At 46.8% G+C, this 51,999-nt stretch carries 45 protein-coding genes (1 of these 45 cut by a window edge); 21 read left to right on the forward strand and 24 right to left on the reverse strand.

All coding sequences use genetic code 11. The features are described 5' to 3' along the window. Positions 1 to 278 carry the 3' portion of a DUF805 domain-containing protein gene (locus NLX74_RS21650; protein WP_061830735.1) on the forward strand. 67 nt of this gene lie to the left of the window's left edge, so 278 of the gene's 345 nt are visible here — the last part of the coding sequence; the start codon falls outside the window, past its left edge; its stop codon occupies positions 276 to 278. Positions 279 to 589: 311 nt separating this feature from the next. Beyond that, positions 590 to 988 (forward strand): hypothetical protein, encoded by a 399-nt coding sequence (locus tag NLX74_RS21655; RefSeq protein WP_254330072.1) that lies wholly within the window; start codon positions 590 to 592, stop codon positions 986 to 988. 82 nt (positions 989 to 1,070) lie between these two features. Here the strand turns inward: NLX74_RS21655 and pyk are convergent, their stop codons facing one another. Further along, positions 1,071 to 2,486: a pyruvate kinase gene (gene pyk, locus NLX74_RS21660; RefSeq protein WP_023986598.1), complete on the reverse strand. Its 1,416-nt coding sequence runs from the start codon at positions 2,484 to 2,486 to the stop codon at positions 1,071 to 1,073. A gap of 179 nt (positions 2,487 to 2,665) precedes the next feature. Here pyk and NLX74_RS21665 point away from each other — a divergent pair, with 179 nt between their 5' ends. Then, positions 2,666 to 3,454: a helix-turn-helix transcriptional regulator gene (locus tag NLX74_RS21665; protein ID WP_254330074.1), complete on the forward strand. Its 789-nt coding sequence runs from the start codon at positions 2,666 to 2,668 to the stop codon at positions 3,452 to 3,454. Between the two features lie 169 nt (positions 3,455 to 3,623). Here NLX74_RS21665 and NLX74_RS21670 read toward each other — a convergent pair whose 3' ends face one another. The 5 genes from NLX74_RS21670 to NLX74_RS21690 form a co-directional block, all read right to left on the reverse strand. Then, positions 3,624 to 5,042: a sucrose-specific PTS transporter subunit IIBC gene (locus tag NLX74_RS21670; RefSeq protein WP_254330076.1), complete on the reverse strand. Its 1,419-nt coding sequence runs from the start codon at positions 5,040 to 5,042 to the stop codon at positions 3,624 to 3,626. Positions 5,043 to 5,109: 67 nt separating this feature from the next. Continuing rightward, positions 5,110 to 6,585 (reverse strand): glycoside hydrolase family 32 protein, encoded by a 1,476-nt coding sequence (locus NLX74_RS21675; RefSeq protein WP_254330077.1) that lies wholly within the window; start codon positions 6,583 to 6,585, stop codon positions 5,110 to 5,112. A gap of 180 nt (positions 6,586 to 6,765) precedes the next feature. Continuing rightward, positions 6,766 to 7,788 (reverse strand): LacI family DNA-binding transcriptional regulator, encoded by a 1,023-nt coding sequence (locus NLX74_RS21680; RefSeq protein WP_254330079.1) that lies wholly within the window; start codon positions 7,786 to 7,788, stop codon positions 6,766 to 6,768. Between the two features lie 172 nt (positions 7,789 to 7,960). Continuing rightward, positions 7,961 to 8,803 carry an aldo/keto reductase gene (locus tag NLX74_RS21685; protein WP_254330081.1) on the reverse strand — a complete coding sequence of 281 codons (843 nt, stop codon included), beginning with the start codon at positions 8,801 to 8,803 and terminating at the stop codon, positions 7,961 to 7,963. A 31-nt stretch (positions 8,804 to 8,834) separates the two neighbouring features. Further along, the gene (locus tag NLX74_RS21690; RefSeq protein WP_254330087.1) at positions 8,835 to 10,031 is read right to left on the reverse strand and encodes an MFS transporter; all 1,197 of its coding nucleotides are present in this window, start codon (positions 10,029 to 10,031) and stop codon (positions 8,835 to 8,837) included. A gap of 188 nt (positions 10,032 to 10,219) precedes the next feature. Between NLX74_RS21690 and NLX74_RS21695 the strand changes: the two genes are divergently transcribed. After that, positions 10,220 to 10,585, forward strand: a complete 366-nt coding sequence (locus NLX74_RS21695; protein ID WP_254330089.1) for a winged helix-turn-helix transcriptional regulator — start codon at positions 10,220 to 10,222, stop codon at positions 10,583 to 10,585. Positions 10,586 to 10,663: 78 nt separating this feature from the next. On the opposite strand, the gene adhP is transcribed toward NLX74_RS21695, so the two are convergent. Continuing rightward, a complete protein-coding gene (gene adhP, locus NLX74_RS21700; protein WP_061830749.1) occupies positions 10,664 to 11,680 on the reverse strand; it encodes an alcohol dehydrogenase AdhP in 1,017 nt (338 codons plus the stop codon). A gap of 225 nt (positions 11,681 to 11,905) precedes the next feature. Between adhP and NLX74_RS21705 the strand changes: the two genes are divergently transcribed. Further along, entirely contained in the window at positions 11,906 to 12,745 is an 840-nt protein-coding gene (locus NLX74_RS21705; protein ID WP_254330090.1) for a carbonic anhydrase, read from the forward strand. Between the two features lie 111 nt (positions 12,746 to 12,856). Here the strand turns inward: NLX74_RS21705 and NLX74_RS21710 are convergent, their stop codons facing one another. Beyond that, positions 12,857 to 14,143, reverse strand: coding sequence for a Gfo/Idh/MocA family protein (locus NLX74_RS21710; RefSeq protein WP_254330092.1), 1,287 nt, complete (start codon positions 14,141 to 14,143; stop codon positions 12,857 to 12,859). Between the two features lie 138 nt (positions 14,144 to 14,281). Between NLX74_RS21710 and NLX74_RS21715 the strand changes: the two genes are divergently transcribed. Next, positions 14,282 to 15,118, forward strand: a complete 837-nt coding sequence (locus tag NLX74_RS21715; RefSeq protein WP_254330100.1) for a helix-turn-helix transcriptional regulator — start codon at positions 14,282 to 14,284, stop codon at positions 15,116 to 15,118. Positions 15,119 to 15,128: 10 nt separating this feature from the next. Here the strand turns inward: NLX74_RS21715 and NLX74_RS21720 are convergent, their stop codons facing one another. The 4 genes from NLX74_RS21720 to NLX74_RS21735 form a co-directional block, all read right to left on the reverse strand. Beyond that, entirely contained in the window at positions 15,129 to 15,959 is an 831-nt protein-coding gene (locus NLX74_RS21720) for a carbohydrate ABC transporter permease (protein WP_254330106.1), read from the reverse strand. Further along, positions 15,949 to 16,821, reverse strand: a complete 873-nt coding sequence (locus NLX74_RS21725; RefSeq protein WP_061830759.1) for a carbohydrate ABC transporter permease — start codon at positions 16,819 to 16,821, stop codon at positions 15,949 to 15,951. The genes NLX74_RS21720 and NLX74_RS21725 overlap by 11 nt, the downstream gene beginning before the upstream one ends. A 38-nt stretch (positions 16,822 to 16,859) precedes the next feature. Continuing rightward, positions 16,860 to 18,158 (reverse strand): ABC transporter substrate-binding protein, encoded by a 1,299-nt coding sequence (locus NLX74_RS21730; protein ID WP_061830761.1) that lies wholly within the window; start codon positions 18,156 to 18,158, stop codon positions 16,860 to 16,862. Positions 18,159 to 18,407: 249 nt separating this feature from the next. Beyond that, positions 18,408 to 18,965 carry a GNAT family N-acetyltransferase gene (locus NLX74_RS21735; RefSeq protein WP_250267213.1) on the reverse strand — a complete coding sequence of 186 codons (558 nt, stop codon included), beginning with the start codon at positions 18,963 to 18,965 and terminating at the stop codon, positions 18,408 to 18,410. A gap of 165 nt (positions 18,966 to 19,130) precedes the next feature. Here NLX74_RS21735 and NLX74_RS21740 point away from each other — a divergent pair, with 165 nt between their 5' ends. Further along, positions 19,131 to 20,006: a hypothetical protein gene (locus NLX74_RS21740; RefSeq protein ID WP_254330108.1), complete on the forward strand. Its 876-nt coding sequence runs from the start codon at positions 19,131 to 19,133 to the stop codon at positions 20,004 to 20,006. Beyond that, positions 19,999 to 20,613 (forward strand): hypothetical protein, encoded by a 615-nt coding sequence (locus NLX74_RS21745; RefSeq protein WP_254330109.1) that lies wholly within the window; start codon positions 19,999 to 20,001, stop codon positions 20,611 to 20,613. Before NLX74_RS21740 ends, NLX74_RS21745 begins: the two co-directional genes overlap by 8 nt. Positions 20,614 to 20,683: 70 nt before the next feature. On the opposite strand, the gene NLX74_RS21750 is transcribed toward NLX74_RS21745, so the two are convergent. The 9 genes from NLX74_RS21750 to NLX74_RS21795 all read right to left on the reverse strand — a co-directional run bounded on the left by NLX74_RS21750 (position 20,684) and on the right by NLX74_RS21795 (position 30,421). Next, positions 20,684 to 21,139, reverse strand: a complete 456-nt coding sequence (locus tag NLX74_RS21750; RefSeq protein WP_254330111.1) for a hypothetical protein — start codon at positions 21,137 to 21,139, stop codon at positions 20,684 to 20,686. A gap of 49 nt (positions 21,140 to 21,188) precedes the next feature. Next, complete coding sequence (locus NLX74_RS21755) at positions 21,189 to 22,151, reverse strand: ABC transporter ATP-binding protein (protein WP_442952045.1); 963 nt, start codon at positions 22,149 to 22,151, stop codon at positions 21,189 to 21,191. Next, positions 22,144 to 23,181 (reverse strand): ABC transporter ATP-binding protein, encoded by a 1,038-nt coding sequence (locus tag NLX74_RS21760; protein ID WP_254330115.1) that lies wholly within the window; start codon positions 23,179 to 23,181, stop codon positions 22,144 to 22,146. Before NLX74_RS21760 ends, NLX74_RS21755 begins: the two co-directional genes overlap by 8 nt. A gap of 75 nt (positions 23,182 to 23,256) precedes the next feature. Beyond that, positions 23,257 to 24,102, reverse strand: coding sequence for an ABC transporter permease (locus NLX74_RS21765; RefSeq protein WP_250267208.1), 846 nt, complete (start codon positions 24,100 to 24,102; stop codon positions 23,257 to 23,259). 4 nt (positions 24,103 to 24,106) lie between these two features. Continuing rightward, the gene (locus NLX74_RS21770) at positions 24,107 to 25,057 is read right to left on the reverse strand and encodes an ABC transporter permease (RefSeq protein ID WP_023986565.1); all 951 of its coding nucleotides are present in this window, start codon (positions 25,055 to 25,057) and stop codon (positions 24,107 to 24,109) included. 72 nt (positions 25,058 to 25,129) lie between these two features. Beyond that, positions 25,130 to 26,749 (reverse strand): ABC transporter substrate-binding protein, encoded by a 1,620-nt coding sequence (locus NLX74_RS21775; protein WP_250259869.1) that lies wholly within the window; start codon positions 26,747 to 26,749, stop codon positions 25,130 to 25,132. A 156-nt stretch (positions 26,750 to 26,905) separates the two neighbouring features. After that, a complete protein-coding gene (locus NLX74_RS21780; protein ID WP_061831915.1) occupies positions 26,906 to 27,268 on the reverse strand; it encodes a DUF1304 domain-containing protein in 363 nt (120 codons plus the stop codon). 130 nt (positions 27,269 to 27,398) lie between these two features. After that, positions 27,399 to 28,910: a methyl-accepting chemotaxis protein gene (locus NLX74_RS25725; protein ID WP_302058684.1), complete on the reverse strand. Its 1,512-nt coding sequence runs from the start codon at positions 28,908 to 28,910 to the stop codon at positions 27,399 to 27,401. Between the two features lie 257 nt (positions 28,911 to 29,167). Beyond that, entirely contained in the window at positions 29,168 to 30,421 is a 1,254-nt protein-coding gene (locus NLX74_RS21795) for a cation:dicarboxylate symporter family transporter (RefSeq protein ID WP_254330116.1), read from the reverse strand. Positions 30,422 to 30,632: 211 nt separating this feature from the next. On the opposite strand from NLX74_RS21795, the gene NLX74_RS21800 reads away from it, so the two are divergent. Then, on the forward strand, positions 30,633 to 31,937 hold the full coding sequence (locus NLX74_RS21800; protein WP_254330118.1) for a sensor histidine kinase: 1,305 nt from the start codon (positions 30,633 to 30,635) through the stop codon (positions 31,935 to 31,937). Positions 31,938 to 31,942: 5 nt separating this feature from the next. After that, positions 31,943 to 32,872: a response regulator gene (locus NLX74_RS21805; protein WP_061831911.1), complete on the forward strand. Its 930-nt coding sequence runs from the start codon at positions 31,943 to 31,945 to the stop codon at positions 32,870 to 32,872. A 79-nt stretch (positions 32,873 to 32,951) separates the two neighbouring features. Here the strand turns inward: NLX74_RS21805 and NLX74_RS21810 are convergent, their stop codons facing one another. Further along, complete coding sequence (locus tag NLX74_RS21810) at positions 32,952 to 33,455, reverse strand: MarR family transcriptional regulator (protein WP_254330120.1); 504 nt, start codon at positions 33,453 to 33,455, stop codon at positions 32,952 to 32,954. Positions 33,456 to 33,774: 319 nt separating this feature from the next. On the opposite strand from NLX74_RS21810, the gene NLX74_RS21815 reads away from it, so the two are divergent. Beyond that, a complete protein-coding gene (locus NLX74_RS21815; protein WP_254330122.1) occupies positions 33,775 to 34,272 on the forward strand; it encodes a DinB family protein in 498 nt (165 codons plus the stop codon). Positions 34,273 to 34,475: 203 nt separating this feature from the next. Then, positions 34,476 to 35,675, forward strand: coding sequence for an MFS transporter (locus NLX74_RS21820; RefSeq protein ID WP_254330127.1), 1,200 nt, complete (start codon positions 34,476 to 34,478; stop codon positions 35,673 to 35,675). Between the two features lie 21 nt (positions 35,676 to 35,696). On the opposite strand, the gene NLX74_RS21825 is transcribed toward NLX74_RS21820, so the two are convergent. Together NLX74_RS21825 and NLX74_RS21830 are read right to left on the reverse strand one after the other, a co-directional pair. Then, the gene (locus NLX74_RS21825; protein WP_254330129.1) at positions 35,697 to 36,518 is read right to left on the reverse strand and encodes an endonuclease/exonuclease/phosphatase family protein; all 822 of its coding nucleotides are present in this window, start codon (positions 36,516 to 36,518) and stop codon (positions 35,697 to 35,699) included. Between the two features lie 5 nt (positions 36,519 to 36,523). Beyond that, a complete protein-coding gene (locus tag NLX74_RS21830; RefSeq protein ID WP_250259879.1) occupies positions 36,524 to 38,188 on the reverse strand; it encodes a PTS transporter subunit IIBC in 1,665 nt (554 codons plus the stop codon). 242 nt (positions 38,189 to 38,430) lie between these two features. On the opposite strand from NLX74_RS21830, the gene NLX74_RS21835 reads away from it, so the two are divergent. The 9 genes from NLX74_RS21835 (at position 38,431) to NLX74_RS21875 (ending at position 51,872) form a co-directional block, all read left to right on the forward strand. Continuing rightward, positions 38,431 to 39,438: a LacI family DNA-binding transcriptional regulator gene (locus NLX74_RS21835; protein ID WP_254330130.1), complete on the forward strand. Its 1,008-nt coding sequence runs from the start codon at positions 38,431 to 38,433 to the stop codon at positions 39,436 to 39,438. Between the two features lie 154 nt (positions 39,439 to 39,592). Continuing rightward, positions 39,593 to 41,875 carry a glycoside hydrolase family 65 protein gene (locus NLX74_RS21840; protein ID WP_254330132.1) on the forward strand — a complete coding sequence of 761 codons (2,283 nt, stop codon included), beginning with the start codon at positions 39,593 to 39,595 and terminating at the stop codon, positions 41,873 to 41,875. 25 nt (positions 41,876 to 41,900) lie between these two features. Further along, complete coding sequence (pgmB, locus tag NLX74_RS21845) at positions 41,901 to 42,566, forward strand: beta-phosphoglucomutase (protein ID WP_025722091.1); 666 nt, start codon at positions 41,901 to 41,903, stop codon at positions 42,564 to 42,566. A gap of 249 nt (positions 42,567 to 42,815) precedes the next feature. Then, positions 42,816 to 44,294, forward strand: coding sequence for a spore germination protein (locus tag NLX74_RS21850; protein ID WP_254330134.1), 1,479 nt, complete (start codon positions 42,816 to 42,818; stop codon positions 44,292 to 44,294). A gap of 4 nt (positions 44,295 to 44,298) precedes the next feature. Further along, positions 44,299 to 45,453: a Ger(x)C family spore germination protein gene (locus NLX74_RS21855; protein WP_254330140.1), complete on the forward strand. Its 1,155-nt coding sequence runs from the start codon at positions 44,299 to 44,301 to the stop codon at positions 45,451 to 45,453. Then, positions 45,453 to 46,571 carry a GerAB/ArcD/ProY family transporter gene (locus tag NLX74_RS21860; protein ID WP_254330141.1) on the forward strand — a complete coding sequence of 373 codons (1,119 nt, stop codon included), beginning with the start codon at positions 45,453 to 45,455 and terminating at the stop codon, positions 46,569 to 46,571. The genes NLX74_RS21855 and NLX74_RS21860 overlap by 1 nt, the downstream gene beginning before the upstream one ends. Before the next feature lie 196 nt (positions 46,572 to 46,767). Beyond that, positions 46,768 to 48,423 carry an SWIM zinc finger family protein gene (locus NLX74_RS21865; protein WP_254330143.1) on the forward strand — a complete coding sequence of 552 codons (1,656 nt, stop codon included), beginning with the start codon at positions 46,768 to 46,770 and terminating at the stop codon, positions 48,421 to 48,423. After that, on the forward strand, positions 48,420 to 51,380 hold the full coding sequence (locus NLX74_RS21870) for a DEAD/DEAH box helicase (protein WP_254330145.1): 2,961 nt from the start codon (positions 48,420 to 48,422) through the stop codon (positions 51,378 to 51,380). The genes NLX74_RS21865 and NLX74_RS21870 overlap by 4 nt, the downstream gene beginning before the upstream one ends. Positions 51,381 to 51,527: 147 nt before the next feature. Beyond that, positions 51,528 to 51,872 (forward strand): hypothetical protein, encoded by a 345-nt coding sequence (locus NLX74_RS21875; RefSeq protein WP_069290836.1) that lies wholly within the window; start codon positions 51,528 to 51,530, stop codon positions 51,870 to 51,872. Positions 51,873 to 51,999 lie beyond the last annotated feature (127 nt).

The following is a 51,999-nucleotide window of genomic DNA, read 5'->3' on the forward strand; positions in this document are numbered from 1 at the left end:
ATTGGATGTTTGTACTATTTAGTGCAATCGCTAGCTTTGTAGTCAGCCTGATCGATAGCCTTGTAGGCTTATCACCAATATTGACTTTGATTTATTCTCTTGCTGTCCTGTTGCCATCCTTGGCCGTTATGGCCCGTAGACTGCATGACACAGGTAGAAGCGGATGGTGGATTCTAATCAGTCTGATTCCTCTCGTAGGGTCAATTATTTTGATTGTATTCTTCTGCCAAGACAGTCAGCCTAGCGACAATAAGTATGGAAAAAACCCTAAATTGTAATGGTTTTGTCTAAAACCTCTTTCACTTTTGTGAAGGAGGTTTTTTTCATATCCAGCAGAATCCAAAGAGTACATCACATCCATTATTCGCATCCGTGAATTTTTTTGGTTTTACCTGTTTATATCCTCCTCTTTTAGTTTATTTTAAACGAGTATTAAGCTGGCGCTAAGATTGGGTGTGTATGATGTATATTAGAATCTGGTAATTACATAAGCCGGATCGGCTAAAGGCATAAACATTACTCCCGTTGGATATCCATATAAGGCTCCACCTTGTCAGAAATTGAATGAACACAAAGGAGATTTACACTCATGAATCGAAAACGAATTATGGTCATCTGTACACTGTTGCTGGCGTTATCTATTGGGCAGTCTTCTACTTGGGGAAGTCGGGCTAATGCTGCTACACTGGCTCCAGAGAGAGCCCCTCAGGTACAGGATAATGAAGCTTCCAAGGATGATGAACTTTTGAAAACACTGGGCGCATCCTCGGATGAGCAATTGTATGATGCGTTATATAACGGTCAAACCTTGGCAGATATTGCACAATCCAATAAACAGGACGCACAGGCTGTTGTTGATTTACAGGTAGCTCAGTTAACGGAGCAGTTGGATCAACGACTGGCCAATAAGAGCATTACACCTGAGCAATACCAAGCCCATAAGGCAGAATTGACACAGGTCGTTGCTAAAAGTGTGTTCGGGCTGTAAGTTAGTGATATGACAGAATGTGAAAAAGGCGCTGAACCCATGGGGGCCAGCGCCTTTTGGCTTGTCTATATTTTGTTGTAAATTACACTTGATATACTCGGATCAAGTTAGTGGTGCCCGCCTCAGCGACAGGAACACCTGCTGACAGGACTACAGTATCGCCTTTATGGATATATCCTGCATTCAGCGCGTTACGGATGGAGGATTCGAACATTTCATCCGTTGTTGCTACTTTATCCCCCTTGATCGGGAATACGCCGGATAACAGGCAGATTTTAGCGAATACCGTATTATTCGGAGTAACCGCAATAATAGGTGCCTTCGGACGATATTTGGATACCATACGTGCCGTGAATCCGCTGGCAGTCGATGTAATAATTGCTTTCGCATCCAGCTCCAGAGACGAACTCACCGCACCCTGACTAATCACTTCGGTGATGTTGGTGCTTTGACGTGCTCTGCGCTTATCAAACTGCTCCTGATAATCGAATTGCGATTCTGCTCTGGCAGCTACAGCGGCCATGGTCCGTACAGACTCGACAGGGTATTTACCCGCAGCTGATTCGCCCGACAGCATAACAACATCGGCTCCTTGCATAACGGCATTAAACACGTCACTAACCTCGGCTCTCGTCGGACGCGGGTTCACCTGCATGGATTCCAGCATGTGGGTAGCTACGATAACGGGTTTGCCGACCAGATTACACTTGTCGATCATTTCTTTTTGCATCACAGGCACATCTTGAATCGGCACTTCGACACCCAGATCGCCACGGGCTACCATAATGCCATCGGAAGCTTCGATAATATCATCCAGGTTTTCCATGCCTTCAGCATTTTCAATTTTGGAATAGATTTGTACATGCTCAGCATGATGTCCCTTCAAAATCTCACGGATTTCACGGATATCGTCGCCTTTACGCACAAAAGAAGCCGCAATAAGCTCAACACGCTGCTCCACCCCAAATTGGATGTGCCTCACATCTCGCTCCGTCACGCCTGGAAGGGTCGTATGAATCCCTGGCAGGTTTACACCTTTTCTCGGTTTCAAAATACCGCCGCTTACAATATTACAAATCATTTCCGTACCTTCGATGGAGGTTACAGTCAGATCAACCAAACCGTCGTCAATGAGAATGCGGTCGCCTGGTTTGATGTCCTTCGGCATATCCGGGTAATTCACTGAAATACGATGCTCGTCCCCTAGAATCTCTTCTGTGGTCAGAATGAGCTGGCTTCCTGGTTTTAGCAGACAAGATGCCTCTCTCAGCTTGCCAATCCGTATTTCCGGTCCTTTAATATCCATCATGACAGGTATAAAGGTATTCATTTCCTTCGCAGCCTGACGCACATTTTCGATACGTTTAACGTGATCTTCTAGCTCCCCGTGAGCCATATTCAAGCGGGCTACAGTCATACCAGCTTGGATCATTTCTTTTAGCAAATGAATGGAGTCACAGGCAGGTCCCATAGTACAAATAATTTTCGTTTTAAGCATAGTAATGTCATCCTCCTGAATGTCTTTACTGTATGGTTTTCTATTCCACTTTGCTTCTCTATCTACATTAAACTTATATAGCTCTATTCTACCTGTACCCGTGCACCAAGACTATGAACTATAGTATGATGAATGTACTACAGTATAATGAATGTTGAAGACATCGGGGAGTGAGTTTCATGATTACATTGGTGGATATACGGCAGGATAACGGTGTGGACTGGTATGAAAAGGCTGGTGCAAATAGCGACAACGATGACTTACTGTTCATTTTGGTCACCTTTGGCAAATGTGTATATTGGGTGAACGATTGCAAATTCATTCTCGGTAAGGGTGAAACACTGCTTTTACCCGGTCATCTGGATTACTATGGCAAGAGCATTCCTACGCTTTTTCATACCAAGTATGTGATACATTGCCGCAAAACATGTACGAACAGCACACTTCCCATACTGAATACTGACAAGCCGTTGTTGATCAAACCTGGATGCTACGATATGCTGCATGAACGAATTAAATCGATGTACTATCAATGGACTGAACACCCAAGCTACTACACCCTGATGGCTGACTGTCTGCTGATCGAGGCAATGATATATATGAATCAGGAATGGGACAAAGGCGCCATTTCTTGCGATCGAGAGCGACATGTGGAACATATGAAACAGTATATCCAGAACCACTACCGGGAAAAGGTAACCAAGGAGGAGCTTGGTGACGCCATCCGTAAAACCCCCAATTATGCCGCGACGCTGCTGCGTGAGGTAACACGCCAAACGATCAGCGAGCATGTACATACGCAACGTATTAAAACCGCCATCTACATGCTGACCGAGTCCCGGCTAACGATTCGTGAAATTTCGGAGTATGTGGGATATAGTGATGTTTCCTATTTTCATCGAATCTTCAAACGGTTGACAGGCTGCTCGCCGTCCGAATTTCTGGATGAACGTTCCTCAATCGTTTAGTTTGATGATCTGGGGTGGAATTTTATAGTTAATAAAAATGGTCGTTCTACCTGGAACCCTGCTCTAGCAGTCCTTTTTGATTAGGGACCAAGAGCGTTCCATATAGAACGACCATCATATTTATAATTACGCGTATAAATCTGCGTGTATTCGCATTACTTGGGTGGTGTTAATTGGAGGAACCCGCTGTTTTGACCTCTTTCAACATTTTATCGTTATAGCCAAACATCCAGGTCAGGACAAAGGCTACAACCATAGCAGTCAAGTTCGCCAAAATGTAAAGCGGAAGCTGATGATTCATGTAGAGCAACGTGCCTGGAATGACCGTAACTGCCATGCCTGTAGCCGCCAAATGGAAGACAGAAGCGATAAAACCGCCAACCGCCCCACCGATAAGGCCCATAACAAATGGCTTCATGTATCTCAGGTTGACCCCGAAAATAGCCGGCTCCGTAATCCCCAGAAAAGCAGACAATGAGGAAGGAAGCGCTAACGCTTTCAGCTTGCTATTCTTCGTTTTCAGTCCAACCGCCAGACAGGCAGCACCTTGAGCAGCCATAGCGCAGGTAATGATGGCGTTAAAGGCATTTACGCCATTCTTTTCAAGCAGTTGAATCTCCAAGAAATTAAATATATGATGCACACCTGTAACGACGATAATCTGATGCAAGAAACCGATGACAATCCCTGCAATACCGAAAGGCAAATCCAGCACAAACGTTGTTCCGTGCAGCACCCATTCTTCGAGTGAATGGAAAATCGGACCGATGGCAAACAATCCCAAAGTGATCATGATCAACAGTGTTAAAAACGGTGTGAGAATCAGATCTAGCGCTTCAGGCACCCGTTTGCGCAGCACCCGCTCCAGCTTGGCTCCGATCAAGCCCACGAAGAAAGCTGGCAATACCGAGCCTTGATAGCCCACTACAGGAATGAACCCGAACATCGTCAACGGATGGGCTGAGCCGTCCGCAACACTATAAGCGTTGGGCAAGGCCGGGTTTACCAGCATCAGACCGAGAACGATACCCAGCACTGGACTACCGCCGAATACTCTAAAGGCTGACCATGCGACTAACGCGGGCAGAAAAGCAAAGGCTGTATCCGTTAATACTTGTGTGTATAATAGAAAATTGGGTGAAATGTCCTGTGGCGTCATGCCGAGTAGAGCGAGAATTTGCGGCTGAGTGAGCAAGCCACGTAGCCCCATGAACAGCCCCGTAGCAACCAGCACAGGAATAATGGGTACAAACACATCGCCAAAGGTACGAATGGAGCGTTGGAAGACGTTGCCTTCCTTTTTCGCCTGACTCTTCACCTCTTCTTTAGATGAACCGGTCACGCCAAGCTTTTCGACCTCTTCAAAAATTCGATTTACCGTACCTGTACCAAAAATAATCTGATATTGTCCGGAATTGAAGAAAGCACCCTTGACCTTGTCGATCTCCTCAACTTTTTTCTGATCAATCTTCTCCTTGTCATGCACCATAATCCGCAAGCGCGTCGCACAATGAGCAAAAGATGCAATATTTTCTTGCCCACCGATTGCCTGGATCACTTCTTTAGCTATTTCTCTGTTTTCCGCCATGATGTTCATCCCCTCGTTCATTCCGTTATATTTGATGATTAACGAACCACTTGATGTTTTAGCCTACTCATGTAAAATCCCATTTTACCGCCTGGAAGAGAGCCTCTCCCTTGTCGGCAAAAAAGCGTATTTCGTCACTCTCTGGATGCGGAAAAATACGACTGGTGAACACCTCTTCCCCATCGTTGACGAAAATCTCAACTGAAGACGCATCTACAAACAAATGTAGTTTGATATGATCTTTATCCCATGGACACTGCCGTACCTCACCATACGAAGTGGCTACAGGCTCACCCGATTGCGAACGGTCCAATACAAGTTTGCGACTGACGGCATTATATTTAATCACCGTCTTCTCAGTCTCACTCGCACGGAATTCAATACCAAACACCTTAGCGCTCAAAAGATCTACCTCACAGATCAGCTCATAGGCCGTACCTGTAAATCCTTCATAGGTTTTGCTCTCTGAAAATAACGTGTCAGCTACCCGATCCTCACGATTTCTACGCAGCGTAGTCAGCTCAGGGATCGGCCGCTGCAAGAGTTTGCCCTCATGAAGCGTAAGCTCCCTTGGTAATGTCAGACAATGAGCCCATCCGTTCGGATCTGTGGGATATTCGATATCCGGCAGGCCCATCCATGCCACCATAATACGCCGCCCCTGTGGGTCAATCATCGTCTGTGGCGCATAGAAGTCAAAGCCTCTATCGAGCTCGTGGAATGCACCGTGCTCCAGCGTTCTTGTTCCGGTATCCAGCGGCTTGCCGATTACGTAGCCCGATTGATAAATATTGCGATTTTCATCCCCAGAAGGCTCCAAGCCCTGAGGAGAAAAGATCAAGACTCCCGCTTCGTTCAGTTCAAAATAATCTGGACATTCCCACATGTAGCCAAACGACTCCAGGCCTGTACACAATTCTCCCTCAAACTCCCACGTACGAAGGTCGGTTGATCGGTAGAGGACGGCGCAGCCTGTTAAATTCGTCCTTTGGGCACCAATTACACAGTAAAAGCTATCGCCGTCTTTCCATAGCTTGGGATCACGAAAATGGTCTGTATACCCTTCTGGCACATTGGAAATAACGGGGTGCTCCCATTTAGTAATGTGACCGTTCTCGTCCATAACAGCCATACATTGATAAGGATGTCTGATCCAGTCTTCATCTCGTGCATTTCCCGTATACAGCATATATAATTTGCCCTCATGCTCCAGTGCGCTGCCCGAGTAAGCCCCATGTGAATCAAAATAATCCCCAGGTGCGATGCCAATGCCCGCACTATTCCATGTGACCAAATCATTGGATTTCAAGTGATACCAATATTTCATCCCGTGATCCGTTCCGAGCGGAAACCACTGATAGAATAAGTGGTATTCACCTTGGTAATATGAAAAGCCATTGGGGTCATTGAGCAAACCTGTCGGTGGCTGGATATGAAACGCCTGCCGCCAGTGACATTGCTCCACTTTCTCCTTCAAGCTGGCTATTTCACCGGGTTCTGCCTGCTCGATCATTCGATACTTTTGTTCTCTTGTCATTTTCATAGGTGTACCTCATTTTTATTAAAACTTTCGCTTCAGGAACCGGTTCCAACTCAATGAAAAAAAATCTATCGGAACCGGTTCCCATACGATTAAAAAAATGCTCATCCATGGATTTGCAACCGATTCCATTTGTGCCCGAATGCTATGGAACCGGTTTCGTAGAAATTATAATCCACTTGTTCAGCGTTTGTCAACGCTTTCTCTTTCGATAAGAGAATAATTCATGACCGTCACTTTTTCTACCGATTTATGTTCTACCAGCCGCATAATATTTTGCGCTGCTACACGTCCAGCCTCCATATACGGATATTGAACGGTTGTCAGGGCAGGGTGAATGACCTCCGTAATATCGTATCCCCCAAAGCCAGTTACCGACAAATCCGACGGGATGACAATCCCTCTGGAATAAGCCGCATTGATTACGCCCAGCGCGATATTATCCGTAGCACACACCATTAACGTTGGCTTGAAATGGTCCAAAATGGCGGAGGCAGCAATCCGTGCATCGGACATTTTAAATCCGGTCTCATAGTATCTGATATCATACCCTGCTGCTCGCATCGCATCGTCCGTATGAGACTCCGCAGGCAATGCATCGCGAACAGCCTGCCTAAAGCCCTCCTTGCGCTGCACACCGACGGCAACATCCTTTTCAGTAACACCAACGTAGGCAATTTCGCGATGTCCCTGTGACAAAACGTACGTGCCGATATCATATCCTGCACGATAGTCATCATGGATCAGGCTATGAAGCTGCTCGTGCTGCTGGCCCACCAGCAACACCGGAATACCAATGTCACGAATCGCGGTCAGATGGTCGTCTGTAATTTGAGCAGCCAGCAAAATGATACCCGAAATCTTTTGTCTTCCCAGCTCATAAATGGCTTCGATTTCACGCTGTACATCCTGGCTCGTATTAGAGATCAGCATCTGATAATGCTGAGAACGCAGTTCCTCATCAATCCCCATCAGCGTATGAGATGTCGCAAAAGAATCTAGACGCGGCACAACGGTGCCGATGATGTTGGTCCGCTTCGCCTTAAGACTCTGGGCAAAGGCATTGGGCACATAGCCCGTGGCTTTAACCACTTTTTCAATTTTTCGTTTCGTATCCACGCTGACAGACCCGCCGTTCAAAAAACGGGATACCGTGCTCTTGGATACGCCAGCCATTTGGGCTATATCTGCAATCGTCTTATTCATGAAGTCCCCCGGTGATTTTTCGTATTCACAAGCTTCCAAAACGTCTCTTTTCATATAACCCTATAATACCATATGGCGGGATTGGATTGCTGTAGCCCCAGACCCATCATGCACAAACAAAACGCCGTCCCTTCAGTGAAGAAGGAAACGGCGTCTCATGATGAACGTAATTTTAAAAATCAAAGTTATCCGGATCTGGACCTACCCGAAGATCGGCATTTAACGCCTGGATTCGATCCATATCCTCGCGCGTCAGTTCGAAGTCAAAAATGTCGGCATTTTCCACGATCCGATGCGCCTTGGTAGACTTGGGAATAGTGACAACTCCCTGCTGCACATCCCAGCGCAAAATCACTTGCGCCACCGATTTGCCGTACTTGGTCGCTATGTCTTGCAGTACCGGATGATCGAGCAATTGGCCTTGCATTAACGGAGACCAAGCTTCCATTTGAATGTCGTTCTTTTGACAGAATTGTAACAGCTCGGCTTGCGTTAATTGTGGATGGAATTCCACCTGATTGATCATGGGCTTAATTTCCGCATCCTTCATGAGATCTTCCAAATGATGAACCTGGAAGTTACTGACTCCAATTGCCTTAATCCGTCCTTCTTTATACAAGGATTCCAACGCTCTCCAAGCTTCTTTATACTTTCCTTGAACTGGCCAATGAATCAGATATAGATCCAGATATTCCAGACCCAGCTTGTCCAGACTGGCTTCATAAGCGGCTCGTGTCTCTTCATAGCCTAAATCTGCATTCCACACTTTGGACGTGACGAACAGATCTTCTCTGGACAGATTATTTTCCTGAAGGGCTTCCTGAATAGCCTGCCCTACACTGCTTTCATTCGCATAGATTGCAGCTGTATCTATGCTGCGGTAGCCATGCTTTACAGCAGCCTTTATAGCATCGACCAACTCCGAACCTTCTTCCACTTTAAATACCCCGATCCCAAACCAAGGCATGCGAACTCCGTTGTTTAACAATGTTGTGCTTTGTAAGTTTTGTGTCATTTTGAATCTTCCTCTCTATTTTTTAAAAGCTTTAACCTGTAATGGGGGTTGTATCCCTTTTTTCGAGCATACGACTCCAGCCTGTGAGCAAAACCGCAACGAAAACCATAATGCTCCCGATCCAGGCCGTATGAATGAGACCGAGTGAATCCGTTACAATCCCGCCTACATAAGCTCCGATTGCTATCCCTGCGTTGAAAGCTGCAATATTAACAGCAGAGGCAACATCGACAGCTTTGGGTGCAAACCGTTCGGCTAACATGACGACATATACCTGTAGCCCGGGCACGTTCATAAACGCAAGCAATCCCATAAATAAGATCGTAATCAGTCCTGCCGTTTTAAAAGGTGCCGTGAACAACAGGAGAAACAGGATCACTGCTTGAATCAGAAACATGTAAAACAAAGCTGAAAGCGGCTTGCGGTTTGCTGCTTTTCCGCCAATAACATTCCCGATGGCAATCGCAATTCCATACAGCAAAAGTATAAACGTTACCGTACTTTGCTGAAATCCGGTTATGCCGTGAAGTAATGGAGATAAATAAGTAAATACCACAAATGTGCCTCCATACCCCAAAGCTGTAATGATAAATGCGAGTAGCAAGCGACCATTGGTGACCAGTTTGACCTGCTCGCGGAAAGGAGTCTTGTTCCCTTTGCGCAGCGTAGATGGCAGCAGAATCAGATTGGCGATGAGTGCCACTACACCGACGACCACAATCGCCATAAATGCTGCCCGCCAACCCCATTGCTGCCCCATGTAGGTACCCAAAGGTACGCCTGTAACCGTGGCTACGGTCAACCCGGAGAACATAATGGAAATCGCACTCGCTCGCCGATCATCCGGCACAAGATCGGCCGCGATGGTGGAACCGATGGACATGAACACCCCATGAGCGAACGCCGAGATCACACGTGCAATCAGTAGCAAGGCAATTCCGCTAGAGACCGCAGCGAGGCTGTTGCCTGCAATAAATATAATCATGATCCACAGCAGCAACGTTTTACGGGGAACACTTGATGTTAATGAGGTCAAGACAGGTGCCCCGATGGTGACCCCTAATGCATACAGCGTTACAGTTAGTGCAGACATCGTTACAGATATGTGCAAGTCTTCAGCAATCAGGGGAAGCAGTCCCACGCTGATGAACTCAGTTGTCCCAATCGCAAAGGCGCTTACGGCTAGAGCCAGTAATGGCCAGATACTTCGTTTTGATTCTGGCGACATGTTTTTCACTCCTATCTATAGAAATCTTCGACCAGCAGATGTTATTATGAGTTATTCAAGCAAATATGAACAGTACGTACTTTTTAGTGATATAGGTACTAAAAAGTACCCTAAATAAAGTTCTTTTTAATTAAAACAGGCTGTTAAGGTATGTATAACAGAAGCGATACACATGGGGGGGATCGGCATTGGTGAAGAAAAAATACAATATCTCTGTTGAGGCGACGTTAGAGGTGATCGGGGGGAAATGGAAATGCGTCATTCTGTGTCATTTGACACATGGAAAGATGCGGACAAGCGAATTAAAACGGATGATGCCTTCCATAACCCAAAAAATGCTGACTCAGCAGCTTCGTGAATTAGAGGAAGACGGCATTGTCAATCGGATTAGCTATAATCAGGTTCCACCCAAGGTGGAGTACGAGCTTAGTGAATATGGATGTAGTCTGAAAGGCATTTTAGATTCTCTTTGTGCTTGGGGAGAAAGACATATTATTAAAGAATACGGGGATAAATCTGCGGTTTTGGAAGATAACATTCTGAATAAGTTGTAAAGCCAAAAAGAGCGCCTACAATACATCAGCAGGCGCTTTCTCTCTCCGAATTCCAAGGGTTACGAATTGGACATCATTTTAATTTGTGAAATCAATGACCATGCGTCCTTGGATTTTGCCCTGCTCCATCTCCTCGAAGATCTCATTAATGTCTTCGAGCGGACGTTTTTGTACAAGAGGGACAACTTTACCTTCTGCAGCGAACTGGAACGCTTCTTTAAGGTCTTCACGTGTGCCGACCAAGGATCCAATAACTTGAATGCCGTCCAGAACCAGACGTGGAATGTCCAGATCCATCTTATCGGTTGGGAGACCTACAGCTACGACACGCGCGCCGGCCTTCACAACGTCGATGGCCTGGTTGAAAGGTGTTTTGGCAACAGCAGTAACCACGGTTGCATCCAGACCAGCACCGTTTGTTAACTCCTTAGCTCGAGCGACCGGATCTTCTTTCATGCTGTTAACGATATAGTCAGCACCAATTTGTTTGGCCAGTTCTAGTTTTTCATCACTGATGTCAAAGGCTACAACTTTAGCATTGAATACATTTTTGGCGTATTGCACAGCTAGGTTACCCAAGCCACCAATGCCGAAGATACCGATCCATTGTCCTGGTTTGACTTCACTTACTTTAACTGCTTTATATGTGGTAACCCCTGCGCAAGTTACACTACTTGCAGCGGCAGGATCAAGACTATCTGGTACTTTGACCGCGTAGTCAGCTGTGACAATACATTGCTCTGCCATTGCACCGTCTACCGTATATCCGGCATTTTTAACTTCACGACACAGCGTCTCCCGCCCGGTTAGGCAATATTCGCAGTGACCGCAGCTTTGGAACATCCAGGCAATACTTACGCGATCACCAATCTTAAGACTGGTTACTCCTTCACCTAATTCAATAACTTTCCCAATACCTTCATGCCCCAGAACTCTGCCTGTGACATCACCGAAATCCGCATTTTTCACATGTAAATCTGTGTGGCAAACTCCGCAATACTCGACTTGGACTAACGCTTCCCCATGCTTCAGGGAGCGTAAAGGTTTCTCTTCTACACTGACTTTCTTGTCTTTTGTAACAATTGCTGCTTTCATGTAGATCTCTCCTTTAAATAGATATGGAATTATTTTGTAATGCACACTCCATTATTATAGTAACTTTTGCCCGAAAAGGACAAACATAAATCTAACTTACTAACTTAAAACTATTTAATCGAAAAATGCTTCTTTCTAAGTCCTTGGACCCTTGTAGGAACTTTGTACAATAATTTACAATGTAAAAAGTTTCACATACTCTATTTGGAAGAAGGATAAAGAAACATGAAAAAAAACTGGAAAGGTTGCCTGTTCAGCATATTTGCCATTATCTTGGTTGTGTCGGTAACAGGATGCAATTCACAGCCCGCCATTTCTAGTACCACCAGCACTTCATCCTCATCAGCTACCAACGCTCATGCAGTCGTTCAGAAAGGCCCACACTGGTCCTATGAAGGAGATCAGGGACCGGAGCATTGGGGAGAGCTGGAAAAAGATTTTGTTGCTTGTGGTAACGGCCACGAACAATCTCCTGTCAATATAGAGCATACCCATTTGGAAGCATCGCAAACGCAGCAACCGCTGCAAGTTCATTACACTAATACGAAAGCATCCATTTTGAATAATGGGCACACTGTGCAAATCAATGTTGCTGATGCCAGCAATAGCATCATGCTGGACGGTACTAAATTCACTTTAAAGCAGTTTCATTTTCATCACCCGAGCGAACACCAAATAGATGGTAAAAATGCTGAAATGGAGCTTCATTTTGTCCATCAAAGCGACAACGGAAGTACAGCTGTCTTAGGAGTCCTTATCCAAAGTGGCAAAGAAAACAAGGCTTTCAACCGCATTTGGTCCAAACTACCGAAGGATAATTCCCAAGAAGCGGCGGCTCTAGATGAAGAAATAGATCTCGCTGCGTTGCTGCCAAAAGACCTGCACTCCGTTCGCTACAATGGATCGCTGACTACCCCGCCATGCACAGAACATGTAAATTGGACAGTGCTGGAGCAGCCTATTGAAATGTCCGCAGACCAAATCAACCAGTTTGCTGCCATTTTTCCCGATAACCATCGTCCTGTACAACAACTGGGAACCCGGGAACTGACTGCCGATAAATAATAAAATAAAGTGCCGTAAGATGTAAGGTGCATTCTATATATAAATACACCCCAAAAGCCCCCTCTATTCATCTAGTTAGAGGGGGCTTTTCGGTATTAAATTTACTGCTCATTACAAGCGCACCAGTTCCTCCACCTTCACCGGTTGACCTGTACGCATAGAACGGTTGGCGGCAATGCCTGTTAAAATGGACCATGCACCGTCCATATGTGAGGCCGCACGATGGAACCGATCCTCTGCCGGCTTATCGAAAATATCACGCAGCATAACTGGATCTCCTCCGCCATGACCACCCTGGCCTTCCTCCACTTCGACCTCATAAGGTGCTGCAAAGTGGGGATAGATGGTGATGGTCTTCTCTTTTAGCGCACCCTCATCTGCCTTGCTGCCACCGGAATTAACATAGGATTGCTCGGATACCCGAACCTCCATCCGTCCCTTCGTGCCGTTAAATACGATGATAAAGCCCTCCCAAGGCATGTAAGCATTCAGCGAATAGTTCATTACCGTCTTGTTCTGATACTTCACCATGACACTCAGCGTATCTTCAATGCTGATATTGTCGCCAAATACGCTTTGATCCCGCACATAACCATCCTCATGCTCAGCATCCAGATACATGCTTTTTAGATGCTCGTTACGGTCCAGGTGTAGCGCAAAGGGGTCATTTTCCGCTGCCTTGCTGCCGTAAGCCCGTTGATAAAACTCCGTCACGCCACGCTGCTCCGCATTTTCTCGTCCGTAAAATTTCAGATCCCCCATCGCATACACCGTCTCCGGTTTCGAGCCAAGCCAGAAGTTCATCAGATCAAAATGATGCGTCGATTTATGCACCAGCAGACCGCCGCTATTGCGCTTGTCCCGGTGCCACCGACGGAAATAATCCGCGCCATGCTGTGTATTCAGCAGCCATTCGAAATTGACTGACAGCACCTCTCCGAGCGTTCCGTCCATGATCAGCTCACGGATTTTCGTATTATGCGGCGCATAGCGGTAGTTAAAGGTGACGCGTAGCTTCCGTCCCGTGCGGTCTATGGCATCCAAAATGTCTTGGCATTTATCTTCATCCACCGTCATCGGCTTCTCAGAAATGACATCACAGCCCAGCTCCATCGCCCGGATAATATACCGATGATGTACCCGGTCAATGGTCGTGACAATGACGATATCCGGCTGCGTCTCCGCGATCATTCGATCAAACTCGTGAGCTTTATAGGTCGGAATCGGCTCATGCTCGTATTTCTCCTGCAGCAGCCGATTGGCATAATCCATTCTCGTCTGATTGACGTCACAGAACGCGATCAGCTCCGAGGTATCTTTGAAAACGGTAACAACTTCACCGTAAAAAAATTCGGCTCTTCCTCCGGTACCCACAAGTGCATATTTGATTTTAGCCAATTGGTTCACACCCTTTACATGAATTGCTTTTATTTTATAGTATAAGAAAGAGCAAAATCTTCGCTTTTATTATGATTTTTCCCGTAAAATATACATATATTATCCTTATGTATTCTTTCACTAAAGGAGACTATCGATATGATCGCTACACCCCGTTTTGCCATCGAGCAAACGTTGCGGAAGGTGCCATTCAGCATGTCCGCCGACCATGTCCACCAAGCGCACGAAATCTATTATTTGCTGGCAGGAGAGCGCTACTACTACATTAATCAACGGGTATACGCCCTCCAGAAGGGCGATCTGATTTGGATCAGCAAACATGATTTTCACCGTACGAGTAACAAGGGTAGCGGTAGCCATGAACGGATTTTGATTAACTTTGATGAAGAATTTGCAGCCTCTTCAATGACCGTCTCTCCCTCCAGCGATCAGAACCAGCTTCTTCTGCCAGAGAAAAGCTTTCTGCTTCGCCCCTCCGCGGAAGAACAATGCGAGCTGGAACACCTATTCCGGCAAATGCTAGATGAATACCACCAAGAACATGCCTACCGCCAGCTATATCTCCAGAGCTTGCTACTCCAGCTCCTTATCCGTATCCGGCGCATACAATCGGCCACTGCCGATACCATTGCACCGGAACGTAGCGAAAAGCAGCAGCGCGTGTACTCGGTCATCGCATACCTGCATGCTCATTATGACGAGAGCCTGTCGCTAGATCAGCTGGCTGAGCATTTTTATATTAGCAGCACGTATTTATGCCGTATTTTCAAGCAGACAACAGGTTTTACCTTAGTAGAATATCTTCAGGATGTGCGGGTCCAGCAGGCTCGGGCGTATTTAAGAGAAACAAGCTGGAAAGTGACTTCCATTGCTGAAAAAACGGGTTTTGACAGCATCGCTCACTTTGGTCGTGTATTCAAGCACCTTACCGGGCACACCCCACTACAGTACCGAAAAAAATACAAAAAGGAGTAGAGAGATGCCCCTACCCCTTAATTCCCGTCAAGGTGATGCCTTCAATAATTTGCTTTTGGGCAATGATGTAGACGATTAGCACCGGGACGACAGAAATGGTGGTACCCGCCATCATCAGTGACCAATCGGCGGTATATAACCCTTTGAAATTGTTAAGTAAAAGCGGAACCGTGAATTTCTCCGGTGTATTGAGATAGATAAGCGGATCAAGAAAGCTGTTCCAGGCACCCAAAAAGGTGAAAATCCCTATTGCCGCCAATGCCGGACGAATGAGTGGCAGGATGACGCTCCAGTAAATACGAATGTAGCCCGCCCCATCCATTACCGCCGCTTCCTCTAGATCGCGTGGGATGCCCATGACGAACTGGCGGAGCAGAAACACTGCGAATGCATTAAACAAGGCTCCAGGTACGATCAGCGACCAATGTGTATCCAGCCAACCGATGCGATCCATCACCAAATATAACGGAATCATCGTCACCTGCTTGGGCACCATCATCGTAGCGAGGAACAAGATAAACAGTATGTTCGAGCCCGGAAATCGGATTTTAGCAAAAGCATACGCCGCCATAGACGCGCTAATCAGTGTCGCTGTCACGATGATCACCGTAATGTAAAAGCTGTTCATATACGCATGCACGAAGGGCATTGCCTCCAGCGATGCCGGATAGTTGCTCCATACGAACGGATCAGGAATCCATTGAGGTGGGACGACGAAAATTTGAGAAATATCCTTCAGGGAACTGAGAACAGTCCACAGGAATGGAAAAAACATGACTAAAGAGCCGACAGCGAGCAGCACATGGCGCAGGAATACCCTACCTCTGGAACTAATCTCCATAGTGCACCCACCTCTTTTGCATTTTAAATTGCAGCAGTGTAAATACGAGAATGATCACGAACAAAATCATTGCTGCCGCAGCACTTTCTCCCATCGTGAAGTCAATGAACGCCTGATCATAAATGTGGTACACCAGCGTATAGCTTGCTTTGGCTGGCCCTCCATTCGTCATGACAAACGCCTGATCGAACACCTGAAAAGAACTGATGACCATCATGATGGTCACAAAAAAGGTCGTTGGTGACAACAGCGGCAATGTAATATACCTTAGCTGCTGGAACTTGCTGGCCCCGTCAATTTCGGCTGCCTCGTAATAGCTTTTGGAGATACCCTGGAGTCCTGCCAGAAAAATGACCATATTATATCCCAGTCCCAGCCATATGCTCAAAAGCGCAATCGACGGAATCACCCACTGCGTATCGGTAAGCCACATCGGGCCTGTAATCCCAATCGCTCGCAGCAGATGATTTAAAATGCCAAATTCGCCGTTCAGTATCCACATCCAGATGACACCAACCGATACCGAACTGGTTACGACAGGCATGAAAAAGAACAAGCGATAAATTTCCTTGCCCTTCACTTTGTTGAGCACGATGGCTACGAGCAGAGCCAATATAATCCCCGCCGGGATGACCAACACCATATAGTACATCGTATTGATGAGTGCCTTCCAAAAATCAGGATCAGATAATTGGCCCTTGAAATTGTCCAAGCCGACAAACAAGGGTACGCCAAATCCATCCCAGTTTACAAAGCTTAAGTAAAGCGCATATAGCAACGGCAACAGCGAAAAACATAACAGACCCAAAAACTGGGGGCCAATGAATAGATAGCCCCACAGCGCTTGATGCTTTTTCTGCATCTTGTCACCTTCCTCCCCGGTCACGGCCCATCCCGTGCCTACTTGACCGCCTTGGATATGATCTGATTCAACTTTTCAATGGTTGCCGCAGCATCCTGCTTGCCCAGGAACATCAGGTCGATGGTTTCCGTGATATCCGAGTTCAGCCCTGGCACCTGAGCATCATAGGCCAGTGCAGATCCATGAGCATGCCCTATGTTACGTCCTTCGGTCAAATAGCTTGAATGCTCAATTGTCGCCTTTTTCATAATGCTCTCATCTGCGGCAGCAAGCGTACCCATGGCATTCCCACCTTCAACCAGCCGGGCCTCCTGCCCCTTCACAGAGACGTAGAATGCTGCTAACTTCATGGCCTCTTGCACATGCGGACTATTTTTATTCACAGCTACATAGGCAACCGGAATAGCGACAGGTTCATTTTTGCCTGTGTTGGAAGGCCAGTAAATATAATCGAAGTCGAGGCTTTTATTTTGGCTAAACAAGGGTTCCAGCCATCTTCCCGCCGCCAGCATACCGACTTGATTGGACATGAACATCGCGTCAGCCCCTTGCCCTTTGGGAAGCGAGCCGAGATATACCGCATTTCCCTTTTTCACCATATCGTACATAAAACCGAAGGCTTCCTTGCCCTTTTCATTGTGGTCCAGCACATATTTGCCTTGTTCATCAAAGATCTGACCGCCATTCGACCACACCCATGAATACCAGTGAGCCCACCAGTTTTCCGCAATATAACCCTGCTTTCCGGCTGCCTTCAGCTTGGATGTAACCTCTTCAAAGGCGTCCCAATTCCACTTGCCTTCGTCATAGTATTCTTGCGGCGTCTTCACGCCTGCTTCCTTAAATACCTTTTTGTTGTAATACATGACCATCGGGTTTGAGTCGGGAGTGACCCCATAAATTTCCCCATCACGCTTTGCCGGTCCCCACAATCCTTCCGGAAAATCCTCAGCCTTCACATCACTCGCATCACTTTTTAAAAACTCACCCAAAGGCTGTACCTGCTTCGCCCCGATCAAACGCGCAATCGTCGATTCATACGAATAAAACACATCCGGTCCGCGACTTCCCTGAAGCTGTGTCAACAGCTTTTGCTCATATTGGTCTCCCGGTACAGGCACCAGCTTAACCTCGATATTTGGGTTTTCCTTTTCAAATGCATCCAGCGCCCGCTGATACACCTTCACCTCCGCAGGATTACCCCAAGCCTGCATCGTAAGTCGCACTTTTTGCCCTTCTGTGTTCTCTATTTTGGGAGAGGTACTGCATGCCGCTGCAAGTAAAAACAGAACGCTGAGAAAAAATCCAATCTTTATCCAGCTCATGTAATTGTCCACCTTAACCGCCTCCTGTAGCTTCGCATGGTTGTATGTCATCCTTCTTTTGAAGCGCTTACAAAACTTTCCCTATCATCATATGTAGGAGGGGGAGGCGCGATATCCCCATTTTCATTTTTATATAAATTTTTTCTTTTGGGGCTCTGATATGACAGCGACCAAGGGAAAGTAAAGGGCTATACAACAAAAAAAGAAGAATGCAGATCACCTGCTTCCTTCTTTCGTATTCCTTCAGTATGATTCCGTTTTCTATGACTTTATTAGCATCTTTTCAAAAATATTATAGCCGTTCGTTTCGCCTATATACGTATAACCGCATTGTCTGTAAAACTCGCTAAGCTTGTCATTGCCCGCAATACAGTCTAAACGGATTCGATCCTTGCCTGTGAAGTGGATGCCTCGTTCAATCCATTGCATCAGCTCACGGCCTAGCCCCTTCCCGGTGCTATCGCGATCCACAACCAAACGATGCAGATATACTGAGGTTCCTCCTTCAGAATCCGTTTCGTCTAGTCCCCACAACTTACGGTCCCATGCACTGGGTTGCTGCTGCAAGATCACTGCGCCTGCCAAGCCATGATCCTCTGATGCTCGGAAAATAACCACTTCTCCGCGTGCAATAGCACCGCCTAGGTTATGATCATCTTTTCCTTTTAGTAAGCGTCCCCATTGCGTAGAGCCTTTGCTGTGCAGCCATCTGGCCGTCTTTAAAATTAACTCCTGAACCTGCTCCTGATCTTCAGTGCTTGCCTGAAAAGCCATTAATCCTGGTTTGACGGATGATTCGACAATAGTCATTGATGTCATGCTGCACCTCAACTCTCAAATTTTCCTTATGTATAAAATATAGCATAAAAAATGAGCGTCTGATGATCTAGCAGAGCGTAAAAAATATGAATATTACTATACTCATATCGGTCATTTATGGTGAAAAATGTAACCTTTCTAATCATTTCAACCGATGATATCCGTATGAGAACAGTTGGAAAGGTTGTGAATGAGGTGCCAAGCCGTAATCCATATCTCCTCAAAAAGATATTTGGCATAAACAAAGAACGTATACTCATCTTCGCGCTGCTGCTGATCCCCGCTATCGCTGCCTTTATTGGAACAAGGCCTATGCCTGCGCAGTATATTTTGCAGGGAGAAATGCATCCGGTCAAAGATCTTGGCGTTCAGGGAAGCGTGTTTTTTGCGTCTGTGCAAACGGGTATTGCTAACAATCTCCTGGAGCGTTGGAATGTATATTCCAGTGAAAATGTATCTGGGGGAGCGATTAAATTTGAACCTCTTGCCCCTGATGAAGTGGACTCTTATTTGAAGGACCTTACAGAGACGGACACGCTAAAATATTCTGCCATGCAAGCCGTACATGCAGCGACGGAATTAAGCGTAGACAGCGACACAGCTGGGGCTACGGCGACTTTCTCGAATCTTAACAAATTGGAGGATGCTCGCTATGCGGAGCTATTGACTCATTTGCAGGATCTTTCGGGAAATTCCTTGGGTCTGATGACAGGTATCGGACTGTATGAGGAAGCCAATAATATCGACTTTTCAGATGGCGGACGTCACAAAATCGCAGGCTCTGGCACGATGGAGGAATACGGAGATGTCGGATCGGTCGGTGGGCTGGAGCAAAAGCTGCTGGGAGCCGAGGCGGCAAAGGTTGATCTATTCTTCGTACCGGCAGATTATGAATGGTACGGTGAGGAAGGCAACGAAGCAGAGGCTGCCCGAGTTCAAAAACAGCATGAACTCAAGCTGCGCATTATCCCCGTAGAAACACTGGAGGATGCTATCGTGTATTTGAAGCAACTAGACTGGGAGGAAATACATCTTGAATGATCCAGATTCCAAAGCATTCCCATCCAAGACAGCTGGCAGCGTACATCAAGCCTTACTAGCAGTGGGCACTATAGGCGAATTTATCATCCTTATTTTTACATTAGTGTATATCTACGCAAATGATTTTTATTATGATCATCTATACGAGCTGGAGCAAAAATTTACAGTTTTTAGCTTTGTGCTGTACTACTTGTGTTTTGTAACCTATCTGATCTGGCTAGTTCAAGTACATAAAGCCATCCGGCAAAAGCATTCCGATTATCCGATTCGTACCGTGGGAGCCATTGCTCGCATGATTCCTTTTATTAACTTGTGGGGATTCTCTAATACATTCACCCATATTTATAGGTACTTTGCGCTCCACCCCGAATTGGAGGGCAAAGCCCGTTATATTCAAAAGATGATTGTTCCGCTATATTTTGTCTGGTTTGGTGAAGGAATTATTAATCGGATTGTTATCCAACACTCTCCCGATATGGAATCGATGTCCATGTTATTGGGAGCCATTGTGCAAACCACCAGAATGGCCTTCTTTTACTGCATGACACGGATCATTCACAATAGTCTGGTTATGCTGAATAAAAAAGATGAAGAAGGATTGCATTAAAAAAACGAGCTGGCCTTCACGGTCAGCTCGTTTTCATTTCTGGTGAATGGTGTTACTCCATCCCCATGATTTAATTCGTCTGTGAAGCAGGTACAATTCGGTATAATCCTGAAGTCTCGCCCGCCGCGCGACGTACTTCCTGGATGACCCAGCCTAATGACAGTACCCGCCCAAGCCGATCATACTCAGCCTTCGTCAGTTCAGATGTAACGGCTTCGCTTCCTTCCTCCAGTGACAGCTCAGGCTCCCGCCCGAACGCAACGGCAATCCACGAACGAATGCCCCGGATCGTATTGTACTTGATCTGATATCCATCCGTTACTGCGCTGACAAACACCTCCGGCTCTTGGGACGCCAGCCCGGTGACAAGCTCTGTATAATCAAAATCGGATGGTCCGTCCGTTGGCAGCTCATTTTGCTGCACGCGACGGATTAATTCCTCTTGGGACCAGCCTAAAGAGCGTAATGATTCCAGCAAGAGCGCGTCCCATTGGGAAATACGTACTCTTTTCGTCGATTCAGTCATCGTTTTTTGCCTCCTTTGGGTCATGCACATCGTACAACCGCTCTTAACCCTAAAGGTTAACCGGGTATGCTACATAATGGCCGGGACTGATTTCTCTCAGCTCGGTTGTACTGTTGTTATCCTTGTCCCATACTAATGAACCGTCTGGTTGGGCCAAGCCTCCTCCCAGTCCCCCTTGCTCTCCGACCGCTCTCGGATCAGGCACAGGGATGGAGGATAGCAGTGCCTGCGTATAAGGGTGAGCGGGCTGCTCATACAGTTCATCTGCATCGGCTACTTCTACCAGTCGCCCATGGTACATCACACCGATTCGGTCTGAAATATGTCGCACCATCGACAAGTCATGGGCGATGAACAGATACGTCAGCCCGAACTCCTGCTGGAGATCCTCCAGCGTGTTAATGACCTGCGCCTGAATGGACACATCCAGTGCTGAAATCGGCTCGTCACAGACGATGAACTCGGGGTTCACGGAGAGAGCACGAGCGATGGAAATCCGCTGGCGCTGCCCACCACTGAACTCGTGTGAGTAGCGATACAGATGCTCCCGCTTCAGCCCTACCTTTTCAAGCAAAGCTACTACAGCATCTTTACGCTCACTACCCTGATGCAATCTGTGAATATCCATCGGCTCACCGATCAGGTCAAGCACGTTCATACCCGGATTAAGAGAGGAATATGGGTCCTGAAAAATGCTCTGAATACGCCGACGCAGCGGCTTGAGCTGTTTATCGTTCAGCTTGGAAATATCCTGACCGTCAAAGCGTACCGTACCTTCTGTATAATCGTATAATCGCGTCAGACAGCGTCCAACCGTTGATTTCCCACTACCTGACTCACCGACCAGTCCGAACGTCTCGCCACGCTTGATTTGAAAGCTCACGCCATCCACCGCCTTGAGCACCTCAGAGCTACGCCCTAACAAATCCTTTGCGGTCACAAAATGCTTCTTAAGCTGGTGTACCTCCACCAAGGGCTGTTGCTCACCCAATACATCGTTTGTTTCACTCACCGTCATTCCCTCCTTCCGCGTGGCCCGCTTTCGGCGTCTCGCAGACTCCGGCAGGCACTGCGTCCGGCTCGTTCAACCAGCAGGCTGCTCGCTGATCCGGGCGCAGCTCCACCATCGGCGGCCGCTCCACACAGCGGGCAAACGCGTGTGGGCACCGTTCCATGAACGGACAGCCTGATGGCGGGTTCAGCAGGTCCGGCGGCGTGCCCTCAATCGGCACCAGCCGCTCGCGGAAGCCGTTCGTGCGCTGGGGCACAGAACGCAGCAGGCCCTGTGTATACGGATGGCCCGGACGATAAAAGATATCGTCCACGCGCCCCTCCTCCATCACCATGCCGCCGTACATGACGATGACACGGCTACACACCTGGGCGACGACGCCCAGATCATGGGTGATCAGAGCAATCGACATGTCGGATTGCTGCTTTAGCGTCTTGAGCAACTCCAAGATTTGCGCCTGAATCGTTACGTCCAGCGCTGTAGTCGGCTCATCTGCAATCAGCAGCTCCGGGCTGCACGAGAGCGCCATGGCAATCATCACCCGCTGGCGCATCCCGCCGCTGAATTGATGCGGGTATTGGTTCATTCGGCGCTCCGGCTCGGTAATGCCTACTTGTCGCAGCAGTTCTACAGCTGCTTGCGTAGCCGCTTCCTTGCTCAGTCCTCGATGTCTGCGAATCACCTCGACCAGGTGATAGCCAACCTTTTTGACCGGATTCAGCGAGGTCATCGGGTCCTGAAAAACCATTGCAATCTGGTTTCCGCGTATTTTGCGCCATTGCTTTTCCGTCAGAGCGGTCAGGCTTTGTCCCCGGTAACGAATATCGCCGTTCAGCCGCTTGCCCGGCGGGGCAATCATCGACATGATCGCTTTCGCTGTAACACTTTTGCCGCTCCCGGATTCTCCTACGATTCCTACCGTTTCTCCAGCATCAATATGAAAACTAACCCCTCGAACTGCCTGATTTTCCCCTTCACGAGTGAAAAAGGAGACCTCCAGCTGTTCGACGGACAGTAGATGTTCTGTCATTGTCTTTTCGCTCCTTCCTGTCGCTCCTGGAGCCATTTGTAATGGACCTGTACTATGAATCTATGAAACTATGAATCATCGTTTTACTAATTTGGGTTCAAAGCCTACACGCAGCACATCTCCCAAAACATTAAAGCTCAATACAGTCAGTAAAATAAGTAGACCCGGGAATAATGCCATGTATGGGGCCTGTGCAATATATCCTTGGGCATTATTCAGCATACTGCCCCACGTAGCGTTCGGCAGCTGAACACCAAAGCCGAGGAAGCTCAGTGACGATTCCATCATAATCGCTGAAGCGATATTGTTCGTCGCCCCTACGATAATTACCGGAATCAGATTCGGTACGATATGCTTCATAATAATACCCAACGTGCTTTGTCCCGAAGCTTTGGCGTATAGTACATACTCCCGTTCGCGCAACGTCATTGTCTCTGCACGAACCACACGGGCAATGTTCATCCACATGAGCAGTGCGATAATGACAATGATATTGCCGACGCCCGGCTTCAAAAACACACTCAGCAGCAAAATAACCAAGAAAGACGGAATTGACATGATCAGCTCCAAAACCCGCATAAGCAGATTGTCGATCCATCCTCCAAAATACCCGCTCACAACCCCTACCACTGCACCGATACTAGTCGCAATAATCATGGACGCGAAGCCTACCAGCAATGATACACGTCCGCCGTACAGTGCTCTTGTAAAATAGTCCCGCCCATAATCATCCGTCCCAAACCAGTGTGCCGCTCCCGGTGGTTGGAGACGCTCCAGCACGTTCAACTTATTCGGGTCCTGCGGCGATAAAAATGCGAAAATCGCCCCCAGCGAGAATACGATCAATAGTATGAGGGCGACGGCGCCCATTTTGCTCGTCATCAGCTCGCTCCCGATGTTGCGCCATTTGCTCCGATTCATGAATTCACCTCGTTGATTTAATTCTCGGGTCCGCGATGCTATACAAGATATCTGCAAGCAGATTACCCAGGATCAGCAGCAGAGCGGAAAATAAAGTAATCCCCATGATGACGGGATAATCCATCCCTTTTACCGCCGTCATGCCCAGCGAGCCAATGCCCGGCCAGGAAAATACCGTCTCCGTCACAATGGCTCCAGCCACCAGGTCCGCAACCGACATTCCGAGCAGCGTAATGATGGGCAACAGCACATGCTTAAGCACATGTCGAAACAAAACCAGTCTTTTTCCAGATCCGAACGCGTATTGAATCTGCACATACTCTTCCTTGAGCTGCGTAATCGTGCTGGAACGGATGTACCTCACATACACAGACAGAAAGCCGAAGGCCAGTACAAAACATGGTAAAATCCCATGCTTGATTACATCTAGCACCGAGTCCGTACCGATGGTACGCATTCCTGTACTCGGAAGCCAATGCAGATAAATCGCAAACAAATAAATAAGTAAAATACCGAGCCAAAATAGCGGAACAGAAATTCCGATGTACGACATCAGATTAATGAGCTTGTCGATCCAGCGATTCCGATTAGCCGCAGCCGTCAAACCGAGCGGAATTGCAATCAGCACAGCCAGTATGATGGAGGCGCCCATCAACCCGGCTGTAGCCGGCAGACGATCGAGAATCTGATCCAGCACAGGCTGGTGATTAATTAGCGAGTAGCCGAGATCACCCGTCAGGCTCTTTTTAAGCCATAATATGTACTGCACATAAGCGGGCTGGTCCAGCCCCAAGCTATGCCTCATTCGTTCAATGTCTTCCAGATGCATATTCGGTGTAACAAAAGAGAGAACCGGATCACCTGGAGCCAGCTTGATCAAGCCGAAGCAGACGATGGACACAAAAAATAGCATCGGTATAACTTGCAGCAACCTTCTGGCGATGAGTTGTCTCATACGTTTCCCTTCCCCTTGCTGTTTTCGAAAAAAATAAGCTGGTTAGCCCAGCTTATTTTTGAAAACCCTGTCTTATTTGTGATAAATTTTGGACAAATCCTCGAAAATCACGACCGGCTTTAACACAGCCTGATCAATACCGCCATACTGCTTGTCGAAGGCTACAATAGTCTTGGTGTAAGCAATCGGGTAGATGACAGCATCCTCAGCCAGCAGCTCTTGTACCTTTTTATAAATTGCTCCACGTTTCGTCGTATCCGACTCACCCGCGCCCTCTTCCAGCAGCTTATCCACTTCTTTATTTGAATAATGCGAATAGTTGGAGGATGATCCGGTGCTATACAAAATACGATACGCGTCAGGATCATACCCCATGATATAGCCGCTGATCGCCAGATCGAAGTCCTTGGCATTCGTATCGACGAATTTTTGCGACCATGCCGAGGAATCCATGCTGTTCACGTCCAGCTGAACGCCTATGTCCTTGAACTTCTGCTGGATATAGAGCGCTTGTGCTTCCTGTACCTTGTTGCCGCCCGGAATGATAATGCGCAGCTTCAGTCCTTCAGCGCCAGCCGATTTCAGCAGCTCTTTTGCCTTGTTCACATCATTATTGAAAAATGCAACGTCATTCGTGTGATACAGTACATCCTGTGTCAGAGCAGATTTCGCAGTATCTGCATAATCTTTGGAGCCATAGGAGACTTGAATCAACTCATCCTGATTCAGTGCATAAGAAAGCGCCTGCCGTACTTCTTTTTTGTTCAACTGCTTTGTATCACTGTTTTCATTAAACATCAGATAAGCCAAGCGACCTTCGCTGTAAGGGAAAATGTCAAACTTATCTGTTGCTTTAATGGTCTCCACATTTTGCGGATCGAGATAGTTTACATTGATCTCACCATTTTGAAGGGCCAAATTCGCAGCATTTGAATCTTTAACAATCCGGTATGTTACTGAATCCAGATGCGGCTTTCCGCCAACATAGTTATCGAACCGTTCGAGTGTAACGTACTCACCGGTTTTGTACTCTTTAAATTTGAAAGGGCCAGATCCAATCGGAGAGTTGTTTTTTGTACTCTTCTCAATATCCGCTTCATTCTCGAAAATGTGCTTCGGAATCGGGGATACCTGTACCAGTGCTGCCTCAAAAGCGGGAGCTGGCTGAGGAAGCTTGAAATCCACCGTTGTATCATCAACCTTGCTCGCCTGAACCGGTTTGCCATTAACCATAAAATTACTTCTCAAAAAGCTGTGCTGCTTCTCGTCCAAAATTTTGTTAATGGTGAAAACAACATCGTCAGCTGTCAGCTTCTCGCCATCATGCCAAGTCAGATTTTTTTTCAGTTTTAGTGTATAAGTCAGCTTGTCTGCTGAAGGAGTCAGACTGTCTGCCAAATAAAATGTCTTTTTGCCATTGTTCACTTGAAACAATGGTGCGAATATCGCCTGATCTATCGTCAGACTTACCCGATCACCCGCATAATTCGGATTCAGCACCACCGGATCAGCTTGTACGCCAATGATCAGGCTGCCGCCATCTTTAGGCTGTCCGTTATCAGCTGTTGTGGTAGCTGTACTGGGTGTATTCCCATTCGTCTCAGACGTAGATCCAGAATTCCCGCCGGAGCATGCACTTACAACCAACATCAATACAATAAATACCAATACACCAGTCAAATTACGACGCATCGCTCTAGCCCCCGTGTCCTCTTAGTATGTAATAAATTTATTATAAATCGGAATAGTCGGATTTACAATCGGTCAAAAACTGTTTATTCCCCTTGTCATTAGCATTCCAGACATTATGTGATCGAATCTAGAAAAAGACACCCGTTAAGGGTGTCTTCAGAGTATCCACAAACTGATTAGGGCCAGGATGGCAGGCAGGCCTTGCTTTAATAAAATAGACTTATTGGCAGTTAATGCACCATACAACGCAGCCACTACCACACAAATGACAAAGAATAATTGGATTTGCCGCCCGAATACAGTATCCGGATAGAACAAGCCCCACACCAATCCGGCTGCCAAAAAGCCGTTGTACAGCCCCTGATTTGCAGCCAAGGATTTGCTTGCTTCCGCCAGCTCCTTCGAGGTGCCGAACGTACGCATCGCCCGCGGAGTCGTCCACAGAAACATTTCCAATATTAGAATGTACACATGCTCCAGAGCTACAATTCCGACCAATATTGAACTAAGTAAGCTCAAGTATATTCCTCTTTTCCACATAAAGTTACTATGAGGCGATTTTTAGATCTATCCTCGAAAAGTATAGTTCATCTTCCAAAAACAGTAAAGAGACCGAGCCTAAGGCCCGGCCTCATTTCTACATGAAGCCTTACATCGTTCTTGCAAAATCCAACAAAGCTTTGGACATGCTGTTGATCTCGTCTGTAGATGCATTCACTTGTTGCGTTAGCGCGGCTTGTGTTTGTGTCAGCGTAGACATATTACCGATATTGTGCAAAATCCGCTCGATGAGTGTCTTCATTTCGTCCAGACTAGTCTCGATATTTCCGGTCGCATCAGCACTGTGTATGGCGAGTTTTCTCACTTCATCTGCAACTACCGCAAACCCCCGTCCCTGCTCGCCCGCACGCGATGCCTCAATGGCGGCATTCAGACCCAGCAGATTTGTTTGATTCGCAATCTCTTTAATGAAGTTGGAAATGTTTTGCGTCTCTTCTGCACTGACTTTGGCTTGATTCGCTGCCTCTGTCGATTGCTCCTGAGCCGTAGCCAACTCCTGCGCCTGGTTACTAACCGAGTTAACGCCGTTCACCATTTCCGTAATGGAATCGGAGAGATGCTGGATCTTGAGCGTCAGCTCATCCGCAACAGCCTGCTTTTCCTTTTCGACAGTAATATCACGAATGGTACCCGCAATACGAATAGGCACTCCCTTGCTATCGCGTATGCTTTTTCCACTGCAATAATACCACCGATGCTCGCCATTCTTACGCACTAAACGGCATTCCATTTCGTACGGTGTGCGTCCCGTATAATCATTTAAATGATCATTCAAAATCTTAATCGCCATTTCGGCATCCTCAGGATACAGGATTGAAGCCCAACTGCTAAGCTTGCTTGGGAAATCTTGCTCGTCCTTAAAGCCTAGCGTTGCGCGGAATTGCGGTGACCACCAAAATGTATTATCCGGATTTTCTATATTTCCTCCAATAATGTTTACATCGTAAGGAGCCTCTACCAGCACAAGGTTAATGAGATCGTATCTTGTAACCATGGCCTCCAACTCTTCAGACTTAATCTTCTGGTCGTGCACATCCAATAGAGCGCCGGCAATCCGAAGCGGCACTCCCTGCTGATCGCGGATCGTCGTTCCGGTAGCCCGGAACCAGCGGTATTCTCCATGCTTCAGCTTCAAACGATACTGTACGTCATAAGGCGTCTTTCCCGTAAAATCCAGCAAATGATCCGACAATTCGGTCAATGCTCTGTCATGATCTTCGGGGTGCAGCCGGGATGCCCAGCTGTTTAATACATTGGGGAAGTCCTTTTCGCTCTGATACCCCAGCATAGCACGAAATTCTTCTGACCATGTAAACGTATTATTTGGATTGACGGGATCACCCGCAACCACCTCCATGTCCCATAAGCCAATCTCTATAGCCTTGGTAACAAGCTTCAGACGGATGTCAACATGTTGAGCATCATTTTTCATGGATTCAAGCGCTTGGTTTACATTGTTTGCGATTTCTTGAATCTCGGAAGATTTGGATGAAACTTGTATTGCGGCAGAATAATCCTTCTGCTGTATTCTTTGTGAAAGTTTGCGGCTTTCTTCTACTAAAGGAGCAAGTGAGTGGGTCTCATTTTTTTTAAGAAACATATATGCTCTTCCCTTCTAAGCCAATATATAAAACGATATAGTTTAATATCGGAATTTTATTAAGAATCATTATAAATAAATCTAAAATTGCATAGGTAATAAGAATCGTTTTTATGTCCATATACCTATATATTCATACAAAAAACATCGAAAAATGTCGAAAAAGGAAAGGTCTTAATAAGTCTGGAAATGAAAAGAACACCTTCGCATTACTTCGCAAAAGTGCTCTTTCTGGCAACTATTCAGTTCGTTACATCTTATTTAATTGAAGCAACGTATTCCTCGCCCTTTTCTTTATCATATTGGCCTTCCCATTTGGACATGACCACAGCGGCAAGCGAGTTGCCTAATACATTGACTACCGTACGAGCCATATCCAGAATGCGATCAATACCAGCAATAAAAGCCAACCCCTCCAGCGGGAGGTTCACTGCTCCAAGTGTAGCGAGCAAAACGACAAAGGAAGCACCTGGCACCCCTGCAATACCTTTGGAGGAAATAATCAAAACTAGCACCAGCGTGATTTGTGTCGTGATTGGCAGGTCAATTCCGTACATTTGGGCAATAAAAATCGCAGCCAGTGCCTGATACAGGGTGGAACCGTCCAGATTAAAAGAATACCCAATCGGAATGACAAAGGACGTAATTCCTTTAGGACATCCGAACTTCTCCATCTTCTCCATGATCTTAGGCAAAACACTTTCCGAACTGGCCGTCGAATATGCAAGCAACAGCTCACTTTTCAAAATTTTAACCATGGTCCAGAGACGGGTACCGCAAAGCTTGGCGATAATTCCAAAAACAATCACAATGAACAGTATCATGGAGCCGTACACCGACAAAACAAGCTTCAATAAAGGCCATAACGAGGCCAATCCAAACTTGGCCACTGTCGTTCCAATCAGGGCAAATACACCGAACGGAGCCAGGCGCATGACCTGATTGGTTACCCAGAACATGGCGTCGGCTACACCTTCAAAGAAATTCAGCACAGGCTTGCCTTTGTCACCAATCGCCGCTACCCCTAATCCAAACAGTACGGAGAAGAATATAATAGCCAGCATATCTCCCTCGCCCAGGGCGTGAATAATATTGGTAGGAACAATATGCACAATCGTATCTATAAAGCTATGGCCTGACTTCTCTGCAGTCTCTACATAGGAATGGATATCACTCTTGGCCAGGTGGGACATGTCCACGCCGTCACCCGGTCGAACCAAGTTGGCAACAAGCAGTCCGAAAAGGATGGCGATTGTCGTTACAATCTCAAAGTACAGAATAGACTTTCCGCCGAGTTTACCCAATTTCTTCATATCTCCGACGCCGGCTACGCCGATAATGAGCGTTGAGATCACAATAGGCACGACAATCATCTTGATCAAGCGGATGAAAATATCACCGATTGGCTTTAAGTAGACTTCCACCCCTGAATTGCCGTAAAATAAGGCACCAATAATAATACCTAAAGCCAGACCGATAAAGATTTGCATCGTCAAATTAATCTTTTTCACTTCGTGTCCCCCCTGGCTGATTTGTATATTTTTGCAGTATGCTGTTCTTAATATTCAAATGATGTTATTTATACTACAATCTGATCTATAAAAAACGACAATTATCTACAGCTGCATTTATTTTTTTCTATAAATTCACAAACTTTAACGGCGAGCCTGTGAATTTAGCTCACATTGCCTTTCTGACTGAATACCCAGGAGGTGAATATGGATGAAGTTGAATACGCTCCTTTTCCTGCTCATGCTTGTATTTGTACCGCTCGCAGGTGAGCTGAATATTCACCCGTTCGCTAATACATTCCGTCTCAGCTTTGGTACGCCTGTATTTTTTTTCTTTCTGTTATCTATTCGTCATATTCCGCCTGCATTATCGGGAGTGCTTGCAGGGATAGCGGTAGTCGCCTTTCGCATCTTACTCAATCATTACACTCAGCCCGGCCTTCCCTTCGAAGAGTTGCTGACACTGCACGGCCCTACCTTTTTTTATTACATGGTCTACGGCCTGCTCTTCCAGGTCCTTAACATTAATGCTGAGCCTTACCGCGCACTCCGTGTGGGCATCCTCTCTGTAGGGATTGAGGTTGCCGCAAGTGTGTCGGAACTTAGCGTCCGGTGGAGCATGGACGGCGATTTCTGGGACATCATTAAGATCAGCAAAGTAGCTTTCATGGCTATGATCCGCAGCTTCTTCGTGCTTGGGTTTTATAATATGATTCGGTTAAATCAATCGGTCCAGCATGAAGAGGCACAAAGGCAGCAGACGGAGCGAATTTTACTCCTTGTATCGGACTTGTATGAGGAGTCGGTCCAGTTAGGCAAAACGCTGTCACATGCAGAACAAATCACTCGTGAAAGCTACGAGCTGTACCGTGAGTTGCAGCAGGATGAATCTCTGAAGGATAGAGAACATTACGCCAGACAGGCACTTCGTATTTCCGGACAGGTTCACGAGATCAAAAAAGACAGCCAGCGGATTTTTGCTGGTTTGTCCAAGCTGATTGATGCCGAAAGCGGAGTGCATTACATGGCTTCTCAAGAGCTTGGGGAGCTAATCATTCGAACGAACAGCAAATACGCACAATCGCTGGACAAGTCTATTCGTTTTACCCTAGATGTCGATCCATTGTTACCCAAGCTGCATGTTTATACCGTTTTGACACTTATTAATAACCTGACAGCCAATGCGGTTGAAGCAATGAAGGACAACGGAAGGATTGACGTTTCCATTCGCTGTCTACCGGGAAAAGAGGATATAGCTTCCTTTAGTGTTACCGACAACGGTCCGGGGATTCCTCAACGGAAACGGGAAATGGTCTTCACACCAGGGTATACGACCAAGTATGATGAGGAAGGACAGCCGTCGACCGGTATGGGATTGTTTTATGTACGTGAGGTCGCGGAGAGCCTTGGAGGAACGATTGAACTGCAACAGGATGAAGAAGAGAATACAGATAGATTACAGACCACTTTTAGAATTACATTGCCTTTACGGAAACTGACGGAGAAAGGAAGATAGCCCGGATGCGTTTTTATATTGTGGATGACGATCAGGGAATTCGTTCTATGCTGGCAGACATTATTGAAGACGAGGGTCTAGGAGAAGTCATCGGGGAAGCAGAGGATGGTACCTACGTGAATAGCGGCCTCCTGGAGCTGAACCGGATTGATGTATTGCTGATTGACTTGCTGATGCCGCTTCGTGACGGCATTCAGACCGTGCGTGCACTCGGCGATCAATTCAGCGGCAAAATCATTATGATTTCTCGCATCGAATCCAAAAACATGATCGGGGAGGCTTACTCGCTCGGTATTGAATATTATGTGGCCAAGCCTTTGAATCGACTGGAGATTATTGCAGTTATTCATAAGGTGGCTGAGCGTCTGCGCATGCAGCAGTCGATTACGGATATTCAACGCACGCTTCAAGGGTTGTCGATGTTCACAACGAATAACCCAACGGCAACAATTGAACCGACCCGAAACATCGTAACTTCCGGGCAGTTTCTGCTCTCCGAAATGGGGATGATCGGCGAAGCCGGGAGTATGGATTTACTGGACATGCTGGAATTTCTGGACCAGTATGAGGAGGAAACAGGCAATCTATCTCCCTATCTGTTCCCACCGTTGAAGGATATATTTGCTAATGTAGCGTCCAAACGGTTAGGGGCTTCAGCTTCAGCAGTAGAGCTGAGTAAGGAAATCAAAGCATCGGAGCAACGTGTCCGCCGTGCTATTTTCCAGACGCTAAGCCATATAGTATCGCTCGGATTGACTGACTATACCCATCCTAAATTTGAAAATTATGCATCCAAATTTTTTGATTTTACAGAAATCCGCAAAAAAATGCTGGAGCTGCAAAACAATGTGGAGCCTTCACTGTCCCAAGCCCGCATTAATACGAAAAAATTCGTACAGGTGCTCTATATGGAAGCAAAACGGCTATTACATTAAAAGAAAAGCACCTGCATCTCCCCATGTATCTATTACTTGGAGATTAACAGGTGCCCATCGTTGATGATTCGATATCCCTTTAGTCCAGACTCTTGTCCTGCCACTCCATAGCTTCCAAGAGATCTACACCATCGGACAGCAGACGTTTCAAGACATTCAGTTCTTCCGAGCTATAACGATTTAAAAATTGAAATAACTGATGCTGTGCCTTAACATGCAGTCGTTCATGCATAAGAAAGAGTCTTTTCCCTGACGGGGTTAACCGAAAATAGATTTCTTTCTTGTTGTCGTTAAGCTGGGTTCTGCGAATCCAGCCTTCCTTGAGCAGCTTGGTGCTGACTTTCGAAACTGTACCCTTGCTCAGCTCAATTCGATCCGCTAATGTCGTAACATTAATCGGCTCATGCCTCCCAATACAGTCAATGACGTGCACATCCGTCAGATTGAGTGAAGCAATTCCATCAAAATGCTCGTGTATTTCTTCGAGAATAGTCATGCTCTCTCTCTGCTGATGCTGCTCCAGCTGGTGATTCATCTTAATGAGCAAATCATAAACATGCTGAACTGATGTCGCTTTCTCCATACGAAAAAATGGTCACTCCTTTGGCATACTCCTCCTTTCATTATAGCCCATTTTTGTTTCAAAGAAAACAATATATGCATTACGGAAAGCTCCCCTTTAACATTTCCGTATATATACAAAATATATCTATTATTGATACTTTGTTTCCTTTGAAACAATTTTATTTTAGTGAAATTGAGAATTATTATCAACTGTTTTTAAAAATTATTTCTGTTTCTCTTCTTACTACATGGATATTTTCATTTTGGAAAATATAATTGTATAATCGTAAAATGAGAATAAGCTAGAAATAAGTTCTCCATAGAAGGGATGATGATACATGTCGGATGCAAACCAATTATTCGGTCAAGCACTGGTTAAATCACTGTTCGGGGAACGTGGACATATTCGAGTAGCTCGGGCTTTACCAGACATCGATGTCGAGCTGGCAGGGAAGAAAAATGCAGAAATGCCTTACAGCATTTATCAACTGCTGAAGCATATGATTTACTGGCAGCAGTTCATGCTGGAGCATTTGGAAGGACGGAAGCCCCAGCTTCCGGGCAATGTCATGGAAAGCTGGCCCGAAGAGACCGGACCGCAAAGCGAAGAGGCATGGCAGGCTGTCATTAACGAATTTTTACAGGGCGTAGATCAGGCTGTACAGATTGCCGAAACCGCGCAACTGGATGATTCACTAGCTCATTTCCCAGGTGAAACGAAAGCAGGACTACTGCGGAATATCGCTTCCCACAATTCATATCATTTGGGTGAAATCGTGCTGCTACGCCGGATTTATGGAGCTTGGCCACCACCAGGAGGCGGCTTTCCAGCCTAAAGGCAACACCACGCTCTAATCAAGCTTTCCCCCATCCGCTGCTCCATACCTCCATCATTGCAATGGGATTTAGGCACCGCGAGGAACTCGCTTGCGTACCCTATATGGGAACCCGCTAACTCGACCTGAAGCCGTTTACCCGTAATCAGTGCAATCCGAATAACGGTTCCCATGATGCAAGACCAAAGAGAGGTTTCGAGGTTATGGTGAGACACTTATATTTAAATCGTAATATTGCCTGTATGATTGTGATCAGCCTTATTGCTAACATGAGTGGAAGTATGATCCTTCCACTCTTTGCTATTTATGTAGAGCAATTCGGGATATCCGTACTCGCCATGAGCATTTTATTTTCTCTATTTTATGTAGGTAGGTTTCTTGGTGGAGGCTTGGCAGGACGAATTTATGAAAAGATTGGCGCAAAGCGCTTGGGGTTAAGCTTACTTATTGCTGAAATCGCTTGTATGCTCCTGTTTCCGATTGCAACAAGCTTCATCATTCTATCCATACTGAGACTCCTCCAAGGCTTGGTAGCTATAGGTCTAACCGTCTTTGTAAGAGTCACGATCAACCATATGAGCACCGCAGATAATCGAGGTATGCTCAATGGATATATCAGCAGCAGTGAAGGTGTCGGTATGATTTTAGGGCCCCTTATGAGTGGAGCTATTGTTTCTTATTTTTCTTTATCCATTCCGTTTTATTTCGTTGCTATTTTCTCATGTATATCCTTCGTTGCCGTCTCCAGAATGACTTTCCCCAGTCTCTCTTCCAAACCTCAGCAACAGCACGCACCCCTTCATGAGTCGAAAAGAAAAACCATGCTAACGAAACAGCTACTGCTCTATTCCACCGTTCATTTCCTTGAAATGAGTGCATTCGCTATATTTTTAACGTACTTCTCTGTATATGCAACCTACAAACTCCATTGGAGCCCCGCAGAAATTAGCTTAGCTTTTACCATTATCGGCATATCGACCTTCATATCAGCCCCCTTTATTGGCAAACTATCTGATCTACTTAAGGATCGCTTGATGCTTTGTATCATCGGTCTATTGTTGATCATGGGGGAAATCATCTTATTTCTTTGGTTCACAGAACCGTGGATCGTATACTTAGGGATGTTCATCGGAGGTATAGGAGGAGCCAGCTATCTGGATTCCTTTTACTCGCAACTAGGGGATGTTATTCCTGAGGAGAATAGAAGCTCATTTATCGGCAACGTCGTATCTTTGTCCGAATTGGGGGCCATTGTGTCTCCGATCATCGCAGGTGCACTCATGGAACAGTTTAGCGTCAGCACTCCCTTTTACTACAATTTGATTTTGGTGTTGATCGCTATAGTTATCCAATATGTTATTCGTTTTAAGTCGAAATCTATAAGAAAAAGGCCAATTGCATAAGCAACTGGCCTCCTTTCTTTCTCACAGCTCCAACTCAACTGCAACCCCAAAATGATCCGATACAACTGGTCCAGTTTTCCCGTTCAGTACAACGGTTGAGGATTGAACCTGTGCAGCCTTATTGGAGAAGATAAAGTCAATACGGAGCGGCTCCGCATTACTTTCCCAACCAGCAATAGCTTTAATCACTGTGTGGCCTTCATCACGTACTGCTGCATTCGGATAGGTGTCCGACCAGCCCGATTGCAGTACATAGTCATATCCTTCTCCACGCACTTCAGCCGCGTTGTTGAAATCACCCATCATAAACACAGGAGTCGGAGCAAAAGAATTTAGCACTTTTGTTGTACGATCCCATAGTCCACGGAAGGATTCTTCATCATTCCACCAGTTATAATGTCCACTTACAAACCAGGCCTGCACCCCGTCCACCACAGTTTGAACGCCGACAATTTTACGTGAACGGTAGTTGTCATAATCCTGTAGCGAGGAAACATATTCGTTCACCGTAGCTGTAATCGGTGTTTTGGACAGAATAGCCAAACCCTCGTCGTATTTGGCAAAACCAACATGTGCGGGAGCCCACGTCCACTGATAAGCATCGGACAATAGCCCGTTCAGCACATAAGCATAGTTATCACGCTTAATGACAACTTCAGGATCTGCGCTATAATAAGCGTCCAAATCGTCCGGCGACAAAGGAGTCTCTTCCATGGACTGGTTCACTTCCTGCAAAGCAATGACATCAAACTGCTGTTCATCAATAAAAGCAGCCAGCTGCTTTAGCTTATCATGCTGGTTTTCTTCCATCCAAGCATGTGCATTTAAGGTTAACAACTTCAAAGTAATCACCTGTTGAGTATGTCTTGTATATCTGATTTAAGCACATCGGCCTTCGGTCCGTAAACCGCCTGCACCCCATTGTCTACTTTTATCAAGCCCAAGGCACCCAACGCTTTCCACGTCTTTTCATCTCCAACGGCATCCGTATCCTTCACCGTCACACGCAGACGGGTCATGCAAGCGTCCACCTCGACAATGTTCTGCTCACCCCCAAGCGTCTTGATGATATCCGTAGCCAGTTGATTTTGAGTGGAAACAGCTGCCACACCCTCTGTCTTTGTACTCCCCGCCACGGAAGTCCCTTGAGGCTCCTCATCCGTATAGTTCCCCAGTCTTCCCGGCGTAGCCATTTTGAATTTACCGATCATAAAATACGCGATAAAGTAGGTTGCTACAGCAAACACCACACAAGTCAGCACGAAGTTAATAATATCCTGCACCAAACCCGCATTTATAGACAACGGCATTCGGGTCAGCAGTTCAATCATACCAAACGAATGTAAACGCAAATGTATGATGTCGGCCATTCCGAACGCAATACCGGTAAGAATAGCATAAACCACATACAGCACAGGCGCCACGAACATAAACATGAATTCCAGTGGCTCCGTTACCCCTGTTAAAAAGACAGCTGCGGCTGCCGAAAAGATCATCGACTTGTACTTGCTGCGTTTATCTTTGTCTACACGGCGATACATAGCCACCGCTAGTCCCATAAGGATTCCTGCTCCACCGATCATTTGTCCTACCTTGAAGCGGGCAGGCGTCACGCCTTCCAACAAGCTATTGTAGGCTGTCGGATCAGTACCACGAAGCGCACTTAGGTCACTTGCCCAAGCCAGCCACAGCGGGTCTTGCCCGGCAACGACGCTTCCTGCCCCGGAACCCGTAAGTGTCGTGTAAACGCCACCAAGTTGAGTATAGTTAATAGGAACGGTCAGCATATGGTGAAGTCCAAAAGGAATTAATAGTCTTTCCAGTGTACCATAGACAAATGGCGCTACAAAAGGAGCCGACTCCCCTGAGGTCGCTAACCAAATACCGAACTGATTAATTCCCCCCTGAACAAATGGCCAGATGGCAGACATGATCAAACTTACGATGACAGACCATAAAATCACGACAAAAGGAACAAAACGTTTGCCGTTAAAAAAGGCTAAAGCGTCTGGCAGCTTGCGGTAATTGTAGTACTTGTTAAATACCACGGCTCCGACAAAGCCGGAGATGATACCGACAAACACACCCATATTAAGTGCAGGTGCCCCTAAGACAGAGGTAAAATAGCCACTAACCGGAATGGATGCACCAAAAAGAGTGTGGGTGGTGGCACCCTCCTGGGTTAGCATTTTCGAGGACACACCCAAAATCGTTCCTGTTGAAATATTAATGAGAATAAAGGCAATTAAGGCCGCAAAAGCTCCGCCCGCCCGTTCCTTAGCCCAGGAACCACCAATCGCCACGGCAAACAGTATGTGTAAATTATTGATAATACCCCAACCCAAATTCTCCATAACCCCGCCGACGGTCAACCAGAAATGGATATCACCAGCCAACATCGCCACTACTTTACCAAGCGAAATCATAATCCCGGCTGCCGGCATAACAGCAACAACCACTAGCAGTGCTTTCCCGAGCTTTTGCCAAAAATCAAATGATAGAAGTTTTTTCATGCTCCTTCAATCCCCATCCCTTATAGTATGTACAGCGTTGTTTGTACCCTATAAACATTATGCAATCGGTTGCACAATTATTATAATGATATCGCTTTCTATTGGCAATACCCTAATTGTAAATATCTTGGCTAATGATCATAGAAATACTCGAAAAAGCCGCTAATTTGTTGATTTTCGAGCAATATCGTATGATAGAACATAATATTTCCTGCTTGAGATAGCAAAAGGAGACGAAGACGATGGCAGTAACCATCAAAGATGTCGCAAAACGTGCTAATGTTGCTACTTCCACCGTATCCCGTGTCATTCAAGACAGCCCCAAAATCAGCGAAGCGACCAAGGCACGTGTCCGTAAAGAAATGAAGGCGCTTGGCTATGAACCCAACTATTCAGCTCAGAGTCTGGCTAACCGTGTCACACAGTCAATTGGCATCATTATGCCTGAATCGGATGTGGCAATCTTTCAAAACCCGTTCTTTCCGGAAAGCCTTCGTGGGATCAGCGAATGGGTAAATGAGCACAACTATACACTGTCCATTGTCACAGGAAAAACGAGCGATGAATTGCTATCCCGCGTGAAGCTGATGACCCGGACCGGGCGTGTTGACGGCTATATTGTTCTGTACTCCAAGCAAAAAGATAGCATTGTGGAGTACCTTCATAAAGAAAAAATACCTTACACCGTAATCGGTAAGCCTCAGCAATTTGTCAGTGAAACTACCCATGTAGATAACGATAACTACCAGGCTGCCAAGGATGTGGTCACTTATTTGACTGGGCTGAATCATCAGCACATTGCTTATGTTGGCGGTGATCATGAACACATCGTGAATATTGAAAGACTCCGAGGCTACCAGGATGCGTTGCGAGAGGCAGGCTTGCCTTTACCCAAGGAATTCGTGGTCAGGGAGCCATTTAATCTGGAGGACATGCGGACATTATTGCAGGCCACCCCGCCGCCTACCGCGATGATCGTTAGCGACGACCTTGTAGCCATGGCAGTACAGAAAATGCTTTCTCAGCTAGGCGTGTCCATGCCAGAGCAGTTATCCATGGTGAGCTTCAATAATCTAATGCTAGCTGAGCTGATGAATCCCCCTCTGACTTCCGTGGATATTGATATCTTTACTCTAGGTTATCAGGCAGCCAAAAGCCTGATTGAAAAAATCGAGGACCCCAAGGAATTGACCAAGCACATCATTGTTCCCCACCGAATCGTGGAGCGCAAATCCAGCCAATTACTATGATTCTTAGCGGAATGAACAAGAACTGATTTTGTGGAAACCCATAAAATCAGTTTTTTTGCGTTGACAGGGCAAACGGTTGCACTATATACTGAACTCGCTCATATACTGGTTTCGTTAAAACAACGATCTCATTTTCCGAGAGGGGTACGCAATCATGGTTTACAACCGATTATTTGACGTAGATAGCTGGAAGCTGACAACACACACTCTACATAGCACACACATGCGATTACAGGAAAGCATAACGTCCATAGGCAACGGTTATATGGGCATGCGCGGCAATTTTGAAGAAGCTTATTCAGGTGATCATCATCAGGGAACGTATATCTCCGGTGTATGGTTCCCCGACAAAACAAAGGTCGGCTGGTGGAAAAACGGCTATCCTGAATATTTTGGTAAGGTCATCAATGCCATGAACTTCATCGGCATCCGTCTGATCGTAAACCAAGAGGAAGTAGACTTATTTACGGCACACATCAGCGATTTTGTGCAGGAGTTGGACATGAAACAGGGTATCCTGCGACGCACCTGCACCGTGAACAATCAGGTTCGTATCACTACGGAGCGTTTTCTGAGCATCACCACTCGTGAGCTATGCCTGATTGATTACCAAGCAACGAATATAAGCAAGCAGCCTCTAACTATAGAGCTTGTCCCTTATTTGGACGGCAATACGAAGAATGAAGATACGAACTATGATGAGGTTTTTTGGTTGGAGGAGGCCCGAGAGGTTCAAGAACAATTCATCAGCCTGTCCACAACAACTATAGATAATCCCTTCGGTATTCCGCGTTTTACCGTAAACGCTACCATGGGTATTGTGACCGAGGGACAGGATCTGCAGACGACGGAAGAGAGCTTTTTGTATGCTGCACGCCACTATCAATACAGCGTCGCTCCGGGCGACAGTATCCAGCTGCAAAAAATTGTGGCGGTTACCACCTCACGGGATATGGAAAAGGATGCACTGATTCCACAAGCTGAACGCATCGCTGTGGAGGCTGTGAACAAAGGCTATACTTCGCTCAAGCAGGAGCATGTCGCAGCTTGGGCTCGACGTTGGGACAAAGCCGATGTAGAAATCGAGGGAGATACAGAGGCCCAGCAGGGAATACGCTTTAACATTTTTCAACTGTTCTCTACGTACTACGGCGAAGATGCCCGTCTGAACATTGGTCCCAAGGGCTTTACAGGTGAAAAATATGGCGGTGCCACCTATTGGGACACAGAAGCATATGCCGTACCTATGTACCTGGCGCTCGCAGACCCGGATGTAACCCGAAATCTGCTGCTGTACCGTCACCAACAACTAGAGGGTGCCAAGCATAACGCAGCCCAGCAAGGGCTACGGGGTGCACTATACCCTATGGTCACTTTTACAGGTGTGGAGTGCCATAACGAATGGGAGATTACCTTTGAGGAAATCCACCGTAACGGGGCCATTGCGTATGCCATTTACAATTACACCAACTATACGGGGGACTCCTCCTACCTTCATCAATACGGCATAGATGTACTGGTCGAAATTAGCCGCTTCTGGGCCGACCGGGTTCACTTTTCCAAAAGCCAGCAGCAGTATATGATCCACGGGGTTACCGGGCCGAACGAATACGAAAATAACGTCAATAACAACTGGTATACCAATACGCTGGCTGCATGGGTTTTGAAATATACCTTATCGGTCTTACCTCAAATTTCAGCAGAAAAATCGATGCATCTAGCGGTTACGGCTGATGAGCTTGCCCATTGGCAGGATATCATCACTCACATGTATTATCCCTATGATGAGGAGCGGGAAGTCTTCGTACAGCACGATACCTTTATGGATAAGGATTTGCAGCCTGTATCCTCCCTTGATCCCAGCAACCTTCCATTAAATCAGAAATGGTCATGGGATAAAATCCTTCGTTCCTGCTTCATTAAGCAGGCAGATGTGCTGCAAGGGCTGTATTTCTTTGGAGACCAGTTCACGCTGGAAGAAAAAGCGCGCAATTTTGCATTTTACGAGCCAATGACTGTTCATGAATCCAGTCTGTCCCCGTCCATTCATGCCGTGCTGGCTGCCGAACTCAAAATGGAGGAAAAGGCAGTCGAGATGTATAAGCGGACGGCCCGTCTGGATCTGGATAACTACAATAACGATACCGAAGACGGACTTCATATCACTTCCATGACAGGAAGCTGGCTGGCGATTGTACAGGGATTTGCCGGGATGAGAACGTATCGTGAAACATTAAGCTTCTCCCCCTTCCTGCCTCAAGGCTGGAACAAATATACGTTTAAAATCAACTATCGCGGTCGCTTGTTAAGTATTCTCGTACAGGAAAATGAAGTGATCATTACCCTGTTGGACGGAGAACCGCTGACGCTGGAGCTGTATGGAGAGCCAACGCACATTACCAGTGGACAGTCGTTAATGACGAACAGCGTTTCATAAATCGGGCAGACAGGGGGGAAACCAAATGAAAGCAGTCATTTTTGATCTGGACGGAGTCATTACAGATACCGCCGAATATCATTTTCAGGCATGGGGCAGCTTGGCGGCAGCGCTTAGCATCCCTTTTGATCGGGAATTTAATGAACAGTTAAAAGGAATCAGCCGTACGGAATCGCTCGACAAAATACTGGCGCGCGGTAACCTGTCCGATACGTTTTCAGAAGAAGGCAAGCAAGAACTGGCCACACGGAAAAATACGGAGTATCAGCGGCTCATCTCAGCTGTAACTCCCTCGGACATTCTTCCAGGCATTAAAGCGCTTCTGACAGAGCTTCGTGAAGCCCGAATCGGCATCGCGCTGGCCTCTGCAAGCAAAAATGCAGCATTTATCCTGGAGCGACTGGAGCTAGCGTACTATTTTGACAGTGTGGTGGATGTTACCGCCATTCGGCATGGCAAACCTGACCCGGAAATTTTCCTCACCGGAGCCGCAAATCTGGGCGTTCAGCCTGCCGACTGTATCGGTATAGAGGACGCACAGGCTGGCATACAGGCGATCAAAGGCGCCGGGATGTTCGCGGTCGGTGTAGGAACACCTTCGCAAATGCAAGGTGCGGATATCGTGGTAGCCACTACCGCCGAGCTTTCTCTGAGCATGTTGGAGGCACATTTCTACGAGTTCAAAAAGTGACCTCCACTCGGAGTAGTTTATATGGCGTTATCTCGGGGATAGAGTATCCTCGCCTCATATGTATGACCAACGACGGACACCACTGGTGTTCGTTTTTGTTTATATATACTCCAAAAAACTCCCTCTTCTCTCGCGTCTTCAGCTCCTCGATCGTCGAACACGCTAAATTACCATTTCATGAATATATATTACCATTTTACACATATTACATGTATATCGTTGATTTAAGCTTTTGAAGGAGGACGAGTCATGGCGAGATCACTCGAGGAGAAATTGGACCATCTAAAAAAGACCCTGGGTCATCTTCCTGATGTCGTCTTCAAAAAAATGGACGTGGGACAAACGGGAATTCATGTAGTGATGGTTTATCTCTCCGGTATTGCGAATACGGGCATAATTAACGAACAAATCGTTAAGCCACTCATTTTGACTGGAATCCGTGAAAACCACTCCCAAGTTAATCTAGAGAAAATAAAGGAGGAACTGATACAGCAGACGGCATTTACGATCGGTACGAAAGAAGGGGCAGACCTTGAGACATGTGTAATTGAAGTGTTATCGGGAAATACTTGTCTGCTGATCGAAGGGACCGATGAAGTTTTTTTTGCTTCTACGGGCCAGTTTCCTTCGCGAAGTGTCGATGAACCGAGCACCGAAACTTTGGTGAGAGGGCCGAGAGAAGGTTTTATTGAAGATTTGGAAAGCAACTTGGCAATGGTAAGGCGGCATATCAAAGATCTAAGTTTCAAAATAGATAAAATGACCATAGGAAGGAGATCTTCACGGAAATTAGCGATCTTGTACATATCAGATATCGCAAATCCAGAGCTAGTTCAGGAAGTTAAACAAAGAGTCGAAACGATTGATGTGGACGATGCTTCCGATACCGGGATTATTGAGCAATGGATTGAGGAACATTCATGGTCTCCGTTCCCACAGATTCAAGCCTCTGAACGCTCGGATAAAGCTATAAATGCTTTAATGTCCGGAAGAGTTGTCATTATGCTTGATGGCACTCCTTTTGTCCTGATTGCTCCCATGACCTTCTGGATGCTGGCTCAATCCCCAGAGGATTATTACGAGCGTTTCCCTTTAGGAACATTTTTTCGTATGCTTCGTTTAATGGCTCTATTCATTGCAACATTCCTGCCTTCGCTGTACGTTGCACTTATTTCTTTCCATCCTGGATTAATCCCGCCTGAGCTGGTGATCTCTATCGTTGCCTCAAGGGAGGGAATTCCTTTTCCCGTTTTTGTGGAAGCTCTAATCATGGAGTTATCATTGGAAATATTACGCGAGGCAAGTCTGCGACTACCTAAAGGCATAGGACAAGTCATCGGTATTGTAGGCGGTCTTGTGATTGGACAAGCAGCGGTCGAGGCGGCGGTCGTAAGTGCTTTTCTGATTATTGTCGTTGGTCTTACGGCCATTGCGTCCTTTGCAAGCCCGCAGTACAGCGGGAGTATTGGAATACGGCTTCTTCGTTTCCCCATTATGATGATTGCAGGGATTTATGGGCTGTATGGCGTGATTTTAGCCTTTATTTGCTTAGGCGTACACATGGTCCAGATCAAAAGCTTTGGAGTTCCTTACATGTCACCCCTAGCCCCAATTCGGCTAAGAGATCAACAAGATACTTTGGTCCGGGTTCCTTTTAAATACCTCAGAAAACGTCCTATGATGCTAAAAACACTGGACGAAACACAATCTAACAGGAAAAGGAAGTAAGCCCATGATCTCTTACATCTTTCTGTTTCGTCGAACCCTACGGGTGCAAAAATGCGTCGTCGTATGGATCGCATGTGCTCTCCTCACTGGTTGTTGGGACAGCAGAGAGATCGATAACTTGAGTATCATTCAAGGCGTCGCCATTGATACAGATGAGCAGGAAATGCTGGAGCTTACCTACCAGCATTTAATAGCGCAGAAATCCAGAAAAAATATGTATAGTAACGTAACAACCTTTAACAAAAATTCCATTCAATCTGCTTCAAGGGAACAGGCCAAGCTGGTATCCCGTGCTCCTTTATATAGTTTTATTCGCTTGATTTTGATTAGTGACCAAGCTATACAAAAAACAAGAATCGACCAATTGTTAGATACGTTTACTCGCTCTTATAAACCGAGTCGAAAATCACTTGTTATGATCGTTAAAGGCAGTGCGAAAGAAGCGCTCAATAAGATCGGCAAACATAAAGAGATACCTTCCATTGACCTTGAAGCATTGGCTAAAAATAGCGATTTCAACTCCAAAATACCCTATAGAATAACATTGGGGGAAATTTCTACACATATTTCACAAGGATCTGACTTCGTCATTCAATGCCTAGAAACCAATGAAGGCAACCACTTCTCAGGCGCAGCTTTGGTCAGCGGCAGAACGAAGAAATTTGCTTATTGGCTAGACGAAGAGGATGTTATCGGGATCAACTGGATGCTGGGAAAAACGAAGGGTTCAATTATTAGAACTGAAGGCCCAAAATCGGAACAATCCATGGTGTTTGAAGTCGAAGATGTCCATACAAAACTTATCCCCCACCTCAACGGGCAGGATCTCTCATTCACAGTTCGTATTAAAGCAGATATCAAACTAAACGAAAGCTCGGATAATTCTGTAGACTTCCTGAAGGAATCATTCATCCAAACCGCTAAAGAAGCGGCGCAAGATGAAATCAGACAAACAGTATCCCTATCGTTAAACACGCTCCAGAAAGAAATGAGAGCAGATGTAGTCGGTTTTGGCACAAAAGTAAAAGTGAACTATCCCGATTACTGGGATCGGGTAAAGGAAAATTGGCAAGATACATTCAGTCAAATACCGATCGACGTTCAGGCTAAAGTACAGATCGAACGGACAGGTGCTTATACAAAAGGAGAGGGCGCGTAATGTCCAATATACCTTCCATGAAACAGGAAAAAATATCTACTCTGCAAGCCTTATTTACCGTCACTTCGACCGTGTATGCTGTGGGTATTGTCAGTTTACCAAGAACCATTGCGGAGCAGACGCAAACGCCCGACGTGTGGCAGGGACTTTTGCTGGCAAGTCTGCTTGGGATAGGCGTCATTTTTATCCATGTTAAATTGTGTCGACGATTTCCAGGGAAGACGTTCTATGAGTTTAATCCTGTGATCGCAGGTAAATTCATCGGCCAAATCATCAATATCGCATTTATTGTATATTGCATGATGATCTGCTCGCTTGTATGCAGAATGATGGCGGAATTCCTCAAGGGCCTTGCATTGGAGAGAACGCCAATAAGCATGATTATTTTTCCGTTTCTTCTGCTTATTGGGTATTTGACCTGGGGTGGTCTCCATGCAATGGTTCGATTGATCGAGCTTTTTTTTCCTTTAACCCTTATTGTTTTTTTATTGTTGATCGTTTTCAATATCAATCATTTTGACATCGATAATTTGCGCCCTGTTTTTCATAAAGGATGGGGCCCGATCTTCCAATCTCTTAAAGTTGTACCTTTTTCGGCAATGGGTTTTGAATCGGTGCTCATATTAACAAATGTTATGGCCAATCCACAAAAGGCGTGGAAGGCTGGCTGGATCGGCTACTCGATTGCAATGGGTTTGTATCTCTTGATGGTAACGATGGTCGTTGGCTGTATGTCAGTTGAAGAAGTTTCCCGATTGCAATGGCCGGTCGTTTCTTTTGCACAGCAAATTGAATTCCCCGGCGCATTCCTGGAACGATTTGAAATATTATTTATCATTTTGTGGACGATCAAAATTTTCATGACCGCCTCGAATTATTATTTCTATATTGTAACGGGAATCAGCCAACTCACCCAAAAGTGGAACAAGTATATCTGTTATCTCCCGTTAATTTTATTATTTACCCTGAGCATGTATCCCCAAAGTTTTATTGAAATAGGCAATTTCGATAAAATAACAGGTTACTTTGGCATTATTATATGCGCGGCAGTCCCCTTGGTACTTCTTGTCATCTCCTTGGTCTTCCGCCGAGTGGAGAATCCGGATGGGAAACAGTAGAGGATAGCCCCCCATTCCTGCCCGATGACTCAAGTCTCCTTACGCTATAGAGTAAGGGGGCTTTTTGCCTTTATCCGGCGGATATTCTTCGAAATTTTCCAATTCTCCCTCCACTCAATTTATATTCGTGAACTGATATAATGGAAGAGTTAAGCTACTACCCGATCAACTATTCTCTCTTAGGAGACTAATGCATATGAAACCAACCTATCTTATGAATGATATACAGTGGCAACAGCTTATTCAAAACGTGTCTGACCATTTTAATGACGTGACGATCAAACGAGGCTTTCAATATTTTAAGCAGGGAAAGGTAAAAGAATTCACAATGCCTGATGCCGACCATATCGCAGCTGTCGTGGATGGAAGCGAGCTATACGAGGTGGATCTTCACTTGAGTGCTTTTGCTGCCAGCAGATGTACATGCCCTGTCCACACCAACTGCAAGCATATGATCGCCGTACTACTGAATTACGCGAATGAACAGGAACGTTCTGTACATGCTTTAGTGAACGCTCATTCGGCGGGATTCACCCGATTGGCAGCAAAAGCTGATACGCGTACCACACCTCCTTCTCCGTCGAATCTTTCACCGGATCACAAGGAAGCAACAAGAAACGCTCTCAGTAAAACAGCAAGCAAGATACCAGATATGGCCATTTCAGAGTGGCATGATCTGTTCGATCAGTGTATCGCCCTTAACCGTGTGAACACACAAAATTCCCAATATGTCCAAAGCGCTTTAGCCTCGATCTATGCTGTGAAGCCACCGCTTTCACTCGGCATGCAACAGCTATACGGACTGCATGCTCATCTGCGTGTGCTGGAAAAGCTGGTGCCTCAGTCTCCCATGCCGGGCTATCCCTCTCATACCTATATGGGGTATTACACGCAAATCGCCGCCGATGAGCTTAAAGAAGCTATCGAGCGTGATTTTGAAAGCCCGCTGGAGCTGACCGATGAACCGATGCAAGAAGCCCGTATCGCAGAAACCTTAGCCTATTTGCGCCGAAAAATGCTGACAGAATCGCGTAACGGTACTTATTTTTCAGACACGTATTATCAGTTTTGGCTGTACTGGGTGCACCCCGAAAGACAGGACTCCAGCATATATACGGAGGAATTACAACATTTACAGGCGGCTGAGGAGGATCTCGGCACAACTTTAGCACGGCTTCCGTGGATGTTGGCTCGTAGCTGGATGCATATTTACCAATCGCAGGATAATGAAGCCTGGGTACTTCTTCAGGAAGCGGAACGAGCTTTTCCACTAAAAATCTCTTCCAACCAATTGCTTTTGTTCTTACAGGCGTTGCGTAAAGCCGAGGATTGGGCACGTCTCAAGGACGGACTGCAGCATATCGGTCCCCTGCTTCACAGTCATCGGGATGACCATTTACAGGATTATATGCATGATTGGGATGTGGTTTTGCAGCACCTTCCAGAAGCGGAGCAGGACATGTGGGACACGCTGGTGGGTATGCTTCCATTTGCCGGAGGAATGTATGAAGAGGCGCTCCTTGCCCACGAAAAATGGCGGCCATGGATCGACTATCAGCTAAGCATACGCAGTGAACCATTGAGTTTTCGAGTGAGCGTGTTACAGCCCATTGAAAAGAACGCGCCTGAGTTACTACTCCCCTTTTACCATCAAGCGGTAGAACGTTATGTGCTAGAAAAAAACAGGGCCAGCTATAAAGCAGCAGTCAAGCTGTTAAAGCGACTGTTCAAGCTGTACAAGAAAATGAAGCAAGAATCACGCTGGGAGCTGTTCTTCACGACCTTCACCAGCCGTCATAGCCGTCTGCGGGCGCTACAGGAGGAATTGCGGAAAGGGAAATTGTTATCATGAGTCAATATACCGAAACGATTACCGTGCATATCCAATTAACTACCTATGGAGACGCGCTGATCTATGGCGATTCCTCCATGAACTATAGCATTTCCGGCCAAATTCTGAAGCAGCGTTTGTTTGCTTGGCATGAGGCTTCGTTTTATGGCACCGAGCTGGAGATTCAACATGTTCAAGACACGGATATTATCCTGCTGCCTTCGGAGCAGGTGATTCCTTTTCTGGCAGAGCGCGAGCTTCTAAAGCATATCGAATGGATCTGGGACGAGGCCCATGCCCCGTGGCTTCGGCTGATCCCTTTACTTGCTCACTGTATTGAAGCGAAAGCATATGTGCCCAGCTTCACGGCATTCCAGGCAGGGAAGCTGCAATGGATGTGGGATGCGGAAGCACTGGAAAACATCCAACCGGCAGAGCTTGCTTTGCTAGGCAGCTTGGAGAAGGACGAGCAGGATGGGCTGATAGCGGCGTTCTCGGCTGCCGTATTTCAGCGCTGGTACGGCACTGAAGCGGAAGCCGCCGATTTGCGAAGAGAATATCCAATTCTCTTCGCTCCCAATCGCCCGGCGGCGGGTCTAGACGCGCGGGCCTGGCTCATCGCCATCGGCTGGAAAGCCGATACCGCGCCATTTCGGCCGCTTCTGCAACTGCTGGAGCCAGAGCTGGAGGACGATGAACCGTCCTGGCAGCTCAAGCTTGTGTTGCAGGACAAGCAAGACCCGGCGTTGCTGGTGTCTGTACAGCTCGCCGATGATGGGTACGCATCCGGCTCATGGCCCGATGCCTGGACAGCACATGTCCGTGAGCGCTCAGCCGGGTGGCTAGAACGCTTGACCTCGATTTTGCCTGCCGGGCAGCGTGCCGGAAGCCGCGATGACGTGCTGAATCGCCCGCTCTCCGACGAAGCGGCGTGGCAATTTCTGACGACCGACAGCCAACGTCTGCTAGAAAGCGGTTGGCAAGTGCTGCTCCCGGCTTGGTGGGAGGCAGCTACCCGCAAGAAGCCGAAGCTGCGGGCCAAGGTACGCCCAGGCGAAGGGGCGGGAGAGCGCACGAAGGGCAGCTCGCTGTTCGGACTGGACTCGATTGTCCAGTTCGATTGGCGTGTTGCCATTGGCGATGCCGATCTGAGCGAGTCGGAATTCGCCGAGCTGGTCGCTCGCAACGAGCGCTTGGTGCGCTTCCGCGGGCAATGGATCGCGCTCGACCCCGCGCTGCTGGCGCAGATCCGCCGGGCCATGGCCGGGATCGACAGCGCTCAGGGATTGTCCTTTCAGGACATCCTGCAGCTACATCTGCTCGGCAACGCCGACGAGCCTGAAGGAGACGCCTCGGGCGAGCAGCCGGAAGAGGCGGCACGCTTTCGACTGGAAGTCGAGCTGAATGCCCATCTGCTGAAGCTGATCAGCCAGCTCGGACGGCAGTCGGAATGGCCTGCATTGGACGTGCCGGACGGGCTGCAAGCCGAGCTGCGGACGTATCAGCGGGACGGGTATGCATGGCTTGCCTTTTTACGGCGTTTTGGACTGGGTGCCTGTCTCGCCGATGACATGGGGCTCGGTAAAACAGTGCAGTTTATTACTTATTTACTGCACCTACAGGATATTGCCGCCGAGACGGGCGTCCGTTCCAGCTCGCTGCTGATTTGCCCGACTTCGGTGCTGGGCAACTGGCAGAAGGAACTCAGCCGCTTCGCCCCTTCGCTGAGGGTGATGCTGCACTATGGAAGCAAGCGGGAGCAGGGAGACTTGTTCCGCGAAGAAGTCGAGCAGGCCGATGTCATCCTGACCTCCTTCGCTACGGCAACCCTGGATCAAGAGCTGCTACAAAGCATGACTTGGGATTCAGTCTGCCTGGATGAAGCGCAAAACATTAAAAATGCGCAAACCAAGCAATCCACAGCCGTGCGCAGCTTTCCTGCACGTCATCGGATCGCGTTGACCGGGACACCTATTGAAAATCGGTTGTCCGAGCTATGGTCCATTTATGATTTTATCAACCCAGGTTATCTGGGCAGCTCACGCGCCTTTAGCAATCGCTTCATTAATGCTATTGAGAAGGAACATAACGAGCAGCGCACGTTAGATTTGCAAAAGCTGGTTCAGCCCTTCATGCTGCGACGCAAGAAGAAGGACCCAGCTATACAGCTTGATTTGCCTGACAAGAATGAGATGAAAACGTACATTCATCTGACCTCGGAGCAGGGCGCGCTCTATGACCAGATTGTCAAAGAGTTGATGGAACGGATGCAGAAGCTGGAAGGGATTGAACGGAAAGGGGCCATTTTATCCGCCCTTACCCAGTTGAAGCAGCTTTGTGACCATCCTGCCCTCTTAACGAAGGAGGCGCTCCCAGATACCGCGGATTCCGGTTATAGTCAGTCCGATCTTGAAGCGGTCATTAGCCGTTCATCCAAGCTGGAGCGCATTCTGGCTATGGTCAAGGAACTGCGGGAGGAGGGCGAGCGCTGCCTTATTTTTACACAGTATATTGGTATGGGACAGATGCTTCAGCGGGTACTCGCTCAGGAGCTGCAAGAGCCTGTGCTCTATCTGAACGGTAGCACATCCAAAACTGCGCGTGACCGAATGATTGATCAATTCCAATCTCACACGCTCCCCCCTGCCGAGCAGCCGTCCGTGTTTATTTTGTCGCTCAAAGCCGGGGGGGTGGGTCTGAATCTGACGGCCGCCAACCACGTCTTTCACTTTGATCGCTGGTGGAATCCAGCTGTTGAAAATCAGGCCACAGACCGAGCCTACCGGATGGGACAAACGAAGGATGTACAGGTGCACAAATTTATCTCGTTGGGCACGCTGGAGGAACGCATTGATGAAATGCTGGAAAGCAAGCAGCAGCTTAGCGACCAGATCATAACCAGTACCGAGGGCTGGATTACTGAGCTGTCTACAGACGCGTTAAAAGACCTCTTTACGCTACGGCGCGATTGGGCATGATGAGGTCCCGAATCGAACGATAATGTACATGGAGTGTCATTTTGAGTTCGGTATATACCTATTTATAAGAAGTCGTAGTTTATAACACAATCCAAAACTCCTTTGTGTGCATTTACTATCTCATCACAACAAAGGAGTTGATTTGAAGTGGCCATTCGTCCTCCGCAAACATTGAAATCTACGGGCAGAAAGGTTCCTGTTACGAGATATCGCAATGTGAGCCCTACACAAACTCTGCGCCGTTTTACAGTCATTTGGGCTAACAATGATGGTGTGCCTTTTAACACGTCTGGATTTTTCGCAACACTGCGCCGTTTAGATGGAACCTTTGTGCAAGCTGCAGGCTTCGACCGCTTTGGTACTGCCCGATTCAGCAGAGTCCGCACACCTACGAACCAGCCTTATATTCTGCGTACTTTTAGAGATGATGGAGTATTATTCCGCGTTAGATCCGTACCTGCTGGCGTATCCTCGTTTGTCGTTATTGGTTAAGTTCGTACCGAACGCAGCCTAGACGTAGTTAACAAAAAAAGCAGCCAGCAACTGAAGTGACCCCTTAAAGTTAGACAACTATTTTTATGCAACCAGTTGGGCATGAGCTCGGTATTGTACCGGGCTC

The sequence above is a fragment of the Paenibacillus sp. MZ03-122A genome, from assembly GCF_024213325.1.
Classification (GTDB): Bacteria; Bacillota; Bacilli; order Paenibacillales; family Paenibacillaceae; genus Paenibacillus; species Paenibacillus polymyxa_B.

Coding starts and splice junctions, on each gene's coding strand:
- NLX74_RS21830 (WP_250259879.1), bottom strand. CDS start 38,188: ATGAAAAAACTTCTATCATTTGATTTTTGGCAAAAGCTCGGGAAAGCA.
- NLX74_RS21760 (WP_254330115.1), bottom strand. CDS start 23,181: ATGACAGAACATCTACTGTCCGTCGAACAGCTGGAGGTCTCCTTTTTC.
- adhP (WP_061830749.1), bottom strand. CDS start 11,680: ATGAAAGCAGCAATTGTTACAAAAGACAAGAAAGTCAGTGTAGAAGAG.
- NLX74_RS21735 (WP_250267213.1), bottom strand. CDS start 18,965: ATGACATCAATGACTATTGTCGAATCATCCGTCAAACCAGGATTAATG.
- NLX74_RS21850 (WP_254330134.1), top strand. CDS start 42,816: ATGGCGAGATCACTCGAGGAGAAATTGGACCATCTAAAAAAGACCCTG.
- NLX74_RS21680 (WP_254330079.1), bottom strand. CDS start 7,788: ATGAATAAGACGATTGCAGATATAGCCCAAATGGCTGGCGTATCCAAG.
- NLX74_RS21810 (WP_254330120.1), bottom strand. CDS start 33,455: ATGGAGAAAGCGACATCAGTTCAGCATGTTTATGATTTGCTCATTAAG.
- NLX74_RS21840 (WP_254330132.1), top strand. CDS start 39,593: ATGGTTTACAACCGATTATTTGACGTAGATAGCTGGAAGCTGACAACA.
- NLX74_RS21865 (WP_254330143.1), top strand. CDS start 46,768: ATGAAACCAACCTATCTTATGAATGATATACAGTGGCAACAGCTTATT.
- NLX74_RS21870 (WP_254330145.1), top strand. CDS start 48,420: ATGAGTCAATATACCGAAACGATTACCGTGCATATCCAATTAACTACC.
- NLX74_RS21705 (WP_254330090.1), top strand. CDS start 11,906: ATGAAAAAAAACTGGAAAGGTTGCCTGTTCAGCATATTTGCCATTATC.
- pgmB (WP_025722091.1), top strand. CDS start 41,901: ATGAAAGCAGTCATTTTTGATCTGGACGGAGTCATTACAGATACCGCC.
- NLX74_RS21860 (WP_254330141.1), top strand. CDS start 45,453: ATGTCCAATATACCTTCCATGAAACAGGAAAAAATATCTACTCTGCAA.
- NLX74_RS21665 (WP_254330074.1), top strand. CDS start 2,666: ATGATTACATTGGTGGATATACGGCAGGATAACGGTGTGGACTGGTAT.
- NLX74_RS21690 (WP_254330087.1), bottom strand. CDS start 10,031: ATGTCGCCAGAATCAAAACGAAGTATCTGGCCATTACTGGCTCTAGCC.
- NLX74_RS25725 (WP_302058684.1), bottom strand. CDS start 28,910: ATGTTTCTTAAAAAAAATGAGACCCACTCACTTGCTCCTTTAGTAGAA.
- NLX74_RS21655 (WP_254330072.1), top strand. CDS start 590: ATGAATCGAAAACGAATTATGGTCATCTGTACACTGTTGCTGGCGTTA.
- NLX74_RS21775 (WP_250259869.1), bottom strand. CDS start 26,749: ATGCGTCGTAATTTGACTGGTGTATTGGTATTTATTGTATTGATGTTG.
- NLX74_RS21770 (WP_023986565.1), bottom strand. CDS start 25,057: ATGAGACAACTCATCGCCAGAAGGTTGCTGCAAGTTATACCGATGCTA.
- NLX74_RS21685 (WP_254330081.1), bottom strand. CDS start 8,803: ATGACACAAAACTTACAAAGCACAACATTGTTAAACAACGGAGTTCGC.
- NLX74_RS21815 (WP_254330122.1), top strand. CDS start 33,775: ATGTCGGATGCAAACCAATTATTCGGTCAAGCACTGGTTAAATCACTG.
- NLX74_RS21740 (WP_254330108.1), top strand. CDS start 19,131: ATGAGAACAGTTGGAAAGGTTGTGAATGAGGTGCCAAGCCGTAATCCA.
- NLX74_RS21715 (WP_254330100.1), top strand. CDS start 14,282: ATGATCGCTACACCCCGTTTTGCCATCGAGCAAACGTTGCGGAAGGTG.
- NLX74_RS21765 (WP_250267208.1), bottom strand. CDS start 24,102: ATGAATCGGAGCAAATGGCGCAACATCGGGAGCGAGCTGATGACGAGC.
- NLX74_RS21820 (WP_254330127.1), top strand. CDS start 34,476: ATGGTGAGACACTTATATTTAAATCGTAATATTGCCTGTATGATTGTG.
- pyk (WP_023986598.1), bottom strand. CDS start 2,486: ATGCTTAAAACGAAAATTATTTGTACTATGGGACCTGCCTGTGACTCC.
- NLX74_RS21725 (WP_061830759.1), bottom strand. CDS start 16,821: ATGCAGAAAAAGCATCAAGCGCTGTGGGGCTATCTATTCATTGGCCCC.
- NLX74_RS21835 (WP_254330130.1), top strand. CDS start 38,431: ATGGCAGTAACCATCAAAGATGTCGCAAAACGTGCTAATGTTGCTACT.
- NLX74_RS21750 (WP_254330111.1), bottom strand. CDS start 21,139: ATGACTGAATCGACGAAAAGAGTACGTATTTCCCAATGGGACGCGCTC.
- NLX74_RS21805 (WP_061831911.1), top strand. CDS start 31,943: ATGCGTTTTTATATTGTGGATGACGATCAGGGAATTCGTTCTATGCTG.
- NLX74_RS21800 (WP_254330118.1), top strand. CDS start 30,633: ATGAAGTTGAATACGCTCCTTTTCCTGCTCATGCTTGTATTTGTACCG.
- NLX74_RS21670 (WP_254330076.1), bottom strand. CDS start 5,042: ATGGCGGAAAACAGAGAAATAGCTAAAGAAGTGATCCAGGCAATCGGT.
- NLX74_RS21720 (WP_254330106.1), bottom strand. CDS start 15,959: ATGGAGATTAGTTCCAGAGGTAGGGTATTCCTGCGCCATGTGCTGCTC.
- NLX74_RS21675 (WP_254330077.1), bottom strand. CDS start 6,585: ATGAAAATGACAAGAGAACAAAAGTATCGAATGATCGAGCAGGCAGAA.
- NLX74_RS21855 (WP_254330140.1), top strand. CDS start 44,299: ATGATCTCTTACATCTTTCTGTTTCGTCGAACCCTACGGGTGCAAAAA.